At 64.5% G+C, this 57,142-nt stretch carries 51 protein-coding genes (2 of these 51 running past the window's edge); 17 read left to right on the forward strand and 34 right to left on the reverse strand.

Annotated features, from left to right (window positions below):
• Positions 1-199, reverse strand: the beginning of a protein-coding gene (argS, locus tag ABWY06_RS24585; RefSeq protein ID WP_353928214.1) for an arginine--tRNA ligase. The gene continues 1,541 nt to the left of window position 1, outside the view; only the first 199 of its 1,740 coding nucleotides appear in the window; it begins with the start codon at positions 197-199; its stop codon lies off the left edge, out of view.
• A gap of 213 nt (positions 200-412) precedes the next feature.
• Positions 413-2,626, reverse strand: a complete 2,214-nt coding sequence (locus ABWY06_RS24590; protein ID WP_353928215.1) for a primosomal protein N' — start codon at positions 2,624-2,626, stop codon at positions 413-415.
• Positions 2,627-2,793: 167 nt separating this feature from the next.
• On the opposite strand from ABWY06_RS24590, the gene rpmE reads away from it, so the two are divergent.
• The 3 genes from rpmE to ABWY06_RS24605 all read left to right on the forward strand — a co-directional run bounded on the left by rpmE (position 2,794) and on the right by ABWY06_RS24605 (position 5,310).
• On the forward strand, positions 2,794-3,009 hold the full coding sequence (gene rpmE, locus ABWY06_RS24595) for a 50S ribosomal protein L31 (protein WP_353928216.1): 216 nt from the start codon (positions 2,794-2,796) through the stop codon (positions 3,007-3,009).
• Positions 3,010-3,035: 26 nt separating this feature from the next.
• Entirely contained in the window at positions 3,036-3,833 is a 798-nt protein-coding gene (locus tag ABWY06_RS24600) for a thermonuclease family protein (protein ID WP_353928217.1), read from the forward strand.
• Between the two features lie 208 nt (positions 3,834-4,041).
• Positions 4,042-5,310, forward strand: a complete 1,269-nt coding sequence (locus ABWY06_RS24605) for a malic enzyme-like NAD(P)-binding protein (protein WP_353928218.1) — start codon at positions 4,042-4,044, stop codon at positions 5,308-5,310.
• Between the two features lie 85 nt (positions 5,311-5,395).
• On the opposite strand, the gene ABWY06_RS24610 is transcribed toward ABWY06_RS24605, so the two are convergent.
• Positions 5,396-7,813 carry a penicillin-binding protein 1A gene (locus ABWY06_RS24610; RefSeq protein WP_502948248.1) on the reverse strand — a complete coding sequence of 806 codons (2,418 nt, stop codon included), beginning with the start codon at positions 7,811-7,813 and terminating at the stop codon, positions 5,396-5,398.
• 184 nt (positions 7,814-7,997) lie between these two features.
• Here ABWY06_RS24610 and ABWY06_RS24615 point away from each other — a divergent pair, with 184 nt between their 5' ends.
• The 11 genes from ABWY06_RS24615 to hemE all read left to right on the forward strand — a co-directional run bounded on the left by ABWY06_RS24615 (position 7,998) and on the right by hemE (position 23,789).
• Positions 7,998-9,062, forward strand: a complete 1,065-nt coding sequence (locus ABWY06_RS24615; RefSeq protein WP_353928220.1) for a pilus assembly protein PilM — start codon at positions 7,998-8,000, stop codon at positions 9,060-9,062.
• Positions 9,062-9,634: a PilN domain-containing protein gene (locus tag ABWY06_RS24620; RefSeq protein ID WP_353928221.1), complete on the forward strand. Its 573-nt coding sequence runs from the start codon at positions 9,062-9,064 to the stop codon at positions 9,632-9,634. The genes ABWY06_RS24615 and ABWY06_RS24620 overlap by 1 nt, the downstream gene beginning before the upstream one ends.
• Entirely contained in the window at positions 9,631-10,254 is a 624-nt protein-coding gene (pilO, locus tag ABWY06_RS24625) for a type 4a pilus biogenesis protein PilO (protein ID WP_353928222.1), read from the forward strand. Before ABWY06_RS24620 ends, pilO begins: the two co-directional genes overlap by 4 nt.
• The gene (pilP, locus tag ABWY06_RS24630) at positions 10,254-10,784 is read left to right on the forward strand and encodes a type 4a pilus biogenesis lipoprotein PilP (RefSeq protein ID WP_353928223.1); all 531 of its coding nucleotides are present in this window, start codon (positions 10,254-10,256) and stop codon (positions 10,782-10,784) included. Before pilO ends, pilP begins: the two co-directional genes overlap by 1 nt.
• A 51-nt stretch (positions 10,785-10,835) precedes the next feature.
• Positions 10,836-12,986 carry a type IV pilus secretin PilQ gene (locus ABWY06_RS24635; protein WP_353928224.1) on the forward strand — a complete coding sequence of 717 codons (2,151 nt, stop codon included), beginning with the start codon at positions 10,836-10,838 and terminating at the stop codon, positions 12,984-12,986.
• A gap of 4 nt (positions 12,987-12,990) precedes the next feature.
• Entirely contained in the window at positions 12,991-13,509 is a 519-nt protein-coding gene (gene aroK, locus ABWY06_RS24640; RefSeq protein WP_353928225.1) for a shikimate kinase AroK, read from the forward strand.
• A gap of 49 nt (positions 13,510-13,558) precedes the next feature.
• A complete protein-coding gene (aroB, locus tag ABWY06_RS24645; RefSeq protein ID WP_353928226.1) occupies positions 13,559-14,665 on the forward strand; it encodes a 3-dehydroquinate synthase in 1,107 nt (368 codons plus the stop codon).
• Between the two features lie 7 nt (positions 14,666-14,672).
• Positions 14,673-16,307, forward strand: a complete 1,635-nt coding sequence (locus ABWY06_RS24650) for an SPOR domain-containing protein (RefSeq protein ID WP_353928227.1) — start codon at positions 14,673-14,675, stop codon at positions 16,305-16,307.
• 238 nt (positions 16,308-16,545) lie between these two features.
• Positions 16,546-20,994 (forward strand): glutamate synthase large subunit, encoded by a 4,449-nt coding sequence (gene gltB, locus ABWY06_RS24655; protein ID WP_353928228.1) that lies wholly within the window; start codon positions 16,546-16,548, stop codon positions 20,992-20,994.
• A 108-nt stretch (positions 20,995-21,102) separates the two neighbouring features.
• Entirely contained in the window at positions 21,103-22,521 is a 1,419-nt protein-coding gene (locus tag ABWY06_RS24660) for a glutamate synthase small subunit GltD family protein (RefSeq protein ID WP_353928229.1), read from the forward strand.
• A 197-nt stretch (positions 22,522-22,718) separates the two neighbouring features.
• Complete coding sequence (hemE, locus tag ABWY06_RS24665) at positions 22,719-23,789, forward strand: uroporphyrinogen decarboxylase (RefSeq protein WP_353928230.1); 1,071 nt, start codon at positions 22,719-22,721, stop codon at positions 23,787-23,789.
• 308 nt (positions 23,790-24,097) lie between these two features.
• Here hemE and ABWY06_RS24670 read toward each other — a convergent pair whose 3' ends face one another.
• The 21 genes from ABWY06_RS24670 to ABWY06_RS24770 all read right to left on the reverse strand — a co-directional run bounded on the left by ABWY06_RS24670 (position 24,098) and on the right by ABWY06_RS24770 (position 42,883).
• Positions 24,098-24,541: an excinuclease gene (locus ABWY06_RS24670; protein ID WP_353928231.1), complete on the reverse strand. Its 444-nt coding sequence runs from the start codon at positions 24,539-24,541 to the stop codon at positions 24,098-24,100.
• A gap of 64 nt (positions 24,542-24,605) precedes the next feature.
• Positions 24,606-25,832, reverse strand: a complete 1,227-nt coding sequence (locus ABWY06_RS24675) for a beta-ketoacyl-ACP synthase (RefSeq protein WP_353928232.1) — start codon at positions 25,830-25,832, stop codon at positions 24,606-24,608.
• Positions 25,832-26,560, reverse strand: coding sequence for a 3-oxoacyl-ACP reductase FabG (gene fabG, locus ABWY06_RS24680; protein ID WP_353928233.1), 729 nt, complete (start codon positions 26,558-26,560; stop codon positions 25,832-25,834). The genes ABWY06_RS24675 and fabG overlap by 1 nt, the downstream gene beginning before the upstream one ends.
• Positions 26,561-26,635: 75 nt before the next feature.
• On the reverse strand, positions 26,636-27,091 hold the full coding sequence (locus ABWY06_RS24685) for a hotdog family protein (protein WP_353928234.1): 456 nt from the start codon (positions 27,089-27,091) through the stop codon (positions 26,636-26,638).
• On the reverse strand, positions 27,084-28,292 hold the full coding sequence (locus ABWY06_RS24690; protein WP_353928235.1) for a beta-ketoacyl-[acyl-carrier-protein] synthase family protein: 1,209 nt from the start codon (positions 28,290-28,292) through the stop codon (positions 27,084-27,086). Before ABWY06_RS24690 ends, ABWY06_RS24685 begins: the two co-directional genes overlap by 8 nt.
• Positions 28,289-28,807, reverse strand: a complete 519-nt coding sequence (locus tag ABWY06_RS24695; protein WP_353928236.1) for a DUF3261 domain-containing protein — start codon at positions 28,805-28,807, stop codon at positions 28,289-28,291. Before ABWY06_RS24695 ends, ABWY06_RS24690 begins: the two co-directional genes overlap by 4 nt.
• Entirely contained in the window at positions 28,804-29,541 is a 738-nt protein-coding gene (locus ABWY06_RS24700; protein WP_353928237.1) for a class I SAM-dependent methyltransferase, read from the reverse strand. The genes ABWY06_RS24695 and ABWY06_RS24700 overlap by 4 nt, the downstream gene beginning before the upstream one ends.
• 11 nt (positions 29,542-29,552) lie before the next feature.
• On the reverse strand, positions 29,553-30,803 hold the full coding sequence (locus ABWY06_RS24705) for an NAD(P)/FAD-dependent oxidoreductase (RefSeq protein WP_353928238.1): 1,251 nt from the start codon (positions 30,801-30,803) through the stop codon (positions 29,553-29,555).
• Positions 30,790-31,947 (reverse strand): cation:proton antiporter, encoded by a 1,158-nt coding sequence (locus ABWY06_RS24710; RefSeq protein ID WP_353928239.1) that lies wholly within the window; start codon positions 31,945-31,947, stop codon positions 30,790-30,792. The genes ABWY06_RS24705 and ABWY06_RS24710 overlap by 14 nt, the downstream gene beginning before the upstream one ends.
• Positions 31,944-34,307, reverse strand: coding sequence for an MMPL family transporter (locus ABWY06_RS24715; RefSeq protein ID WP_353928240.1), 2,364 nt, complete (start codon positions 34,305-34,307; stop codon positions 31,944-31,946). Before ABWY06_RS24715 ends, ABWY06_RS24710 begins: the two co-directional genes overlap by 4 nt.
• Complete coding sequence (locus tag ABWY06_RS24720) at positions 34,300-34,905, reverse strand: outer membrane lipoprotein carrier protein LolA (RefSeq protein ID WP_502948250.1); 606 nt, start codon at positions 34,903-34,905, stop codon at positions 34,300-34,302. Before ABWY06_RS24720 ends, ABWY06_RS24715 begins: the two co-directional genes overlap by 8 nt.
• On the reverse strand, positions 34,905-35,330 hold the full coding sequence (locus ABWY06_RS24725) for an acyl-CoA thioesterase (protein ID WP_353928241.1): 426 nt from the start codon (positions 35,328-35,330) through the stop codon (positions 34,905-34,907). Before ABWY06_RS24725 ends, ABWY06_RS24720 begins: the two co-directional genes overlap by 1 nt.
• Positions 35,331-35,383: 53 nt before the next feature.
• The gene (locus ABWY06_RS24730) at positions 35,384-36,931 is read right to left on the reverse strand and encodes an HAL/PAL/TAL family ammonia-lyase (protein ID WP_353928242.1); all 1,548 of its coding nucleotides are present in this window, start codon (positions 36,929-36,931) and stop codon (positions 35,384-35,386) included.
• Positions 36,909-37,847 (reverse strand): lysophospholipid acyltransferase family protein, encoded by a 939-nt coding sequence (locus ABWY06_RS24735; RefSeq protein WP_353928243.1) that lies wholly within the window; start codon positions 37,845-37,847, stop codon positions 36,909-36,911. The genes ABWY06_RS24730 and ABWY06_RS24735 overlap by 23 nt, the downstream gene beginning before the upstream one ends.
• A complete protein-coding gene (locus ABWY06_RS24740) occupies positions 37,844-38,611 on the reverse strand; it encodes a glycosyltransferase family 2 protein (protein WP_353928244.1) in 768 nt (255 codons plus the stop codon). Before ABWY06_RS24740 ends, ABWY06_RS24735 begins: the two co-directional genes overlap by 4 nt.
• Entirely contained in the window at positions 38,604-40,334 is a 1,731-nt protein-coding gene (locus ABWY06_RS24745; RefSeq protein ID WP_353928245.1) for an ApeI family dehydratase, read from the reverse strand. The genes ABWY06_RS24740 and ABWY06_RS24745 overlap by 8 nt, the downstream gene beginning before the upstream one ends.
• Complete coding sequence (locus ABWY06_RS24750) at positions 40,331-40,876, reverse strand: COG4648 family protein (RefSeq protein ID WP_353928246.1); 546 nt, start codon at positions 40,874-40,876, stop codon at positions 40,331-40,333. The genes ABWY06_RS24745 and ABWY06_RS24750 overlap by 4 nt, the downstream gene beginning before the upstream one ends.
• The gene (locus tag ABWY06_RS24755; protein ID WP_353928270.1) at positions 40,873-41,130 is read right to left on the reverse strand and encodes an acyl carrier protein; all 258 of its coding nucleotides are present in this window, start codon (positions 41,128-41,130) and stop codon (positions 40,873-40,875) included. The genes ABWY06_RS24750 and ABWY06_RS24755 overlap by 4 nt, the downstream gene beginning before the upstream one ends.
• Before the next feature lie 7 nt (positions 41,131-41,137).
• Complete coding sequence (locus ABWY06_RS24760; protein ID WP_353928247.1) at positions 41,138-41,398, reverse strand: phosphopantetheine-binding protein; 261 nt, start codon at positions 41,396-41,398, stop codon at positions 41,138-41,140.
• Positions 41,379-42,188, reverse strand: a complete 810-nt coding sequence (locus ABWY06_RS24765; RefSeq protein ID WP_353928248.1) for a lysophospholipid acyltransferase family protein — start codon at positions 42,186-42,188, stop codon at positions 41,379-41,381. Before ABWY06_RS24765 ends, ABWY06_RS24760 begins: the two co-directional genes overlap by 20 nt.
• Positions 42,164-42,883 carry a beta-ketoacyl synthase chain length factor gene (locus ABWY06_RS24770; RefSeq protein ID WP_353928249.1) on the reverse strand — a complete coding sequence of 240 codons (720 nt, stop codon included), beginning with the start codon at positions 42,881-42,883 and terminating at the stop codon, positions 42,164-42,166. Before ABWY06_RS24770 ends, ABWY06_RS24765 begins: the two co-directional genes overlap by 25 nt.
• 311 nt (positions 42,884-43,194) lie before the next feature.
• Between ABWY06_RS24770 and ABWY06_RS24775 the strand changes: the two genes are divergently transcribed.
• The gene (locus ABWY06_RS24775) at positions 43,195-43,968 is read left to right on the forward strand and encodes a ParA family protein (RefSeq protein ID WP_353928250.1); all 774 of its coding nucleotides are present in this window, start codon (positions 43,195-43,197) and stop codon (positions 43,966-43,968) included.
• A 17-nt stretch (positions 43,969-43,985) separates the two neighbouring features.
• On the opposite strand, the gene ABWY06_RS24780 is transcribed toward ABWY06_RS24775, so the two are convergent.
• The 5 genes from ABWY06_RS24780 to ABWY06_RS24800 all read right to left on the reverse strand — a co-directional run bounded on the left by ABWY06_RS24780 (position 43,986) and on the right by ABWY06_RS24800 (position 48,360).
• Positions 43,986-44,780 (reverse strand): universal stress protein, encoded by a 795-nt coding sequence (locus ABWY06_RS24780; RefSeq protein ID WP_353928251.1) that lies wholly within the window; start codon positions 44,778-44,780, stop codon positions 43,986-43,988.
• A gap of 93 nt (positions 44,781-44,873) precedes the next feature.
• Complete coding sequence (locus tag ABWY06_RS24785) at positions 44,874-45,317, reverse strand: YiiD C-terminal domain-containing protein (protein WP_353928252.1); 444 nt, start codon at positions 45,315-45,317, stop codon at positions 44,874-44,876.
• An 88-nt stretch (positions 45,318-45,405) separates the two neighbouring features.
• Positions 45,406-45,840, reverse strand: coding sequence for a thioredoxin TrxC (gene trxC / locus ABWY06_RS24790; protein WP_353928253.1), 435 nt, complete (start codon positions 45,838-45,840; stop codon positions 45,406-45,408).
• Positions 45,841-45,957: 117 nt separating this feature from the next.
• Positions 45,958-47,235 carry a bifunctional O-acetylhomoserine aminocarboxypropyltransferase/cysteine synthase gene (locus ABWY06_RS24795; protein WP_353928254.1) on the reverse strand — a complete coding sequence of 426 codons (1,278 nt, stop codon included), beginning with the start codon at positions 47,233-47,235 and terminating at the stop codon, positions 45,958-45,960.
• 150 nt (positions 47,236-47,385) lie between these two features.
• Positions 47,386-48,360, reverse strand: coding sequence for a sulfite exporter TauE/SafE family protein (locus ABWY06_RS24800; protein WP_353928255.1), 975 nt, complete (start codon positions 48,358-48,360; stop codon positions 47,386-47,388).
• 231 nt (positions 48,361-48,591) lie between these two features.
• Between ABWY06_RS24800 and ABWY06_RS24805 the strand changes: the two genes are divergently transcribed.
• Together ABWY06_RS24805 and ABWY06_RS24810 are read left to right on the forward strand one after the other, a co-directional pair.
• Positions 48,592-48,999 carry a RidA family protein gene (locus ABWY06_RS24805; RefSeq protein ID WP_353928256.1) on the forward strand — a complete coding sequence of 136 codons (408 nt, stop codon included), beginning with the start codon at positions 48,592-48,594 and terminating at the stop codon, positions 48,997-48,999.
• A 61-nt stretch (positions 49,000-49,060) separates the two neighbouring features.
• Positions 49,061-49,765, forward strand: a complete 705-nt coding sequence (locus ABWY06_RS24810) for an aspartate/glutamate racemase family protein (protein WP_353928257.1) — start codon at positions 49,061-49,063, stop codon at positions 49,763-49,765.
• Between the two features lie 157 nt (positions 49,766-49,922).
• Here the strand turns inward: ABWY06_RS24810 and ABWY06_RS24815 are convergent, their stop codons facing one another.
• The 5 genes from ABWY06_RS24815 to ABWY06_RS24835 form a co-directional block, all read right to left on the reverse strand.
• Positions 49,923-50,984 (reverse strand): lipase secretion chaperone, encoded by a 1,062-nt coding sequence (locus ABWY06_RS24815; RefSeq protein WP_353928258.1) that lies wholly within the window; start codon positions 50,982-50,984, stop codon positions 49,923-49,925.
• Entirely contained in the window at positions 50,953-51,885 is a 933-nt protein-coding gene (locus ABWY06_RS24820; protein ID WP_353928259.1) for an esterase/lipase family protein, read from the reverse strand. The genes ABWY06_RS24815 and ABWY06_RS24820 overlap by 32 nt, the downstream gene beginning before the upstream one ends.
• A 212-nt stretch (positions 51,886-52,097) precedes the next feature.
• A complete protein-coding gene (gene selO / locus ABWY06_RS24825; protein WP_353928260.1) occupies positions 52,098-53,558 on the reverse strand; it encodes a protein adenylyltransferase SelO in 1,461 nt (486 codons plus the stop codon).
• A 59-nt stretch (positions 53,559-53,617) separates the two neighbouring features.
• Complete coding sequence (mscK, locus tag ABWY06_RS24830; protein ID WP_353928261.1) at positions 53,618-56,983, reverse strand: mechanosensitive channel MscK; 3,366 nt, start codon at positions 56,981-56,983, stop codon at positions 53,618-53,620.
• A gap of 119 nt (positions 56,984-57,102) precedes the next feature.
• Positions 57,103-57,142: the 3' end of a potassium/proton antiporter gene (locus tag ABWY06_RS24835; RefSeq protein WP_353928262.1), read on the reverse strand. Its footprint extends 1,706 nt past the window's final position; only the last 40 of its 1,746 coding nucleotides appear in the window; its start codon lies off the right edge, out of view; the stop codon is at positions 57,103-57,105.

Below are 57,142 nucleotides of genomic sequence, written 5' to 3' on the forward strand. Positions count from 1 at the left end.
TCAGTTTTTCGGCCAGCTCGCGTGGCTTCAGCGCCGCCGGCTTGGCCAGCATCAGGGCGATGTTGCTGGCGAAGTCCCCATGGCTCTTGTCCTTGGTGTTCTCGACTTGAATGGCCGGGGTCAGGCCGTCGGGCAACAGGCCGTCCTCGACGAGGCGGGTCAGGGCGTGCTGGATCAACTGGCGGATGCGGTCTTTCATGGTCTGCTCGTTCGGCCCTTCGGGCGGCGCCGCCTGGGCGCGGGTTGAAAACTGCGTATTATCAGCGCCCTTCGGGCGCCGCTTCAAGCGGCAAGGGTAAAGGGCTGTTAATAAGTGGCGGCAAGCGCCAAGGAACCGCCGGTGGCTGATGGGCTATCGCACAGCGCCCGAGCCTTGCCGCTTGCCTGTGGCTTAACGCTTGCGGCTGCTCCCCTAATACAGATCGATCGGGTCCACATCCAGCGACCAGCGCACCTGTCGTGCGCCCGGAAGGCGCTCGAGGATCGGCAGCCAGGCGCCGAGCAGGCGGTGCAGCGGGGCGCGCGCATTGGCTTGCAACAGCAATTGCGCGCGATAACGCCCGGCGCGGCGCTCCATGGGGGCCGGGACTGGCCCCAGCAGTTCGATGCCGCTTAGGGCGAAAGTGCCCAGCAGGTGCTCGGCCTCGCCACAGGCGTCGTCGAGGAATGCCTCGGCCTGGCCCGGCCGATGGGCTTCGGCGCGCAACAACGCCAGGTGGCAGAAGGGCGGCAGTCCCGCCGCGCGACGCTCGCTCAAGGCCTGCTCGGCAAAGGCGAAGTACCCCTGTTCGGTCAACTGGATCAGCAGCGGGTGATCGGCCAGGTGCGTCTGGATAATGACCCGTCCTGGTTCCTCTTCGCGGCCGGCGCGGCCGGCCACCTGGACGATCAACTGGGCCATGCGTTCGCTGGCGCGAAAGTCCGCGGAAAACAGGCCGCCATCGGCATCGAGGATGGCGACCAGGGTCACTCGCGGGAAGTGATGGCCCTTGGCGAGCATTTGCGTGCCGACCAGGATGCAGGGTTCGCCGCGCTGGATGGTGTTGAACAGGGTGGTCATGGCCTCCTTGCGTGAGGTGCTGTCGCGATCGACCCGCAGCACCGGGTACTCGGGGAACAGGATTTCCAGGCGTTCTTCGGCGCGCTCGGTGCCCGCCCCCACGGGGCGCAGGTCGACCTTGCCGCACTGCGGGCACTGGTGGGGTCGACGTTCGGCGTGGCCGCAATGGTGGCAGCGCAGCTCCGCGGAGCGTTGATGCACCGTCATGCGCGCATCGCAGCGCGGGCACTCGGACAACCAGCCGCAGTCGTGGCAGAGCAGGGTGGGCGCGAACCCCCGGCGATTGAGAAACACCAGCACCTGCTGCCCGGCCGCCAGCGTCTGGCCGATGGCCTGTTGCATGGGGCCGGAAATGCCGCTGTCCAGTGGCCGACTCTTGATGTCCAGGCGCAGGAAGCGCGGCTGCTGGGCGCCCCCGGCACGCTGGGTCAGGCGTAGCATGGCGAAGCGGCCGGCATGGGCGTTTTGCAGGCTTTCCAGGGACGGTGTGGCCGAGCCCAGCACGATCGGGATGTTCTCTTGGCGCGCGCGCACCAAGGCCAGGTCGCGGGCGTGATAGCGCAGGCCTTCCTGCTGTTTGTAGGAGGCGTCATGTTCCTCGTCGATAATGATCAGGCCCGGGCATTTCATCGGGGTGAACAGCGCCGAGCGGGTGCCGATAATGATGTCGGCCTCGCCGTCGCGGGCCGCCAGCCAGGCATCCAGGCGCTCACGGTCATTGACCGCCGAGTGCAGCAGGGCGATGCGGGCGTTGAAGCGGCGCTCGAAACGCGCCAGGGTTTGCGGCCCCAGGTTGATCTCGGGAATCAGCACCAGTGCCTGTTTGCCCGCTTCCAGGGTCTGGCGAATCAGTTGCAGGTAGACCTCGGTCTTGCCGCTGCCCGTGACGCCGGCCAGCAAAAAGGCCTTGAACTCACCGAAGCCGGAGCAGATCGCCTCGGTGGCGGCGCGTTGCTCGGGGTTGAGCGGCAGCTCCGGCTGGGCGAGCCACTTGGCGTGCCGCTCGGCCACGGCATGGCGACGCACCTCGATTTGCAGCAGGCCCTTTTCCCGCAGCAATTCCAGGCTGTCCCTGTTGAGTTGCAACTGGCCGAGCAGCTTGTGGGCCACGCCGTGGGGGTGTTGCGCGATGGTCCGCAGGGCCTCGCGCTGGCGCGGTGCCCTGGCCAGGCGTGGGTCGTCCAGGCGCGCGCCCTCGCTCAGGTGCCAGAAGCGCTCCTGGCGGGCTTCGGCCGGCTCGCCTTGACGCAGCAGCACCGGCAGTGCCCAGCTCAGGGTGTCGCCCAGGCTGTGCTGGTAATATTGGGCGGTCCATAGGCACAGCTTGAACAGGGGGGCTGGCAGCGGCGATTGTGGGTCGAGCAATTCCAGCGCCGGCTTGAGTTTATCGAGGGGTACCTCGCTCTCGCTGCACACCTCGATCAGGATGCCAATCACTTCGCGGGATCCGAACGGTACGCGCAGGCGCATCCCGGGTTGCCAGGCGACATTTGCCGTGCCGGCCGGGGCGCGGTAGTCGAACAGCCGGCGCAGCGGCGAGGGCAGGGCGAGGCGCAGGATGGGCACGCGAGAACTCCGCAGATGGGAGGCCGAGCTTAACACGGCCCCCTGCGACGATCGGCATGCCGCGCGCCTTGCATCACGGTAGGGCTCTGGTATTATCCGCGGCCTAATTCCGTGCGGTACTCGATAATAATGTCGGGTGGCGGCACGGCAGCCCCGAGGAATACGCCATGAAAGCTGATATCCATCCGACGTACGAAGCCATCACCGCGACCTGCAGCTGTGGCAACGTGATCCAGACCCGTTCCACCCTGGGCAAGCCAATGAGCCTGGACGTGTGCAACGAATGCCACCCCTTCTACACCGGCAAGCAAAAAGTGCTGGACGTGGGCGGTCGTGTCGACAAGTTCAAGCAGCGTTTCGGCGTGTTCGGTTCCAAGGCGTAAGCGACTCCGTCGCTTCGCCAGGCCCGATGGGCTGCAGCGTGCTGTTGAAAAAGGCGTCCCTGGTGGGCGCCTTTTTTGTGTCTGTGGTGGTGACGCCGGCCGTGGCGTTCTGTCCGCTCGCCGTCGAGTTGCCGCAGGTTGACGTGCGGCGGGTGGTGGACGGCGACACCCTGGTGCTGGTCGATGGTCGCAAGGTGCGGCTGATTGGGCTCAATACCCCCGAGCTGGCCCATGACGGGCGTTCGGCCGAGGTGGGTGCCGACGCCGCCCAGCGGCGCCTGCAGGCGCTGGTCGAGGCCGGCGGTGGGCGTGTAGGGGTTCGGCTCGGCGATCAGGCCAGGGACCGTCATGGGCGCACCCTGGCCCATGCCTATGGTGTCGATGGGCGGAATCTGGAGGCCCAGCTGCTGGCCGAGGGTCTTGGTTGGCTGGTGGCGGTGGCGCCCAACGGAGCGCTGGTCGAGTGCCAGCAGGCCGCGGAGCGCCAGGCACGCGCGGCGCGGCTGGGGGTGTGGCGACAGGCGTCGGTGCAAACGCCCGAGCGACTCGAGAAAAGTGGTTTTGCCCTGCTGAGGGCGCGCGTCGCGCGGGTCGAGCGCAATCGTGGTGGTCTGTGGATCGAGTTGCAGGGTGGTCTGACGGCGCGCATCGAGCCGGCCTTGCTGGGGCTTTTCGAGCCCGAGCAGATTAGCACCTGGGTCGGGAGGCGTGTCGAGGTGCGCGGTTGGGTGGTCGATCGTGGGCGACGTGGTGGCCTTAAGTCGGGCCAGGCCCGCTGGCTACTGCCCCTGACGCATCCGGCCATGCTCGAACTCCTGCCCTGAGGGTGCGTGCTGTGCGGCGTGCGGGTCGATCAGAAAAAAACCGCCGTCGCGCCAGCGCCCGCAGCTGCTTAGCGCTACGCTGGATTGGCTTAAAGTCGTATGCCAGGCGGCTTGACAGGGCTGACTGCCCAGTCTTGTGAGCCTTCGGCATCTTGCGTATCCTCGGCCGCCAGTCTGTTCCACAGTCCAAAAAAGCGGAAATGCCACCATGTCTGATCTGAAAACCGCCGCTCTCGAGTACCACGCCCATCCTCGTCCGGGGAAACTCAGTGTGGAACTCACCAAGCCCACCGCGACCGCTCGCGACCTGTCCCTGGCCTACAGTCCGGGTGTCGCCGAGCCGGTGCGTGAAATCGCGCGTGATCCTGAGCTGGCGTACAAGTACACCGGTAAGGGCAATCTGGTGGCGGTCATTTCCGATGGCACGGCAATTCTCGGTCTGGGAAACCTGGGTCCCCTGGCGTCCAAGCCGGTGATGGAAGGCAAGGGCGTGTTGTTCAAGCGTTTTGCCGGGATCGATGTGTTCGATATCGAGGTTGACTCGGAAAGCCCTCAGGCCTTTATCGACACGGTCAAGCGCATTTCCATCACCTTTGGCGGCATCAACCTGGAAGACATCAAGGCGCCTGAGTGCTTCGAGATCGAACGGGCGCTGATCGAGCAATGCGATATTCCGGTGTTCCACGACGACCAGCACGGAACCGCGATCGTGACTGCAGCCGGCATGCTCAATGCCCTGGAAATCGCCGGCAAGACCCTGCCGCAAGCCAGGATCGTCTGCCTTGGCGCTGGCGCGGCCGCCATCTCCTGCATGAAATTGCTGGTCAGCATGGGGGCCAAGGTCGAAAACATCTTTATGCTCGACCGCAAGGGCGTGATCCATGCCGGTCGCGACGACCTGAACCAGTACAAGGCCGTGTTCGCCCACGAAACGGACAAGCGGACCATGGCTGACGCCCTGGAAGGCGCCGACGTGTTTGTCGGCCTCTCCGGCGCCAATCTGCTGGACCCGGTGGATCTCCAGCGCATGGCGCCGTCGCCCATCGTGTTCGCGTGTTCCAACCCTGATCCGGAAATTGCCCCGGCCTTGGCTCATGCCACCCGCGACGATGTGATCATGGCGACCGGCCGGTCGGATTACCCGAATCAAGTGAACAATGTATTGGGTTTCCCGTTTATCTTCCGTGGCGCGCTGGATGTGCGGGCGACCCGGATCAACGAGGAGATGAAAATCGCTGCGGCCTTGGCGCTGCGTGATCTGGCCAAGTTGCCGGTGCCGCAGGAGGTGTGTGACGCCTACGGCGGTATCGAATTGTCCTTCGGTCGTGAGTACATCATTCCCAAGCCGTTGGATGCGCGCCTGATCACGGTGATCTCGGATGCCGTGGCCAAGGCCGCGATCGAGACGGGTGTGGCCACCTTGCCCTATCCCAAGCACTATCCGCTGAAGTCGGTGGACGAGGTCTTCAACGGCTGAATCCTGCCGCTGCTTGCATAAAAAACCCCGCGTCTGCGGGGTTTTTTATGCGATTTACCCGGCCTTGCGACCGGGGGGAGTTGGCTTAGAACAGGTCGATCGGCGCGCTTTCGTCCGCGGGTAGCGGGCTGCCCGGAATGCCGAAGCCGGGCTCCAGCTCGCTCATGGGCGGAGGCGTGTCTTCGCTCTTGAACAGCTCGAAATAGGCGTCCGGCGTTCCAGGCGAGGCGGCCCGTCCGCTCAGGGGGTCGATGCGCAAGGTCAGCAGCCCGGCCGGCTCGGCTGGTGCGTGGCTCGGTTTGTCCTTGAGTGCGATGCCCATGAAGGTCATCCAGATGGGCAGCGCCACGGTGCCGCCATACTCCGTACGGCCCAGGCTCTCGGGTTGATCGAAGCCCGCCCAGACGGTGGTGACATAGTCGGCGTTATAGCCGGAAAACCAGCTGTCCTTGGATTCGTTGGTGGTGCCAGTCTTGCCAGCCAGGTCGTCGCGGCCCAGGGCCATGGCGCGGCGGCCGGTGCCGCGCTTGATCACGTCTTGCAGCATGCTGGTCATGATATAGGCAGTGCGTTCGTCGATGATGCGCTCAGCTACGGCAGGGGGGGCGGTGGTTACGCCGTTGTCGCTGGTGACGACGACAGGCTCAGGACTTTCGGCGGGTTTCGCCGCTTCCTTGCCGGGCACGCTGGGCGGGTTGGCAGTAAACAGTGGTTTGCCTTCGCGACTGTCGATGCGCGAGATCAGGTACGGCTGCACCTTATGCCCGCCATTGGCGAAGACTACCCAGCCGCCCGCCACTTCCAGCGGGGTCAGGTTGGCGGTGCCCAGTGCCAGTGACAGGTTGGGCGGCAGGTCCTGTTTGTTAAAGCCAAAGCGGCTGACGTAGTCCAGGGTGTACTCGATGCCGATGGCCTGCAGCAGGCGGATCGAGACCAGATTGCGAGACTTGTACAGGGCTTCGCGCAGGCGGATAGGACCGAGGAATGTGTTGTTGTCGTTCTTCGGGCGCCAGACCTTGTCCAGGTACTCGTCGACGAACACGATGGGCGCGTCGTTAACCAGGGTGGCGGCGGTATAGCCCTTGTCCAGCGCGGCGCTGTAGACGAAGGGCTTGAAGCTGGAGCCAGGTTGACGTTTGGCTTGGAGGGCGCGGTTGTAATTGCTTTGCTCGAACGAGAAGCCGCCCACCAACGCCCGAATCGCGCCGTTCTGAGGGTCCAGCGACACCAGTGCGCTCTGCGCAGCGGGAATCTGCGAGAGTTGCAGGCTGCCTTCGGTCGTATGCTGGACCCGTACCACGTCGCCTATCGCCAGCACGTCGCTGGGTTGCTTCGGGCGCGGACCGAGGCTGTTGGTGTTTAGGAAGGGGCGTGCCCATTTCATGCTGTCCCAGGGTAGCGGTGCTTCCTGTCCGTCACGGGTCAGTACCATGGCGCCACTTTTCTCGACCTGGATGACCACGGCTGGATCGAGGCCGTTCATGCCCTTGAACTTGGCCAGCTCGAGGAGCCAGGCTTCCCTGGTCATGCCTGGGAGGCGGGATTCCGGGCCGCGATAGCCGTGGCGTTGATCGTAGGCCAGCAAGCCCTCCTTTAACGCCTGGTTAGCCGCTTGTTGAAGATCGCTGGGGACCGTGGTGGTGACGTGGAAGCCTTCGGTGTACGCCTCGCTGCCATAGCGGCCGACCATCTCGGCGCGCGCCATTTCGGCGATGTAGGGCGCATCTAGCTCGGGCGTCGGCACGTGATAACTGACGTTCACTGGCTCATCCACGGCCGCCTGGTAGCGTGCCTGATCGATACGCCCAAGCTTGTGCATGCGTCCGAGGATCCAGTCGCGGCGTTCCTGGGCGCGGGTCGGATTAATCAGGGGATTGAAGCGGGAAGGCGCCTTGGGCAGGCCGGCGATCATCGCCAGCTGGGCCAGGCTCAGCTCGCGAATGGATTTGCCGTAATAAACCTGGGAGGCCGCCTCGATACCGTACGCTCGGTTGCCGAGGTAGATTTTGTTCACGTACAGTTCGAGGATCTCATCCTTGCTGAGCTCGCGTTCGATCTGCAACGCCAGTAGGATCTCGCTGATCTTGCGCGAGAAGCTGCGCTCACTGCTGAGGAAGAAGTTCTTCGCCACCTGCATGGTGATGGTGCTGCCGCCGGACTGAATCTGCCCGCTTTTCAATAATTGCGTGGCAGCGCGCATCAGGCTGCTGAGGTCGACGCCATAATGGTTGGCGAAATTGTCATCCTCGGCTGCGAGGAGGGCGAGGATGAAATCCTTGGGAATATCGGCGAATTTGATCGGCGAGCGGCGCATCTCGCCAAACTCGGCGATCAGCTTGGCATCGCTGCTGTAGACTCGCAGGGGGATCTGCAGCTGGATGCGGCGCAGCGACTCGACGGACGGAAGGCCGGGGCTAAGATAGAGGAAGGTGCCGCTGAAACTGAGCATCAGCCCACAAAAAACGGCAACGCAGGACCACCAGAAAAACTTCAGCAGGCGCATCAAGATTCGTGGATTTCCAGGTAAAAGAATGGGTTAAGCGCAAGGTTATGCGAAAAGGGGAAAACTGTTCACATTATAAGCGCTTTTTTTCCTGGGTAGCCATTTGCGCTTATGTCAAGACTGTTATTTAATGTGAAAAAACATAAATAGTCCGTAAGTCGCGGATGCCAATAGGAAATCGGTCGTGCTAGGGCTCTTCAATAAGAAAGCGAATACGCTGCTGGGGATCGATATCAGTTCGACCTCAGTCAAGCTTCTGGAATTGAGTCGCTCGGGAAGCCGCTACAAGGTAGAGGCCTACGCTGTCGAGCCGCTCCCCTCAAACGCAGTCGTCGAAAAAAACATCGCCGAGCTGGAAGGTGTGGGGCAAGCGTTGTCACGCCTGCTCGGCAAGGCCAAGACGGGCGTGAAGACGGTGGCCGTCGCGGTCGCCGGTTCGGCGGTCATTACCAAGATCATCGAGATGGAAGCCGGCCTGTCCGACGATGAGCTGGAGAACCAGCTGAAAATCGAGGCTGACCAGTACATTCCCTATCCCCTTGAAGAAGTGGCGATCGATTTCGAGGTGCAAGGCGTCTCCGCGCGCAACTCCGATCGGGTGGATGTATTGCTGGCGGCCTGTCGCAAGGAAAACGTCGAGGTGCGCGAGGCTGCCTTGGCGCTGGCCGGCTTGACTGTCAAGGTGGTGGACGTCGAGGCCTATGCGCTCGAGCGCGCTTACGGGCTGCTGGCATCCCAGTTGGGCGATGGACATAACGACATCACTGTGGCCTTGGTGGATATCGGGGCGACAATGACCACGCTGAGTGTGTTGCACAACGGTAAAACCATTTATACCCGCGAACAGCTTTTCGGTGGCAAGCAGTTGACCGAAGAAATTCAGCGACGCTATGGGTTGTCGGTCGAAGAGGCAGGCCTCGCCAAAAAACAGGGCGGTCTGCCGGATGATTACGAAAGCGAGGTGCTGCAGCCGTTCAAGGATGCCGTGGTGCAGCAGGTATCGCGCTCACTGCAGTTTTTTTTCGCTGCTGGCCAATTCAACGATGTCGACTACATCCTCCTGGCAGGCGGCACGGCCTCTATCCCTGATCTGGATCGCCTGATCCAGCAAAAGATTGGCACGCCGACCATGGTGGCTAACCCCTTCGCAGATATGGCTCTGAGTGGCAAGGTCAATGCGGGCGCTCTGGCAAGTGATGCTCCGGCGCTAATGATTGCCTGCGGCCTGGCGATGAGGAGTTTTGACTGATGGCACGGATTAACCTTCTCCCGTGGCGCGAGCAGCTTCGCGAAGAGCGCAAGCAGCGTTTCCTGGTCACCCTGGCGGGTGTGCTGATAGTGGCCTGTGGCGTGATCTTCCTGGGTGATCAATACCTTGGTCGAGCGATTGAGCAGCAAACGGCACGCAACGATTTCGTCCGCAAGGAGATCGCCGTGCTGGACGCACGGATCAAAGAGATCAGCGAGCTTAAGGCCAAGCGCCAGCAACTGCTTGAGCGAATGAAGATCATTCAAGACCTCCAAGGCAATCGCCCTATTATTGGGCGGATTTTCGATCAGTTCGCGCGTACCCTGCCCGACGGTGTTTATTTCAACAGCCTCAAGATGACCGGCAAGACCATTCAGGTTGACGGGGCTGCGGAGTCGAACAACCGAGTATCCAATCTGATGCGTAATTTGGATGCGTCGGAATGGATGAATGGTTCAACGCTTAATCAAGTGAAAGCCACCACTGCTGGGGCTGTCGATCAAGCCAACGTCTTTAAGCTGACCGTGCAGCAAACACAGCCGAGCATCGAAGCAGAAGGAGTCAAAAAATGAGTTTGTCTGCCTCGATGGATAGCTTTCGGAAAGTTGATTTCAGTGAGCTGGATCTCAATAACATTGGCTCCTGGCCGGGCGTCATAAAAGGCCTTGCTTGTATTGTCTTAATGGCCGCTGTGCTGGGGGTTGGTTATAATTTCCATCTGAAAGAAATTCAGGTGCGGCTTGAGCAATTGAAAGCTGAAGAGCAAGCGCTGAAGCAGCAGTTCACGACCAAGGCGTTTCAGGCGGCCAATCTGGAAGCTTATAAAGACCAGATGAAGGAAATGGAAATATCTTTTGGTGCGCTGTTGCGTCAGTTGCCCAGTGACACCGAGGTTCCGGGCCTGCTCGAGGATATTACCCGTACTGGTTTGGGCAGCGGACTTGAGTTCGAAGAGATCAAGTTATTGCCTGAAGTGACCCAGCAATTTTACATCGAGCTACCCATACAGATTGCCGTGGTTGGGGCTTATCATGATTTGGGTACCTTTGTCAGTGGTGTGGCCAGCTTGCCGCGAATCGTCACCTTGCATGATTTTGAGATTAAAGCGCTTGATCCGGAAGTCAGTACGTCGAAGCTGCGCATGACGATCTTGGCCAAGACTTATCGTTATAACGACAAGGGGGCACAGTAATGACCTGTTCCCGTCTGCTTTTATGTGGGTTGGCCAGTTTGATGCTTGCGGGTTGTGAGCGAGGCGGCGGTTTTAGCGACCTGCAGGCGTACATGGATGGAGTTCGTGCGCAGCCTAAGGGGTCGATTGAGCCGCTTCCTAAATTTCAAGCTTATGAAGCCTTTACGTACAGTGCTGCTTCATTGCGAAGCCCTTTTCAGCCGCCAGTTAAAATCGATCTATTGGCCAAGCAGAAAGGCTCGCAGGACGTCAAGCCCGACGATACTCGGGTTAAACAGTTCCTCGAAGGCTTCAATATCGAGGTCTTTGAGATGGTCGGTACACTTACTAAGGAAGGTACTGTCTTTGCACTGGTCAGTGGTGCCGGTGGCGTCCACCGAATCAAAGTGGGGGATTACCTGGGGCGCAATCACGGGCGCATCTTGTCAATCAATGAAGCGGCTGTCGATGTGGTCGAAATTGTCCCCGATGGCGAGGATGGTTGGCTCGAGCGGCCTCGTAGTCTCTCTCTGAAGGAGCGCTCTGAATAGGGCGGGGTGGATATGAAGAATAATTACCGGTCTATACAACGGAACCTGAGAATGAACAGCTCCTTTTCGCGCCTCGGCATTTCCATTTTGATGGCGGTCGTATCGCCAACGCTTTTTGCGGCAGATCTGAAAGCGTTGAATGTTGCCGCGCTTCCAGGCGATCGTGTTGAGCTCAAACTCTCCTTCGATGAGCCTGTTGTGGCCCCTCGCGGATACACCATTGAGCAGCCTGCCCGCATCGCTCTCGATTTGCCGGGTGTCGCTAACAAATTAGGCGAAAAGAATCGCGAGTTGGGTGTGGGTAATGCCCGTAGCGTGACCTTGGTTGAAGCCAAGGATCGCACCCGCTTGATCATCAATCTGAACAACCTTGCGCAGTACAGCACCCGAGTCGAGGGTAATGATCTGTATGTGATCGTCGGCGAAGGCGCTGCGGTAGCGGGCGCTTCTTCGCGGCCAGCGGCTGCGCCGGTTGCCGTTCAACCGGTCAAGGCCTACGCCCCTCTCGGCAAGGCAATTAGCAATATCGATTTTCGGCGTGGCGAGCAGGGCGAGGGCAATATTGTTATTCAGTTGTCCGATCCTGCGGTAACGCCTGATATCCAGGAGCAGGGTGGCAAAATTCGTTTGGATTTTGCTAAGACCCAGTTGCCGGAAGCACTTCGCGTGCGGCTTGATGTGAAGGATTTTGCCACGCCAGTGCAATTCGTGAATGCCAGCAGCACATCGGATAAGGCGACCATCACGATCGAGCCCACCGGGCTTTACGATTACCTGGCGTTTCAGACAGATGACAAGCTGACCATCAGCGTCAAGCCATTGACGAAAGAAGATGCTGACAAGCGCAAGGCGCAGGCCTTTGCCTACACTGGCGAAAAGCTGTCCTTGAACTTTCAGGATATCGACGTGCGTTCGGTGTTGCAGTTGATCGCTGACTTTACCGATTTGAACCTGGTTGCCAGTGATACGGTTGAAGGCAACATCACCCTGCGTCTGCAGAACGTCCCGTGGGACCAGGCGTTGGACTTGGTATTGAAAACCAAAGGCCTGGACAAGCGTAAAATTGGCAACGTGTTGCTCGTGGCGCCGGCAGAAGAAATTGCTGCGCGGGAGCGTCAGGAGCTGGAATCGCAAAAGCAGGTTGCAGAGTTGGCACCGCTGCGTAAAGAAATTATCCAGTTGAACTACGCCAAGGCGTCTGATATCGCCAAGTTGTATGAGGACAACTCCAAGGAAGGTGAGCTGAAAGACGATATGCGTGGTTCGGTTATTTACGATGACCGCACCAACAGCCTAATCGTGACCCTAACCCAAGAGCGGATAGATGAGCTACGGCGTATCGTCACTCAGCTGGATATTCCGGTTCGTCAGGTCATGATCGAGGCGCGCATCGTCGAAGCCAACGTGGACTACGACAAGAGCTTGGGTGTGCGTTGGGGCGGTAACCTGTTTGGCAGCGTGAACAACAACAGTCTGGCCGCTTGGGGCAAGAATGGCAACGTCGGTGTGGCCGATGACCCGTTCGCGCAGGGCAAGCCCGGTGATGATGATTATATTCCCTCCAGAAGCGTCGCAGGCTTTCCTGGTATCCCAGAATACCCGCTGAATACACCGTTTGTTGATATGGGTGTAGAGGCTGCAACCTCGGGTATCGGCATTGGCTTTATCACGGACAATATCCTGCTTGACCTGCAATTGTCGGCCATGGAAAAAACCGGTGACGGCGAAGTGGTGTCCCAGCCCAAGGTGGTGACCTCGGACAAGGAAACCGCGAAAATCCTGAAAGGCGCTGAGATTCCTTATCAGGAGGCCAGCTCCAGCGGTGCCACCACCACTTCCTTTAAAGAGGCGGCGCTGTCTCTCGAAGTGACGCCACAAATCACGCCAGATAACCGCATTATCATGGAAGTGAAAGTCACTAAGGATGCTCCGGACTTTGGTAACGCGGTCAATGGCGTGCCGCCGATCAACAAGAACGAAGTGAATGCCAAGGTCTTGGTCAGTGATGGTGAAACCATCGTAATTGGCGGGGTGTTCTCCAACACCCAGAGCAGCTCGGTTGAGAAGGTGCCTTTCCTCGGCGATGTTCCCTACCTGGGTCGCCTGTTCAGAAAAGACATCGTGCAGGACAAGAAGTCGGAACTGCTGGTGTTTCTCACGCCGCGTATCATGAATAACCAGGCCATTGCAGTGAGTCGTTGATTCGGTGCGTAACCTGATTCTGGTAGGCCCGATGGGTGCGGGTAAAAGCACCATCGGGCGGTTGCTGGCCAAGGAGTTGCGGTTTCCGTTCAAGGATTCGGACAAGGAAATCGAGCAGCGCACCGGTGCTAACATTCCCTGGATCTTCGATGTCGAAGGTGAGCAGGGTTTCCGTGAGCGCGAACAGGCAGTGATTGGTGAGCTCTGCGAGCTGCAAGGGGTGGTCTTGGCCACTGGTGGGGGGGCGGTAATGCGTCCAGAGAACCGTCAGGCGCTACGCAACGGTGGTCGGGTGGTCTACTTGCACACCTCGGTGGAGCAGCAACTGGACCGTACGTCCCGTGACCGCAATCGCCCGCTGCTGCGCACCCTGAACCCCGGCAAGGTGCTCGCCGACCTGATGGCCGTGCGTGATCCGCTGTACCGTGAAATCGCCGATGTGGTGGTCGAAACGGATGAGCGGCCGCCGCGTATGGTCGTACAGGAAATACTCGAACGCCTTGACGCGTTACCTCCCCGTTAAAGCGCGGGTCGATCTGCGCTATCCTATCGCCCTTTCTTATGGGGGCCCTATGCAGACTCTTCAGGTCGAACTCGGTGAACGCAGCTATCCCATCCATATCGGCGGGGATCTGCTGACGCGCCGAGAACTCTTCGCTCCGCATATCCGTGGTCAGCAGGTGGCGATAGTCACCAACGAGACCGTAGCGCCTTTGTATCTGCAGCGCTTGTGCGAGGCCCTGGCAGCCTATCAGGTGGTCCCGATCATTTTGCCGGACGGTGAGATTTTCAAGACCTGGGAGACCCTGCAAACCATTTTCGATGGCCTGCTGACGGCTCGCCATGACCGAACGACCACTGTAATTGCCCTGGGCGGCGGTGTGGTGGGCGACATGGCCGGTTTCGCCGCCTCCTGCTACCAGCGTGGCGTCGATTTTATCCAGGTGCCGACTACGCTGTTGTCCCAGGTCGACTCCTCGGTCGGCGGCAAGACCGGCATCAACCATCCGCTGGGCAAGAACATGGTCGGGGCTTTTTATCAGCCCCAGGCCGTGATCATCGATACTTCGACGTTAAGCAGCTTGCCGGCGCGTGAGTTGTCCGCCGGCCTGGCCGAGGTGATCAAGTACGGGTTGATTTGCGATGAGCCATTCCTGGGTTGGCTGGAAGCGCACATGCCGGCATTGCGAAGCCTCGAGCCCGAGGCCGTGACGGAGGCCGTCGCGCGCTCCTGTTTGGCCAAGGCGCGGGTAGTGGGTGCCGATGAGCGCGAGTCAGGTGTGCGCGCCACCCTCAATCTGGGCCATACCTTTGGCCACGCGATCGAGACTCACATGGGCTACGGTGTTTGGCTGCACGGTGAGGCGGTGTCCGCCGGCACCGTGATGGCGCTGGAAATGTCACAGCGTCTGGGCTGGTTGAGTGCGGCCCAGCGAGACCGTGGAATACGCTTGTTACAGGCGGCCGGTTTGCCGGTGGTGCCGCCACAGGCCATGGCCCCGGACGATTTCCTCGAGCACATGGCAGTCGATAAAAAAGTCATCGCGGGTCGTTTGCGTCTGGTGCTGTTGAAGCAACTGGGCGCGGCGGTAGTGACCGGCGACTTCCCTCGCGAAATCTTGGATGCCACCCTGCGCGCGGACTACCGCGGCCTGGTGGATCAGCTAACAGAGCAATGAGAACCCCATGACCAGTCTGCATGCCGACGAGGCCTTCCTCGGCCACTACCAGTTCACTCACGACCCTTTCGCAGCGCGGGTCCCGGGTTTCAAGTTTTTTCCGGCTCAGCGCAAGCCGGTGCTCGGCCAGTTACATCACCTGGCCCGCTACAGCCAGTTGCTGCTGGTGGTCAGTGGTCCCGAGGGCAGCGGCAAGACACTGCTGCGCCAAGCCTTGGTGGCCAGCACCAACAAACAGGCGGTGCATAATCTGGTGGTGTCCGCGCGCGGTGCGGCGGATCCGGCCAGCCTGCTGGCGCAGATTGCCCAGGCCCTGAGTTCCGCCCCGGCCGATGTCAGCAGTATCCTGGGCCAGGTCGCGCAGTTGGCGTTGACTGGTCAGGAGGTGTACCTGCTGGTGGATGATGCCGAGCTGCTCAGCGAGGCGGCGCTCGAGGTGCTGTTGCTGCTGACAGCAGGCAACGCCCAGGGGCGGCCCCATGTGTTCTTGTTCGGGGAGTCCTCGTTATTGCCGCGTCTGGAACTGCTGGCCGACGGTGAAGAGCGTTTTCATGCCATCGAACTGCTGCCCTATACCGAAGAGGAAACCCGCGAGTACCTGGCCCAGCGCTTGGAAGGGGCGGGACAGGGGCTGGGTATATTGTCCAGCGAGCAGGTGGCGGACATCCACCTGCAGTCGGCCGGATGGCCGGGGGCCATCAACCTGATCGCCCGCGAGACCTTGGTCGAAGCCATGCTGGCTCAGCGCGGCAGCGCCAAGCGTGGTGGCTTCAGCCTGCCGAAAAAGCACCTGCTGGCGCTGCTGGTGGTGGCGATGGGCGTGGGTGCCGCCTGGTTTATGCAGGGCGGTGACAAAACCCAGCCGGGCGTCCCCGTGGTCGCCGAGTTGCCGTTGCAGCCTGCGGCTCCGGTAGCGGTAGAGGCTGGAGCGCCGCCGGCAATCGAATTCGACGGATCGAGTCAGCCGGCGCAGGCGCCGTTGGTGGGCGAGGCGCAGCCAGTGATTCGCGAGCCCCTGGCCCAGGCCTCCGGATTGGAAGAGGGCGAGGAGGGCGCAGCGATGCCCGGTGGGCCATCTGACCCCGTAGCCCCAGCGAACGCCAGTGAGCCCGTTGCTGTAGCGCCGGTGGAGCCGGTGACGCAGCCTGTGCCCGCGCCGCCTGCGGTAGCCGCGCCGACGACACCGCTTCCCGTGGTTGTGGCGCCTGAGCCTGTGGCAAAGCCACCCGTCGTGGTAGCGCCCAAGCCGGCGGAAAAAACCCCTGTCGTGGTCGCGCCTAAGCCGGTGGAAAAGCCGCCGGTGATCAAGGCGCCTGAGAAAACGACCGCCCCCGCCGTGGCCAGTGCAGGTGCCGCTGGCGAGTGGTACCGCGGTCAGACCAGCGGGCATTTCGCGCTGCAGATCCTCGGCACCAGCTCGGAAAGCGGCGCCAAGGCCTATGTCGCTCAGCAAGGGGGGGAGTACCACTACTTCAAGAAAATGCACCAGGGCAAACCGCTCTACGTGGTGACCTATGGTAGCTTTGCCACTCGCCCGGCGGCGCAGGCGGCGATCAAGGCTCTGCCCGCCAAGGTCCAGGCCAGCAAGCCCTGGCCCCGTACCTTCGCCAGCATTCAGCAGGACGTCGCCCGGGCGCGCTAGTCGCCATGGGCACTGTCTGACCGGGTAGTCGCTAGCACGACCTCCCGGTCAAATCCTTCTATCAAAGCGACATAAATTTTCGCGCAGTCGTCACGAGAATTTGTGAGCCTTCCGGCGGCTGTGTACAATGACCTCCCTTTTGCCTGCGCAAAGCTGGCGTATCGTCCTGCGTGCATGGTAAGTGCTTGAAATGTAAAGTAAAACGCCTTGTTTTTAGGCGCCTGGTGAGAGTCTCCCTATGAAAGCAGGTCTGTACCATCCTGATGAGTTCAAGGATAACTGCGGCTTCGGCCTGATCGCTCATATGCAGGGCGAGGCTAGCCATCACCTGCTGCAGACCGCCATCGAGGCGTTGACCTGCATGACCCACCGTGGCGGCATCAACGCCGACGGCAAGACCGGGGACGGGTGCGGGTTGCTGCTGCAGAAGCCGGACATCTTCCTGCGTGCCATGGCCCGGGAACACTTTGCCGTTGACCTGCCCAAGCAGTACGCCGTGGGTATGGTGTTCTTCAACCAGGACGCGGCCAAGGCCGAGCTCGCGCGCGAGTGCATGAACCGCGAGATCCTGGCGGCGGGCCTGAGCCTGGTCGGTTGGCGCCTGGTGCCTATCGACACCAGCGTCCTGGGCCGCCTGGCCCTGGAGCGGCTGCCGCGCATCGAGCAGGTGTTCGTTTCCGGTGAAGGCCTGAGCGATCAGGACTTCGCCATCAAGCTGTTCAGCGCCCGGCGCCGTTCCTCGGTAGCCAATGCCGCCGACAGCGAGCACTACATCTGCAGCCTGTCGCACAAGACCATCATCTACAAAGGCCTGATGATGCCGGCCGACCTGCAGCAGTTCTACCCGGACCTGGGTGACGAGCGCCTGCAGACCGCCATCTGTGTGTTCCACCAGCGTTTTTCCACCAATACCCTGCCGAAATGGCCGCTGGCCCAACCGTTCCGCTTTCTTGCCCACAACGGCGAGATCAACACCATCACCGGCAACCGCAACTGGGCCCAGGCGCGGCGTACCAAGTTTGCCAATGAACTGATCCCCGACCTGGACGAGCTGGGCCCGCTGGTCAATCGCGTGGGTTCGGACTCCTCGAGCATGGACAACATGCTTGAGCTGATGGTCACCGGAGGCATCGACCTGTTCCGCGGCGTGCGCATGCTGATTCCGCCAGCCTGGCAAAACGTCGAGACCATGGACGCCGACTTGCGTGCCTTCTACGAATTCAACTCCATGCACATGGAGCCCTGGGACGGCCCAGCGGGCGTGGTCTTGACCGACGGTCGCCACGCGGTGTGCCTGCTCGACCGCAACGGCCTGCGCCCGGCGCGCTGGGTGACCACCACCAACGGTTACATCACCCTGGCCTCGGAGATCGGCGTCTGGGGCTACCGCCCGGACGAAGTGATCGCCAAAGGCCGCGTCGGCCCGGGGCAGATTTTCGCGGTCGACACCGAAACCGGTCAGGTGCTGAGCACCGACGATATCGACAATCGCCTGAAGTCGCGTCACCCCTACAAGCAGTGGCTGCGCAAGAATGCCCTGCGCATTCGCGCGACCCTGGACGATAACGATCATGGCTCGGCGTTCTACGAAGTCGACCGGCTCAAGCACTACATGAAGATGTTCCAGGTCACCTTCGAGGAGCGTGATCAGGTGCTGCGCCCGTTGGCCGAGCAGGGCCAGGAAGCGGTGGGCTCCATGGGCGACGATACGCCGATGGCGGTGCTGTCGCGGCGGGTACGCTCGACCTACGACTATTTCCGCCAGCAATTCGCCCAGGTGACCAATCCGCCGATCGATCCGCTGCGTGAAGCCATCGTCATGTCCCTGGAGATCTGCCTGGGTGCCGAGCGCAATATTTTCGAGGAGTCGCCCGAGCACGCCAGCCGCGTGATCCTCAGCTCGCCAGTGATTTCGCCGGCCAAGTGGCGCGCCTTGATGGAACTGGACCGCCCGGGTTTCGAGCGCCAGCTGATCGACCTCAACTACGATGAGTCGGTCGGGCTGGAAGCCGCCGTGCGCAACATGGCCGACCAGGCCGAAGAGGCCGTGCGCGGTGGCAAGACCCTGCTGGTGCTGAGCGACCGGGCTATCGCCGAGGGCAAGTTGCCCGCCCACGCCTCCCTGGTGACCGGCGCGGTGCACCATCGCCTGGTGGAAAAGGGCCTGCGTTGCGACTGCAATATCCTGGTGGAAACCGCCACCGCGCGCGACCCGCACCACTACGCGGTGCTGCTGGGCTTTGGGGCGTCGGCGGTCTACCCCTTCCTCGCCTATGAAGTGCTGGGCGACCTGATCCGTACCGGCGAAGTGCTGGGCGATCTCTACGAAGTCTTCAAGCATTACCGCAAGGGCATCTCCAAGGGGCTGCTGAAGATCCTCTCGAAGATGGGCATTTCCACCGTGGCGTCCTACCGTGGCGCGCAGCTGTTCGAGGCGGTCGGCCTGTCCGACGAGGTGGTCGAACTGTGTTTCCGTGGCGTGGCCAGCCGGATCAAGGGCGCGCGTTTCGTCGACATCGAGGCCGAGCAGAAGCTGCTGGCCCAGGAAGCCTGGAACAACCGCAAGCAGATCCAGCAGGGCGGTTTGCTCAAGTTCGTCTACGGCGGCGAGTACCACGCCTACAACCCGGACGTGGTCAACACCCTGCAGGCGGCCGTGCAGCAGGGCAGCTACGCCAAATTCAAGGAATACACCACGCTGGTCGACACCCGCCCGGTGTCGATGATCCGCGACCTGCTGCAGGTGAAACTGGCCGAACAGCCGCTGGCGCTGGAGCAGGTCGAGCCGCTGGAGGCCATCCTCAAGCGTTTCGATTCCGCCGGGATCTCCCTCGGCGCCTTGTCGCCGGAAGCCCACGAGGCCATCGCCGAGGCGATGAACCGCCTGGGCGCGCGCTCCAACTCCGGTGAGGGCGGCGAAGACCCTGCCCGTTACGGCACGGTCAAGAGCTCGAAGATCAAGCAGGTGGCGACCGGCCGGTTCGGCGTCACTCCGGAATACCTGGTCAACGCCGAGGTGCTGCAGATCAAGGTCGCCCAGGGCGCCAAGCCCGGCGAGGGCGGCCAGCTGCCCGGTGGCAAGGTCAACGGCCTGATCGCCCGGCTGCGCTATGCGGTGCCCGGCGTGACCCTGATCTCGCCGCCGCCGCACCACGATATCTACTCCATCGAGGACCTGGCGCAGCTGATCTACGACCTCAAGCAGGTCAACCCCAAGGCGCTGGTCTCGGTCAAGCTGGTGGCCGAAGCCGGGGTCGGCACCATCGCCGCCGGGGTGGCCAAGGCCTACGCGGACCTGATCACCATCTCCGGGTATGACGGTGGCACCGGTGCCTCGCCCATCACCTCGATCAAGTATGCCGGTGCACCCTGGGAACTGGGGCTGGCCGAGACCCACCAGACCCTGCGCGGCAACGACCTGCGCGGCAAGGTCCGGGTGCAGACCGACGGCGGCTTGAAGACCGGCCTGGACGTGATCAAGGCCGCCATCCTCGGCGCCGAGAGTTTTGGCTTCGGCACCGCGCCGATGATCGCCCTGGGTTGCAAGTACCTGCGCATCTGTCACCTGAACAACTGCGCCACCGGCGTGGCCACGCAGAACGACAAGCTGCGCAAGGACCACTTCATCGGCACCGTCGAGATGGTGATGAATTTCTTCACCTTCGTCGCTGAGGAAACCCGCGAATGGCTGGCCAAGCTGGGTGTTGCCAGCCTGGAACAACTGATCGGACGTACCGACCTGCTGGACATCCTGCCGGGCGAAACCGCCAAGCAGAACCATCTGGACCTGACCCCGTTGCTCGGTAGCGACCATATCCCGGCCGACAAGCCACAGTTCTGTGGCGTCGAGCGCAACCCGCCCTTCGACCAGGGGCTGCTGGCCGAGCGCATGGTGGAGTTGGCCGGTGCGGCGATCGCCAGCAAGAGCGGCGCTCAGTTCGAACTGGATATCTGCAACTGCGATCGCTCCATTGGTGCCCGGGTCTCCGGCGAAATTGCCCGGGCCCACGGTAACCAGGGCATGGCCAAGGCGCCGATCACGTTCCGCTTCAAGGGCACGGCCGGGCAGAGCTTTGGCGTCTGGAACGCCGGTGGCCTGCACCTGAACCTGGAAGGCGACGCCAACGATTACGTCGGCAAGGGCATGACCGGCGGCAAGCTGGTGATAGTTCCGCCGCTCGGCAGCCCGTTCAAGACCCAGGACAGCGCCATCATCGGCAATACCTGCCTGTACGGTGCCACCGGCGGCAAACTGTTCGCTGCCGGTACCGCCGGCGAGCGCTTCGCGGTGCGTAACTCCGGCGCCCATACGGTCGTCGAGGGCACGGGCGACCATTGCTGCGAATACATGACCGGTGGCTTCGTCTGCGTGTTGGGCCGTACCGGCTACAACTTCGGTTCGGGTATGACCGGTGGCTTCGCCTACGTGCTGGACCTGGACAACAGCTTCGTCGACCGGGTCAACCACGAACTGGTGGAGATCCAGCGGATCAATAACGAGTCCATGGAGTCGTACCGCAGCCACCTGGAGCGCGTGCTGATCGAATACGTGGCGGAAACCGCCAGCGAGTGGGGCCGCAACCTGCTGGAAAACCTGGACGATTACCTGCGCAAGTTCTGGCTGGTCAAGCCCAAGGCCGCGAGCCTGGGTTCGTTGCTCTCCAGCACCCGGGCCAACCCGCAATAACGTGGCGGCTGGCCCTGAGCTGCTCGCAGCGCAGGGCCAGCCGGTCCAGCATGATTGTCCTGCGGCTCGTAGCTTATGGCTCGCCGCTGCTGTTAAGAGGTTTTGCACATGACTGAGCGTCTGAATAACGACTTCCAGTTTATCGAGGTCGGGCGCAAGGATCCGAAGAAGAAACTTCTGCGCCAGCGCAAGAAGGAGTTCGTCGAGATCTACGAACCGTTCAAGCCGGCCCAGGCCGCCGACCAGGCGCACCGCTGCCTGGGCTGCGGCAACCCCTATTGCGAGTGGAAGTGCCCGGTGCACAACTACATCCCGAACTGGCTCAAGCTGGTCTCGGAAGGCAATATCCTGGCCGCCGCCGAACTGGCTCACCAGACCAATACCCTGCCGGAAGTCTGTGGCCGGGTGTGCCCCCAGGACCGCCTGTGCGAAGGTGCCTGTACCCTGAACGACGGCTTCGGCGCGGTGACCATCGGCTCGGTGGAGAAGTACATCACCGACACCGCCTTTGCCATGGGCTGGCGTCCGGACATGTCCAAGGTGGTGCCGACCGGCAAGAAGGTCGCGATCATCGGTGCCGGCCCGGCCGGTCTGGGCTGCGCCGATGTGCTGGTGCGCAACGGCGTCAGCCCGGTGGTGTTCGACAAGAACCCGGAAATCGGCGGTCTGCTGACGTTTGGCATCCCCGAGTTCAAGCTGGAAAAAAGTGTGCTGAGCCGGCGCCGAGAGATTTTCACCGGCATGGGCATCGAGTTCCGCCTGAACACCGAAGTCGGCAAGGACGTGACCGTCGAGCAACTGCTTGCCGACTACGACGCGGTTTTCATGGGCATGGGTACTTACACCTACATGAAAGGCGGTTTTGCCGGCGAGGACCTGCCGGGCGTTTATGACGCCCTGGATTTCCTGATCGCCAACGTCAACCGCAACCTCGGGTTCGAAAAGTCGCCGGAAGATTTTATCGACATGAAGGGCAAGAAGGTGGTGGTCCTGGGCGGTGGCGATACCGCGATGGACTGCAACCGCACCTCCATTCGCCAGGGCGCCAAGGCGGTGACCTGTGCCTACCGGCGCGACGAAGAGAACATGCCGGGCTCGCGCAAGGAAGTGAAGAACGCCAAGGAAGAAGGCGTCAAGTTCCTCTACAACCGCCAGCCGATCGCGATTGTTGGCGAGGACAAGGTCGAAGGCGTCAAGGTGGTCGAAACCCGTCTCGGTGAACCGGATGCCCGTGGTCGTCGCAGCCCTGAGCCAATCCCCGGTTCCGAAGAGATCATCCCGGCCGATGCCGTGGTCATCGCCTTCGGCTTCCGCCCCAGCCCGGCGCCCTGGTTCGAGCAGTACGGTATCCAGATCGACAGCCAGGGCCGGGTGGTCGCTCCCGAACAGTCGCAGTTCAAGCACCAGACCAGCAACCCGAAGATCTTCGCCGGTGGCGACATGGTGCGCGGTTCCGATCTGGTGGTGACGGCGATTTTCGAGGGGCGGCAGGCTGCCGAAGGGATTCTGGATTACCTCCAGGTCTGACCCAGCTCGCGTAGGATGGGTTGAGCGTAGCGATACCCATGGGCCGTGGTGATGGGTTACGCCTTCGGCTAACCCATCCTGCCGGCTGATTTGGGTCAACCTGATGGACAAAAGGCACGGCACTCGCCGTGCCTTTTGTTTTGTGCTTTGCGACAATGCGCGCACTTTTTGCCGCTGCCCTTTTCTCAGGTACTGCCATGACCCCCCTGAAAAACGACCGTTTCCTGCGTGCCCTGCTCAAACAGCCGGTGGACATGACCCCGGTGTGGATGATGCGCCAGGCCGGCCGCTACTTGCCGGAGTACCGCGCCAGCCGCGCGAAGGCCGGCGACTTTATGGCGCTGATGCAGAACCCGCAGTTCGCCTGCGAGGTCACGCTGCAGCCGCTGGACCGTTACCCGCAGCTGGACGCGGCCATCCTGTTCTCCGATATCCTGACCATCCCCGACGCCATGGGCCAGGGGCTGTATTTCGAGACCGGCGAGGGGCCGCGCTTCAAGAAGGTGATCAGCAGCCTGGCGGATATCGAAGCCTTGCCGATCCCGGACCCGGAAGCTGACCTGGGCTATGTGATGGACGCGGTGCGTACCATTCGCTCGGCGCTCGATGGCCGGGTGCCGCTGATCGGTTTTTCCGGCAGTCCCTGGACCCTGGCCACCTATATGGTCGAAGGGGGTTCATCCAAGGATTTCCGCAAGTCCAAGGCGCTGCTCTATGACAACCCGGCCGCCATGCACCTGCTGCTGGACAAGTTGGCGCAATCGGTCACCGCCTACCTCAACGGCCAGATCCGCGCCGGTGCCCAGGCGGTGCAGATCTTCGATACCTGGGGCGGCAACCTGTCGGCGGCGGCCTACCAGGAATTCTCCCTGGCCTATATGCAAAAGATCGTCGCCGGCCTGATTCGCGAGCACGACGGCCGTCAGGTGCCGGTGATCCTGTTCACCAAGAACGGCGGCCTGTGGCTGGAGTCGATCGCCGCCAGCGGTGCCGATGCACTGGGGCTGGATTGGACCTGCGACCTGGGCGAGGCCCGTCGTCGCGTCGGCCAGCAGGTGGCGTTGCAGGGCAATATGGACCCCACCGTGCTCTATGCGCAGCCGGCGGCCATCCGCGCCGAAGTGGGCCGTATCCTGGCCAGCTACGGCCAGGGCTCGGGGCATGTGTTCAACCTCGGCCATGGCATTACCCCGGAGGTCGATCCGGCCCACGCCGGTGCCTTCCTCGAAGCGGTGCACGAGCTTTCGGCGCCCTACCACACCAGCTGATCGCGCCCCTCGCGGCCGCGTAGGATGGCGTTGAGCGCAGCGATACCCATGCTGGCCGATCGATCACCGCCCCCGGGGGGGCGGTGCCGCCCGGCAAGCCGTACCGAGGCCATCAGGGCCGCGTAGGATGCCGTTGAGCGCAGCGATACCCATCAATGGCGAGTGATCAGCGGCTCCGTGGATGGGGTTGGGTGTGGCACGGATATCGCTGCGCTGCACCTACGCGCCCCGGCCCACCCTACAGGCTTTAAAGCCTTCGTTCCCCGGCCAGCTAATAACCCCAGCCAGGGAATTCAGACCCGCGCGACTTACTTGACCGCAGCCAGCTGTGCCTTGAGCGCTACCCCGGCCATGATCGCGCCGGCATGGCATTCGTACTTCGTCGGGTCGCGGTATTCTTTGTTCTGGTAGTTGCTGACGATCTCGGTCACGGCATTGGCGCCTGCGGCCTTGGCGGCGTTCTGCAGCTTGATCAGCGCCGACTGCAGGGCCCAGCTGCAAGCGCCCTCATCGCTCTTGTTGAAGGCATTGGTCTTCTGACTGGTGGTGATGCTCGGGTTGATCACGCTGACCTTGCCCGCGGGTTTGTTGCCGGCCAGGTAGAATTTTACCGTGCCGTCCAGGCGCCCGGCCTGGGTGGCCTCGGCGACCACTGCCTCGAACAGCAGGTAGTGGGTGGTGTCGCGGGCCTGGCTGACGCCGGGCAAGCTGCAGAGCAATAGCGCGCCGATGGTCCAGTTCTTCACTTGCATGGTCACTCTCCTTTGCGGACGTTGTTGTTGCATGGATGCAGATGCGGCGCCGACGTTTTCCCGCTCAACGCCAACGCCGGAAAATCAGCGAGGTGTTGACCCCGCCAAAGGCGAAATTGTTGTTCATTACATACTCATGGCTCATCTGCCGCGGTTCGCCACAGAGGTAGTCCAGCTCACCGCAGCGGGGGTCGATGCTGTCCAGGTTGAGCGTGTGGATATAACGGTCGCTGTTGAGCATCTCGATGCAGAACCAGGACTCCAATGCACCGCAGGCACCCAGGGTATGTCCGAGGAAACTCTTCTGCGAGCTGATCGGCATGCGCGCGCCGAACAGGCTATGGGTGGCCAGGGTCTCGGCGATATCGCCCTGGTCGGTGGCGGTACCGTGGCCATTCACGTAGCCGATGGCCGCGGCTTCCAGCCCGGCATCCTCGAGGGCTAGTTCCATGGCCCGGCGCATGGTCAATAGCTCGGGTTTGGTGGCGTGCTGGCCATCGGCATTGCTGCCGAATCCCACCAGCTCGGCCAGGATGGTGGCGCCGCGGGCGAGGGCATGCTCGAGCTCCTCGAGCACCAGGATGCCGGCGCCCTCGCCGATCACCAGGCCGTCGCGCTCGCTGTCGTAGGGGCGTGGCGAGCTGTGCGGCGCATCGTTCTTCAGGCTGGTGGCATAGAGGGCGTCAAAGACCATCGCCTCGGTCGGACAGAGCTCCTCGGCACCGCCGGCCAGCATCAGCGGCAGGCGGCCGAACTTGATCGCCTCGTAGGCGTAGCCGATGCCCTGGCTGCCACTGGTGCAGGCGCTGGAAGTCGGTATCAGGCGGCCCTTGAGGCCAAAGAAGATGCTCAGGTTGGCCGCGGTGGTGTGCGGCATCATGCGGATATAGGAGTTGGCATTGAGCCCGTCGGCCACCGAGTTGAGCAGCATATTGCCAAAGGCCTTGACCTCCTCGGTGCTGCCGGTGGAGGAGCCGCAGGCCACACCCATGCGCCCATCGCGGATGCTCGGGTCGTGCAGCAGGCCGGCATGCTCCAGCGCCTGCTCGGCGGCCTTGACCACCAGGCGCGAGACCCGGCCCATGCTGCGCAGCTGCTTGCGGCTCCAATGCTTGGGCACGGCGAAGTCATCGATCGGCCCGCCCAGTCGGGTGTTCAACTCGGTGAAACGGTCCCACTCGTGCATGCGGCGGATGCCACTGCGGTTGGCCAGGAAGTTGGCTTCGATGCTGGTCCAGTCGCTGCCCAGGGACGTCACGCCGGACATGCCGGTCACCACTACGCGTTTCATCAGCACAGGCCGCCGTTCACCGCGAGCACCTGGCGGGTGATATAGGCCGCCTCGCTCGACATCAGGAAATTCACCGCACCGGCGACCTCTTCGGGGGTGCCCATGCGCTGTGCCGGGATCATCTTCAGCAACTCCTCGACAGGCACGTTTTCGTCCAGCATGGCGGTATCGATCAGCCCCGGAGCCACGCAGTTGACGGTGATCTTGCGCTTGCCCAGCTCGATCGCCAGGGCCTTGGCGGCACCGATAACGCCGGCCTTGGAGGCGCTGTAGTTGACCTGCCCGCGGTTGCCGATCAGCCCCGACACCGAGGTGATGCAAACGATGCGGCCCGGCTGGCGACGGCGGATCATCGGCATGCACAGCGGTTGCAGGACATTGTAGAAGCCGTCCAGGTTAGTGCGCATGACCAAGTCCCAATCCTCCTCGCTGAGCGCGGGAAAGGCGCCGTCGCGGGTCAGCCCGGCGTTGCAGACCACGCCGTAGTAAGCGCCATGGGCCTCGACGTCGGCTTCCAGCTGGGTCCGGCAGGCGCCGCGGTCCGCCACGTCGAATTGCAGGATCCGCGCCTGGCGACCCAGGGCGGCGATTTCCTCGGCCACGGCTTCGGCTTCGGTACGGCCGCTGCGGCAGTGCAGCACCAGGTCATAGCCGGCCCGCGCCAGGCGCAGGGCGATGGCGCGGCCGATACCGCGGCTGGAACCGGTGACCAGGATGGTTTCGCTCATGGGTGTGCTCGTTGTACTGATAAGTGAAGGCCCGGCCGCAGCCGGTCGCCGGAGGCCTCGAAAACGGGGCAGGTCTCAGTCATGGCCAGGTTCCTGCAGATAGCTGGCCACCTGGGGCGGGCGGAAGACGCTCAGGCGTGCCTCGGCGAGAACGCCAGGCCCGCTGATCCGGCACTCGAAGACGCCCATGCCGTTGTCGTCCTGCAGCGAACGCAGCGCGTGGATATCCAGGTCGATGCCGGCCGCAAACGCCTCGACGTTGCACTGAAAACTGCGGGTGCCGAGCAGGAAACCCAGTTGTACCGGTTCGCTGAGCAGGCGCGATTGGCAACCGGCATAAGCGGCCACGCTTTGGGCCATCAACTCGACGCCGACCCAGGCTGGCAGGCTGCCGTCGGGCAGGCTGAACAGGCCGTCCGGACGCACGCGCAGCTGGGTGTGTACATGCTCCGGGCCGAAGTCGACCACGCGGTCGATCAAGATCATGTCACCGGCATGGGGCAGCAGTTCGGCGATCGGCCATTCAACCATGGGCCACCTCCGGATCGGCAGGGACACCGAGAATCAGGCTGACGTTGCTGCCACCGAAGGCGAAGGAGTTGCTCATCAGGTGCCGTGCGGCCGGCAGCCGGCGACCCGTCTCGACCAGGTCCAGGGGCGCGCACAGCGGGTCGCTCTGGCCGTCCCAGAGGTGTGGCGGCACGCGACCCAGGGAATCGTTCAGGCTCAGCCAGCAGAAGGCCGCCTCCAGCGCCCCGGCGGCGCCGAGGGTATGGCCGGTCATGGGCTTGCTCGAGGAGCAGGGCAGCGGGTGCGGGAACACGGCCTGCACGGCAAGGCTCTCCATGCTGTCGTTGTGCAGGGTGGCGGTGCCATGCAGGTTCAGGTAGTCGATTTGCTCGGGGCCGAGGCCGGCATCGGCCAGGGCTGCGCGCATCGCCGCCTGGGCGCCCAATCCCTGGGGGTCGGGTGCGGAAATATGGTGCGCATCGGAGCTGGCCCCGGCGCCCAGCAGGGCGATCGGACGTCGGCCGGGCGTTGGCTCGCGCGTCAGCAAAAACAGCGCGGCGGCTTCGCCGATATTGATGCCCTGGCGGTTGCGTGAAAAGGGGTTGCAGCGCTCGCTGGCCACCGCCTCGAGGGCGGCGAAGCCGTTCAGGGTCAGGTTGCAGAGGCTGTCCACGCCGCCGCACAGCACAGCATCGCAGAGGCCTTGCTCGAGCAGGCGCCGGGCGCTGAGCAAGGCCCGGGCACTGGACGTACAGGCGGTGGAGATGGCGTAACTGGGGCCCGCGAGGTCGAACCATTCGCTGAGAAAGCGCGCCGGCGCCACCAGTTCCTGCTGCCGGTAGCTGTAGTCGGCGGGCAACTGGCCCTGGTGCAGGAACTGCGCGATGCCCTGGCTGGCTTCGGCGATGCCCGAGGTGCTGGTGCCCAAGACCACGCCGATGCGCGCCGCGCCAAAACGCAGGATGGCCTGTTGCACGGGCTCGGCAATGTCCAGCGCCGCGGCCAGCAGCAGCCGGTTGTTGCGCGTGACGTTGTGGCCCCAGGACGTCGGCAGCTCGGGCAAGGGATCCTGCACCGCGCCGACCAGCAGGCTGCGCCCCGGAATGCTGTCGTGCACTGCGCGCAGGCTGCTGCCGGTGCCGGCGAACAAGGCCTCGGCGACGGCCGCCTGGCCACGACCCAGGGCGCAGACCAGGCCCAGGGCGTTGAGGTAGACGGTCATGGGCGGCTCTCCTGGACCAGCGGCGCGACGCTGTAGCGCAGCTCGCCTTGGGTCAGCAGTTCGAAGCGCAATGCCTGCCGGTAGTGTACCTGCCAGTGCCGGTCGCCCTGGCGCAGGCTGCGCTGCTGGTCGTCGGTCTGCCAGTCGAGGCCGGGGTAGGCCCGGGCCAGTTCGGCGCCCGGGCTGAGGGCGAACAGTAAGGCGGCGAACAGCTCACGGGCTTCGGGGTTGGGTGGCAGCAGGCCGTCGTTCTGCCACTGGCCATCGACCAGGCGTTGACGGGCCAGTGGCACGCCCAGGGGGTCGAGCAAGGACCAGCGCAGGCCATCCGGTTCGGCCTGGATCACCAGCAGCCAATCCAGGTTGTCGGCCGCCTGCTGGCGCTGCACATGCAGCTGCAGGGGCAGCGCCAGCGCCGGTGACTGCGCCGGCAGCGGCGCCGGGCTGGCGCAGCCGCCGAGCAGCAGGGCGATCAGCAGCAACCGTGCCCAGGCGCCTATCCGCGCCGGATTCAACTGAGCGGCTCCAGGGGTTTGCGCACCGCGGCATTGACCAGGGTTTCCTCGCGCTGGCCGCGGGGCTTGGGTTTTTGCAGGCCACAGCGCTCCAGTAGGCCGAAATCCGTGGAGCGGCTCCACCACAGGTAGGGAAAGGAGAGGTTCGCTTCGCCAAACTGGAAACCCTGCTCGCGCAGCATGTCCAGGTACTGCGCCGCGCTTTTCTGCACGTGCATGGGGTGGCGGAACAGCCAGCGAATCACCCAGGTGTCGATATAGGCCTTGGTCGACTCGGCGAACAGCAGCCAGCCCCCGGGTTTGAGCACGCGCCAGAATTCAGCCAGGGCCTGCTCCTGCTCCACCAGGTGATGAAAGGTCTGGTGGCAGAACAGGATATCCACGCTGGCGTCCGGCAGGCCGATGGCCGCGCAGTCGCTGGCCAGCAGTTCGACCTTCAGACCCTGGCGGTCGGCCTCGGCCTGGCTCATGGCCAGGCTATGGGGGTCGGCGTCCAGGCCGATCAGGCGCGCCGGCGCAAAGGCCTGCTGCAACAGCCGGAACGAGCGGCCCTGGCCACAGCCGGCATCCAGCAGCACGGCAGCGGCCGGCAGCGGCTGGTCGATCAGCTCGCGCAGGTCGGCGATCGCCACCCGCAGCACATGGTGTTGCCAGACGTGGCTCTGCAGGAACCAGAAGCCGAAGCGGGTCTCTTCGACATAGTGACGGGCAACGGGAGACGAATGGGCGGTCATGGGGGTCCTGTTCACGCCGTAGCGCAGAGTTCGGCCAGCACCCGCAGGCGCCGTTGGGGTTCGGCCACGTACGGGTTGCGCGTGTCCCAGGCATAACCGGCGAGGATCGAGCTGATCATGCGGCGGATGTCCGGGGAGCTGCCCTGGTGGTAGATCACGTCCTGGAAGCTGCCATCGTACCAACCCTCGACGTAGGCGCGGAATGTATCGACCCCGCGTTTGAGCGGCACGGCGAACTCGGCCTGCCAGTCCACCGCCTCGCCCTGCAGCTCGCGGTGCAGCAGGCCGGCGGCCATGCTCGCCGAGCGCATGGCAATGGTCACGCCGGAGGAGAACACCGGGTCGAGAAATTCCGCGGCGTTGCCCAACAGGGCGAATCCCGGTCCGTGCAGGCTTTTGACGTTGGCCGAATAGCCGCCCAGGCTGCGCACCGGCGTGTCCCACTGCGCGTGCTGGAACAGGCGCGTAAGGTTGGGCGTCTCCTCGATAAACTGGCGCAGGCAGGCGTCCAGGTCGGCGGGGCGGCCCTGGTAGCGGGTGGCATCGGCCACCACGCCCAGGGAGCAGCGGCCCTGGCTGAACGGGATAGTCCAGAACCAGACGTCGCGCAGATCGGGGTGGGTGGTGATAAGGATCTTGTCGCGGTCGAATGCCGGGTCCTGGATGCGGTCCTCGACATGGGTGAACAGCGCCTGGCGCACCGGGAAATTCGACGGTGCTTCCAGGTCGAGCAGGCGCGGCAACACCCGGCCGTAGCCGCTGGCATCGAGCACGAAGCGGCACTGCACCTGATACTGGCTGCCGTCGCTGCGGCGCACGCTCAAGGCGGGCTGCGCGGAGCTGAAGTCGGCGGCGACTATCTCCTCCTCGTAGCGGATCTCCACACCCTGCAGCGCGGCCTGGTCAGCCAGCAGCTTGTCGAAGTCGGCCCGCTGCACCTGGAACGTCCAACCATGGCCCTCGGTGAATTTGTCGCGGAAGTCGAAATCGGTGTAGCGCTCGCCCCAGGCGAACGCCGCGCCGTTCTTCGGCTGAAAACCGGCGGCCTGCACGGCTTCGAGCATGCCGGCTTCCTCGACGAAGTCCAGGCAATGCGAGAGCAGGCTTTCACCGATGGAAAAGCGCGGAAAGCGCTGACGCTCGAGTACCAGCACATCGTGGCCGCGGCGTTTGAGCAGGGTGGCGGCGATGGCGCCGGCCGGACCGGCGCCGATCACCACGACGGTACGCTGTTCGGGGGTGGGCAGGTTAGCGGACAGCATGGACGCTCCTTGGGGGTTCAGGGGGGACAGGGGCCTGGCGAATGCCGAGCAGGGCCGGTAGCAGGGTGGAAAACAGGCTCATCAGCAGCAGACTGAAATACACCAGGGGGTCGATCAACTGCTGTTGCAGCAGCAGGTTGAGAAAGACGATTTCAGTCAGGCCGCGGATATTCAGCAACAGGCTTTCCCGCCACTTCTGCGCCGGCCTGGCCTGGGGATCGGCCCAGCTCAGCCCGAGCCAGTTGCCGGCCAGCTTGCTCAGCACGGGTAGCACCAGCAAGGTGCCGAGGTAGAGCCAGGAATAATCGCGCCAGGCCGTGTGAAAGTTCACCTGCAACACGCCGCAGGTCAGGATCAGCGGAATCGCCAGGCCGTTGAGCAGGCGTTGCCAGAGCGCCTCAGGCAGCGGCAGCCGGAAGGGTAGCTTGAGCCAGGCCAGGCACAGCATATAGCCGATGCCGAAGATCAGCGCGTTGAGCTTGAAGTGTTGCAGCAGCACCATCAGCGCGAAGAACGGCAGGCTGTAGGCCAGCCCGTGGCGCAGGCCCAGGGCCCGCAACAGCAGCGGCAACACGGCCCCGAGCAGCGGCCAGAGCAGGCGGTCCAGTTGGGTGCTGCCCTGGGCCAGGGCGAACAGGCTCCAGCACAGCAGGTCCATCAGGATCGCCGCGTGCAGCAGGCGGCGGGTGGCCGCCGCCGGGTAGCCGATGTTCTGCAGGTAGAGGTAGAGCACCGGGATCGCCGTGATGGAAAACAGCAGGCCGATGGCCACCGAGCTGAGCCAGGGTTGCGGCGGCAGCAGCCAGAGCGCGCAGGCCAGGCCGCAGCCGAAGGGTACGAGGAAGCTCGGCAGGGCGATCTTCACGCTCTGCAGGTCCAGTTCCAGGTCGATCACATCGCTGAGGATCCAGCCCAGCAGCAGGGCGAAGCTCAGGCCATACAACCAGCCGATCGCGGCAGGGGCCAACAAGGCCTGGGCGTTCAAGCCCGCCACGGGCTCGATGCCGTACAACAGCAGCAGCGGCAAGCCAAAGCTGGCAAATAACAGTTGGCTGACGATGGGCACCAGGCGCAGTCGGCGGCCGAAATGGCTGGCCAGGTTGAACAACAGCCAGGTCAGCGCCCAGAACAGCGCGATGCTCATCGTTCGATCTCCACAAGAGGTGCCGGCGCCGTTTCGCTGGCCGCCCAGGGCGCCAGCAGAAAGCTGAACACCAGGCCCAGGCCCACGGCCAGGCCGAAGTTGCTCACCGCCGGCGTGCTCGACAAGGCCAGCAGGCCGAACGCCAGCCAGGTGGTCAGCGCGGCCAGCAGGGTACCTAGCAGGCTGGTGGCCGCGCCACCAACCCGTTCGCGCATGATGATCGAATAATCGACGCCGATGGCGGTGACCAGCAACAGGCCGAACAGGCTGAACAGGGTCAGCGGTTGGCCCAGCCAGCCCAGGCTCGCCAACGCCGCCAGCGCCGGTAACAGGGATACGCCGAGAGTACGCAGCGCGCCGCCGAGGCCGAACGGCAGGCACAGCAGGCCGAGGATCAGCAGGCACGACAGCAGCTTCAATTCGGCGGCGCTCAGCTGGGTGGCGACAAATAGCCGGTTCAATTCACCGAGGCGGTCGACCAGCCGCACGCCGTCCAGGCCCTGGGCCTGGGCGGCCAGCACGCTGGGGTCGCGCAAGCCCTGCAGGCTGACCAGGCCGGTCACGCCGTCGGCATCGGCGCCCAGCCAGAGCGGCCGCCACGGCTCGCCCAGGGGGCCGGCCAGGGCCTGCTGCAGGTCGAGGTCGGGCAGGGCTTGCAGGGCCTGGATTTCCGCCGCCAGCGCCGCCGGGGTCACCCCCAGCGCATGGAGCGGTTGGGCGTGGGCTGGCAGGTGGCTTAGCGCCTGGCGCAACCGCTGTTGTTCGGCCACGGGGGCCAGCAGCTGGCTCAGCGCCAGGTAGCCGCCCAGTGCGCCTTGCTGGACCAGGCCGTCCAGGCGCCGTGCCAGCGCCGCCTGGCGTTGCAGCAACTGCGTCTGGTCGCTGGCGCGCACCAGGTAAAACTGGCTGGTGGGCTGGAAGCCGCTGATGCGGCTGATGGCCTGGGCCTCTTCGAGCAACTGGGGCGGGCTGCTGATCCACTGGCGCAGGTCATCGTGGCGTTCCAGCTGGCTGACCCCGCCGGCGCAGAACAGCAGCAGCACCACGAGTAATAGCGGGCTGCCCACCCGCCGCAGCAGTGCCTCGCGCCAGGCCAGCAGGCGCCGCGCCAGGCCCAGGGGCGCTGCCCAGGGGCGTAGCGGCGCCCGCCCGAGCAGGACCGGCAGCAGGCACACCGTACCCAGGTAGCAGCCGAGCAGGCCGGCGGCGGAAAACACCGCCACCTGGGCCAGCGCCGGGAACGGCGTAAAGGCCAGCGCCAGGTAGCCCAGGCAGTTGGTCGCCAGGCCCAGGCTCAGGCCCGGCAGCGTGGCGCGCAGCGCCTGCCAGCTGTGCCAGGGCTGCAGGCTCCAGCTCTTGGACAACAGGTGCAGCGGGTAGTCGATGGCCACGCCGATCAGGCTGGCGCCCAGCACCAGGGTCAGCACATGGATCTGGCCAAAGACCGCGACGCAGGCCACCACGCCGGTGACCACCCCGAACGCGGCGGGCAGAAAGGCGCTGAGTACCCGCACGCGGCGAAACATCAACAGCATCAGCAACAGGGTCGCGACCGTCGAGATTCCGCCTATCCAACTGATTTCCTGGCGGGCCTGGCGCTGGCCGTGGGCGGCATAGAGCAAACCGCTGGTGGCCAGCAACTGGCCGTGCGCGGCCTGCGCGCGTGCCCGGGCGGCGTCCACCTGGTCGGCCACCTGCAGCGGCAGCTGGCTGTCGAAGGCGTCATCGCGGGTGCGCGCGCGCAGCACCTGCCAGCTTTGCCCCTGGTCCTGGGCCAGCAGGCTGCCGTCCAGGCCGGCCTGCACATTGCCGCTGCGCGGCAGGTTGCGCTGGATCGCCTGGCCGAGGCCCAGCCAGTCCTGGTCGGGGGGCAGCAGGCCGATGCCGTCGAAGGGCGCATAGAGGGCCTGAACCCGTTGCTCGACAAAGGCCGCGGGCTGATCGATCAAGCGCTGCCGGTCGAGGGCGCCGAGCATGCCCAGGCGGCCCTGCAGCACCTGCTGGCGCAGGGCTGGCAGGTCGGCCTGCAGGCTCCATTGCACCCGTTCGAACAGCCCACTGGCTTGCAGCTCGGCGCCAATCGCATTGACCAGCGCCCCGGCCTGCTCCTGATCGGGGTGCTGGATCAGCAGCACCAGGTCGCGGTTCAGTGGCTCCTGCATGCGCCGCTCGGCGGCCAGGGTAAGCGCATCGGCGGCGCTGTCGGGCACCAGTGCCAGCAGGTTGGCGGTCACCGGCGGCCCCAGGCGCCATTGCCAGGCGCCGAGCGCCAGCACCGCCAGCAACAGCAGCACAAAGGCGCGTGGCGCCCAGCGCTGAAATGCCGCCCAGTGCCCCGGGCTGCCGGCGTCCTTATTCAAAGGCCTGGCGCTCCGTCGGGTCCAGCACATCCGCCGCGCTGTTGTTCAGCAGGGTCAGGACACTGCGGTCGCCCTGGGTTTCCAGCAGCTCGATGCGTTGCACCAGGGCGCCGCCCTGGATCTGGATGGCGTTGAAAATCTGCTTGAGCAGGCTCGAGCGCGGCACCAGGCGCAGCTGCCAGGCCTGCGCCGAGCCGCTGAGGCTCAGCTCGAAATCCCGTTGCAGGCCGCTGCTGTCGCCCTGCAGCACGGCCAGGAACAGCCGGTTCTGCTGGGCGCTGGCGCCTTGCTGCGCCACCGCTTGCCAGCCACCGTCGGTGCGCCGAGCAATACCGCGGGCATCGATGCGGTAGTCCTGCTGCAGCGGGCGCTGCAGCAGCCAGAGCAGCCCCTGCTGCTGGGCCATCACAAAACGGCCGTGGCTGGTCAAGGGCTGGGGCAGGGCCCGGAGGAATTTCTCCTGGGTGAATTCGCCGCGCACCACCTTGGCCTGGCCCAGCTGGGCGCTCAGCGCTGGCAAGTCGAATGCCCAGGCGCCGCCGCTGCCCAGCAGGCTGAGCAGCAGCAGCCGGACGCCCAGTCGCCGCGCCGTGCGGATCACGCCAGCGCCTGCTGCACGGCGTCGACAAACACCCGCGGCGAGGCCAGTTGCATTTCGCGGGTGGCGATCTCGACCGCGACCTGCACGCTGCTGCCACGGGTCATGCGCTCGCCGGTGACGGCGTCGCTGATCAGGTAGTTGATCTTCAGGCGGTTTTCCCATTCCACCAGGTCGGCGCGGACGATGATCCGCTGGCCGAACGTGGCGCCACGGATATAGCGCAGCTGCAGGTCGATCACCGGCCAGGCGTAGCCACTGGCGCGCATCTGCAGGTAGTTGTGCTGGAGCTTGTCCAGCAGGGCGCAGCGGGCCACCTCCAGGTACTTGACGTAGTGCCCGTGCCAGACGATCTCCAGCATGTCGACGTCGAAAAACGGCACGACGATTTCGCTGTCGACGTGCAACACCCCGGTGCTACGCATGGCCGTGGACTCCGTGCAGGGCAGAGGCCGTCGGACCCCCGTGCGGATTGAAATTACGCATACAGCGACCAGTGCTGGCTGCGGATGCGTTCCAGGCACAGGCGCAGTTCGCGGTCCAGGGCGCGGTCCTCGATCACCGGCGCGAAGTCTTCGGCCAGTTGCCGGTGCATGGCCGCCAGGGCTGGCGGCAGTGGGCGTGCCTCGGCTTCCCGGCCACGCAACCAGACGCCTTGCTGGGCGGCGATGAGGCTGGCCGCGAGCACCTGTTCGGTCAGCTCCAGCACCCGCAGGGCGTCGCGCGCGGCGATGGTGCCCATGCTCACCTTGTCCTGGTTGTGGCATTCGGTGGACCGCGAGAAGACGCTGGCCGGCATGGTGTTTTTCAACGCTTCGGCGGTCCAGGCGCTGGTGCCGATCTGCACCGCCTTGAAGCCATGGTTGATCATCGCGGTGGCGGCCGGCGCACCCGACAGGTTGCTCGGCAGGCCATGGTTGTAGCGCACGTCCACCAGCAGGGCGAGCTGGCGGTCGAGCAGGTCGGCGACGTTGGCCACCAGGGTCTTCAGGCTGTCCATGGCGCAGGCGATATGGCCGCCATAGAAATGCCCGCCGTGCAGCACCCGCTCGGCTTCGGCGTCGATGATCGGATTGTCGTTGGCGCTGTTCAGCTCGATTTCGATGAACTGCCGCAACCAGCCCAGGCTGTCGGCCAGCACGCCCAGCACATGGGGCGCGCAGCGCAGCGAGTAGCGGTCCTGCAGGCGGTGCAACGGCGCGGTCGGCGCGTCGATGGCCAGGTCCTGGCGCAGCCAGGCGGCGACCTGCACCTGCCCCGGGTGGGGCTTGGCGGCGAACAGGCGCTCGTCGAAGTGCTCCGGATTGCCCTGCAGCGCCACCACGTTCAGCGCGGTGACGCGGGTCGCCAGTTGCAGCAGGTAATCGGCCCGCGAGTAGGCCAGGCAGGCCAGGCCGGTCATCACCGCGGTGCCGTTCATCAGCGCCAGGGCTTCCTTGGGCCGCAGGGTCAGCGGCGTCCAGCCCAGGGCCTGGTGCACCGCGGCGGCACTGCAAGGCTCACCGCGCCAGAGCACGTCACGCTCGCCAGCCAGGGTGGCCGCCACATAGGACAGCGGGGTCAGGTCGCCGCTGGCGCCCACCGAGCCTTCCTCCGGGATCAGCGGCAGGATGTCCAGGTCGAGAAAGGCCTGCAGGCGTTCCAGCAACTCGATGCGCACCCCGGATACGCCTTGGCACAGCGACTGCAGGCGCGCCGCCAGCACCGCGCGGGTGGCGGCCGGATCGAGCATCTTGCCCAGTCCGCAGCCGTGGAAAGTGAACAGATGCCGCGGCAGCGCCTCGACCTGCTCCAGGGGCACGGCGACCACGCAGGAGTCACCGTAACCGGTGGTCACGCCGTAGATCACGCCTTCCTTGTCGAGCAGCGAGTCGAGGAACTGCGCGCCCTTGGCGATGCGGCTGCGAAAGACCGTATCGCCCTGCAGCTGGCTGGCGGCCGACCGGTGGGCGAGGCTCACCACCTGTTCGATGGACAAGGGGCGTTCGCCGAACACGACGGGCTCAGACTGCGGGTGTGTCGTCATGGCTGTTCCAGAAAGGATAGAAATTGAACCACTGCAGGGGGGCCTGCAGGCAGTAATGACCCAGGCGCTCGGCATAACGCTGGGCGCAGGCACGGATCACCTGCTCGCGCTGTGGCCGGCGCCAGGCAATGGAGGGGGCGAAGGGTTCCAGGTCGATGCGGTAGTTGCCGTTCGCCTGCTTCAGGCAGAACAGCAGGCTGACCGGGCATTGCAGCAACCCGGCGAGCAGCCAGGGGCCTTGTGGCAGGTGCGCGGGTTGGCCGAGGAAGTCGACTTCGACGGTGCGACCACCGTGCAAGGGAATGCGGTCGCCGGCGATGGCCAGCCACTCGCCCTGTTCCAGGCGCTGGCTGAGCTGCAGCATGATCGCCGGATCCAGCTCGCTGACCTGGACCAGACGCAGGTTGTGCGCGCCGGCTTCACCCAGCAGGCGATTGAAGTGTTCGGCGTGTTTGGTGTGCACCAGCACGTTCATCTTGACCCGCTGCCCCAGCTCGCCGAGGGCGCGGCAGACCTCGAGGTTGCCCAGGTGTGCGCCGACCAGCAACTGACCGCGACCGCTGCGCATCTCACCGTGCAGGTTGGCCGGGTCGACCACGTCGATGCGTGCCAGGTCGAGGTGCCCGCGCCAGACGTCGAGCTTGTCCAGCAGGGCGTCGGCGAACGCCATAAACTGGCGGAACACCGAGCGGCGGCTGGGCCGCAGGTCCTCGCGCCCGCTCCAGGTGGCCAGGTGCCGCTGGTAGTCCCAGGCGCTGCGCCGGGCGCGTCGACCGAAGAGAAAGAAATACAGTACGATGCCGTACAGCAGAGGGGCCAGGGGGCGTCGCCCCAGCAGGCGCACGGCCGCCGCGGTCAGGCGCATCAGCTGGAAGCTGCCACGCTCCTGGTAGCCGGCCCAGTGCCCGCTGTTCATCGGCGCCACCGGTGCCAGAGGATCGCTGGCGCGCGCACCAGCATGCCGAAGAACAAGCGGGTGTGCATTTGGCTGATCAGCCAGTTGTCGTGCCACAGGCGAAAATGCGACAGGCCGTCGAGCGGGTAGCGCACCTGGATGGGCAGCCAGTGCATGGGCTGCTGGCGCCATGACAGGCGAACCAGGATCTCGGTATCGAAGTCCATGCGCCGGCCGATGCGAGCCGAGTCGAGCAAGGCCAGTGTGGCCGGCAAGGGGTAGACCCGGAAGCCGCACATGGAGTCGCGGATCTGCAGCGACAGGCTGTTGATCCAGACCCAGACATGGGTCAGGTAACGGGCGTAGAGCCGGCCCTTGGGCACCGACGCATCATACAGCGGGTAACCGCAGATCAAGGCCCCGGGGTGGCGGCGTGCGGTGTCGAGGAACTGGGCGACCACGCTCAGGTCATGTTGGCCATCGGCGTCCACTTGCAGGGCGTGGCTGAAACCCAGGCGGCCCGCTTCGCGCAAACCGGCCATTACCGCGCCGCCCTTGCCCTGGTTGACCGGCAGGCGCAGCAGATGCACCTGCTCGGCCTGCGCCTGGATCTCGAGCACTGCGGCGCAGGTGGGGCTGGAAGCGTCGTCGACCAGCACGCAGGGCAGGTCGGCCGCGCGCAAGGCCGCCACCACGCCGGGCAGGGGGCCCTCGTGGTTGAACACCGGGATCACCGCGCAGGGCCGAAACGCCAGCTGGCCGCCGTGCGGCTCCCGGTCACTCATGGGTGGCTCCGGGTTCGGCCAGCAGCAGACGTCCCGAGGAGCAGGGCGCCTCGCCGTTGCGGAAGGCGAAATGCAGCTTGCTGCGTTCGGCGTCGAAGCGCAGGGTCAGTTGCAGGCGATCACCCGGGCGGGCCAGCTGCTGGAACTTCAGCACTTCCAGGCCGACGAAGCGCGTTGGCAGGGGCATCAGCCGCTGGGCCAGCTGCAGGGCCCACTCGACCTGCACCACGCCCGGTAATACCGGGGTCTTGGGGAAGTGGCCGGTGAAGTGAGCCAGGTCCAGGGGGACCTCCAGTTCCAGCGACCATTGGCCGTCCTGTTGCTGTTGGCCGAGCACGTCCGGTTGTTTTGGTCGCGGCCCGTGCAGCAACGCCTCCAGCGCGGCCTGGGTCAATTTGCCCTGGCTATCGAGCGGCAGCTGCCGTACCAGGCGCCAGCGGCGGGGCAGCGCCAGGGCCTCGCAATGGGCCTTGAGGTGCTCGCGCAGTTGTTCGGTGACTGCGCGGCGACCCTGGTTGCGCAACGCATGCACGCCGGCCGGTTTCAGCGCGACCAGGGCGCCGAGGTAGGCGCGCTGCTCCTGGACCACCCCCAGGCGGCTGTCCTGGACCCAGGGATGTTCGGCCAGGGCCTGTTCGAGCATGGGCAGGGAAATGCGTTTTTCCTCCAGTTTGACGATGCGGTCCAGCCGCGCGCCCAGGGCGAAGCGGCCATCGGCCTGCAGCCGTACGGCATCGGCGGTCTGCTCCCAGTGCCCGGCGGGCAGGCAAGGCGAGGCGACCCGCAGGGCACCCTGGTCATCCTGCTGCAGCTGCACGCCGGCAAACGGCTGCCACAGCGGATCGGCCTGGCGCCAGGCGATGCCGCCGGTCTCCGAGCTGCCATAAATTTGCGTGGGCCACTGACCCAGCCGCGCCTGCAGCTGCTGCGCGGCATCCTCGGGTAGCGCGCCGCCGGAGGAAAAGACCCGGCGCACCCGGCGCAGGGCCGGCCAGTCGAGGTTGTCGCCCATGCGTTTGAGCAGCGCCGGGCTGGCGACCCAGGCAAAAGGGCGGGCGGGCGGCCCGTTATCGGTCGTGTTGGCGTCGGGCAGCCCCAGGCTCTCGCGTTGCAGGTCTTCGGGGAACGGCAGGGCACGGCGGAGGAACGGGCGTCCGCCACACAGCGGCCAGAGCACGCGGAACAGCAGGCCGTAGATATGCTGGGTGGCGACGCTGCCGACCATGCAGGCCGGGCCCAGGTCATCGCCCCAGAGGGTTTCTAGGGTCAGCACTTCGTTGGCCAGCTGGCGCAGCTGTTTGTCGATACGCTTCGGTGCACCGCTCGAGCCCGAGGTGCACAGGCTCAGCAGCGGCAGGTCGAGCGCCAGCTCGGCGGGGCTCAGGGGCGGGCCGAAGCAGTCGGCCAGGCGGGTGTCGCTGGCCTGGTCGGTCAGCCACAGGTCGACCTGCTCACCCAGGCGGGCCCGGCTCTGGGCTTGCAGATCGCCGGGTAACAGCACGCAGATCCCGGCCCGCCAGGCGCCGAGCAAGGCGACGGCCAGTTCACCGGCGTCCTCCAGGTGCAGCGCCAGGCGCTGGATGCCGCGGGCCTGCAAACCGCCCGCCAGGCGCAGGGCCTGCTCGCGCAGTTCGACCAGGTCCAGCGCGGGGGCGAAGGTCACGCAACGGTTGGCCGGTGTCTCCAGCAGCAAGTGTTCCAGGGCGATCCAGGTGTGCGTCATTCGTGGGCCCTCACCCGCTGGCGAATCAGCCATTCGCCGGCGAACAGCAGGGCCATCAGCCCGTAGGCGATCAGCCCGGTGTACAGCGTCCACCAGGCCAGCGGCGCCCAGAGGGTCAGGGCGGTGGCGATCAGGGCGTTGATCAGGAAGAAGCCGGTCCAGACCTGGGTCACCCGGCGGGTGTAACGCACGGCGACGTCCGGCAACTGCGGTTCGCGCAGGCGCGCCAGGCGCTCGACCAGGGGCATGCCGACCTTCAGGCTGAGGCCGAACAGGCCGAGCAGCATCAGGTTCATCAGCACCGGGTACCAGCGCAGCAGTGCCGGGTTGTCGGCCACCCCGAGCAGCAGGCAGAACAGCAGGGCTGCACCCGCCATCCATTGGCTGCCGGGCCGGCGTGGAGCGCTCAGGGCCCTGGCCAGCCAGAGGCCGCCGAGCAGCAGGGCAAAAAAGCGCGCGGACAGGTGCTGCATGCCGTAGTAGACGGCAAAGGGATAGAGCAGTCCGGCCAGCAACAGGCCCAGGCCTATCAGTCGACTCATGCCGGGTCCGCGTTGACCAGGCGGAAGACCGCCTCGACCACATCACCCACGGTGCGCACGGCCTTGAATTCCTCGGCGGCGATCTTCTTGCCGGTCTGGCGCTTGATATGGTCGATCAGGTCGACCGCATCGATGCTGTCGATCTCCAGGTCCTGGTACAGGTTGGCCTGCAAGGTAATGGTCGCGGCGTCCAGTTCGAACAGCTCCACCAGCGCATCGCGCAGGGTGCTGAATATCTCTTCACGGTTCTGCATGCTCACCTCAGGCCACCTGGTGGGCGCGGACGAACGCGGCCAGGCTGCTGACATTGGCGAAGTGCTTGCGAGTGTCCTTGGCATCGGCGTCGATCTTGATGCCGAAGCGTTTTTGGATCGCCAGCCCGAGCTCCAGGGCATCCACCGAATCCAGGCCCAGGCCCTCGCCGAACAAGGTTTGCTCGGCATCGATGTCGTCGGGACCCAGGTCTTCCAGGCCCAGGGCATCGATGATCAGGGTTTTGATCTCAAGCTGTAGATCGCTCATCTTTGGCGAGCTCCTTTATGAAGTGCTGGTGCAAAAAGTCGTTCAGTTTACGCGAGGCAATAGGGGGGGCGCCCAGGGCAGCAAAGGTTTGCGGGTCGATATCCTCGCCGACGCGCAGGCGGATGTGAAAACGACGCGACGGAATGCGATACCAGGGCTCGGCCTTGGTCAGGGTGGTGGGGCTGACGCTGATCACCACCGGGGTGATCAGGCGCGCGCCGCGCAAGGCGATGGCTGCGGCACCCCGGTGAAACTCCGGTGGCTGCCCCGGCGTGGTGCGAGTGCCTTCGGGAAACACCACCAGGGTCTGGCCGGCCTGCAGGGCGGCGGCGGCCTCGTCGAGCATGTCCATGCTGCCGCTGTTGCTGATGTACTGCGCGGCCCGCACCGGTCCGTGCATAAAAGGATTGTCCCAGAGGCTCTGCTTGACCACGCAGTTGGCGTCGCGAATTTGCGCGATCAGTACCACCACGTCGATCAGGCAAGGGTGGTTGGCGATCACCATCTGCCCTGGGCGGCCGAGGCGCTCGGCACCCTCGACCTGGTAAGTGAGTACGCCGCTGCGGTACATGAACTGCACGAACAACCAGAACAGCCGGTGAATCACCCGGCGCGCGCGCGTGCGGCGAACCTGATCGTCGCCGGGCAGCAGGCCCAGCAGCGGAAAGACCAGCACGCGCAGGCACAGGCCGCCCAGGCCGAACAGGGCAAAACTCAACCCCGTGGCGATCAGCCGCCAGAGGTAGGGCGCATTGGCACGCCGGTCTAGCGGTTGTGTTGCCAGGTCCATGAACGGTTTTTCCACTGGTGGTGCAGGCGATCCTGCTCGAGCGTAAGGGTGCGCAGCAGACCCAGGGCATGGGGCCACTCGGCGGCGGCTGCCACGCCTGAGGCTTGGCCCAGGGTCAGCTGCCAGTCCCGTCCTGCTGTTAGCCGCAGTGCCAGCGCATAGGGAAAGGGCACATCATCGATCCAGGGGGCATAGAGCGCCGGCGGCAAGTCCTCGGCGATCACCAGCAACACCGCCGGTGCGCCGGCCTCCAGCAGCAGCGAAGCCTCCAGCAGCCCGTGCTCGAGGCCATCGCCTTCGCCCGCCAAGGCGGTCATTTCACTGGTGTCGCCGCGCAGGATGGACCACAGGCCGATGATCGCGTTATGTACCGACAGGCTGAACTGGGTCGGCGACAGCGCCTCGTGATGGGCCAGGTCGCCAAGCAGGGCAAGCGTGCGCGGGGTCTCGCCGTGGCGCGAGACGAACACCAGTGGCATCGCTGCCTGCTCCTCGGCCAGCGGCCAGGCAACACTGAAGACCATCCGTGCCAGTCGACTCAGGCGTCGACGCTGCAATGCCGGCAGAAAGGACACGTCCGGCTGGCTGTCGTCCACCGGCGGCGCCCAGGGCGAGCGGCACCAGCGTTGCCAGTCGGGCGGGCTGTCGATGCCTGGTGCCCAGGCCCGCCATTGATCGATACTGAAGTGAATCACGTTAAGAGCTCATCCGGCCCCTGACGGGCAGCTACTGCGGTGGTCTGTCGCGAGCGGGCGAACCCCCGCAGGCCACCATGGCAAAGGGCTGGCATTATCCCGGCCCGCACCCTTCCAGGCAAACATTGCGTGCAACGACAAGACCAGAGGCTGTCCGAGTTGTGCAGCGTTTGACATAGTGGTTGCGCCTCTGCGGCGGCAGGCGGGTGGCGTTGATAGCTGCCCCGGGGTCATAACTTGACTGCCGGCCTCGCCCTTGTCACGCGCTTTGCATAGAATCCGGGACTATCGATGGCTCAGGGAGGTGCGACATGCGACGTGTGGTATTTAATCAGAAGGGGGGTGTGGGCAAGTCCAGTATCGCCTGCAACCTGGCAGCCGTGAGCGCGTCTCAGGGCCTGCGGACCCTGTTGATCGACCTGGATGCGCAGGCCAACTCGACCCAGTACCTCACGGGCCTGACCGGTACGGACATTCCCAAGGGCATCGCCGAATTCTTCAAGCAGACCCTGAGCGCCGGTCCCTTCGGCAAAAAAGGCCAGGTGGACATTTACGAGACGCCGTTCGACAACCTGCATGTGGTGACTGCCACCGCAGAGCTGGCCGACCTGCAGCCCAAGCTGGAGGCCAAGCACAAGATCAACAAACTGCGCAAACTGCTGGACGAACTGGCCGAAGATTACGACCGGATTTACCTGGACACGCCGCCTGCCCTTAATTTTTATGCGGTATCGGCGTTGATCGCCGCCGATCGTTGCTTGATCCCCTTCGATTGCGACAGTTTTTCGCGCCAGGCCTTGTACGGCTTGCTGGCCGAGATCGAGGAACTCAAGGAAGATCACAACGAGGACCTGCTGGTCGAGGGCATAGTCGTCAATCAGTTCCAGCCCCGGGCCAGTCTGCCGCAGCAGCTGCTCGACGAGCTGATCGCCGAACAAATGCCGGTGTTGCCGGTGTACCTGATGAGTTCGGTGAAGATGCGCGAGTCGCACCAGGCTTGCACCCCGCTGATCTTCCTGGATCCGCGGCACAAGTTGACGCAGCAGTTCGTCGAGCTGCACCAGTTGCTGGAAAGCAACGGCTAGTCCTTGGCCGGCTGCGACTAAAGCACTACCAGCACGTCGCAGGGCGCCTTGTGTAGAAAGTGTTGCACCAGGTCGCCCTGCAGGGCGCTGGCCAGGGCACCGCGGCAGCGATTGCCCAGCACCAGCAAGGCCGGCGCACGCTGCTCGATCTGTTCCTGCAGGGTCTGCGGCATGCTGCCGGGCAACACGGCATGGGACAGCCGCGGGCCCTGCTTGGGCAGTTGCTGGGTTTCATCGTGCAGCAGCTTGCCGATCAGTTGGCGCTGAATATAAAGGGCCTTCTCCAGGTCGCCGTGGCCCTTGTCCGGCTGGAACACGTTCAGCGCGTGCAGTTCGGCACTCGGCGGCAGCAAGTGACAGGCACTGGACAGCGCGTTGCAGGCCCAGATGGAAAAATCCAGGGCCAGCAGCGCGCTGGGGTAAGGGCGGTCGTCCTCGTGGGTCACCAGCAGCAGCGGAATGCTGCAATGTCGGGCGATGCCGTCCAGGGTGGTGCCGGGAAACAGCGGGTGGCGCTGGCGCTGGGCGCCGAGCACCAACAGATCGACTTCCAGGTGCTGCAGTTGTTCGAGCACCACCTCGGCGGGACGGCCGAGCAGCAGCATCAAGGTGCTATCGGGCGGTGCGTATTGGCTGAGACTGGTCTCCAACGCTTGTTGCACGACCTCCAGTTCGCGGGTCGACAGCTGCGGGTTGGCGACATGCAGCAGGGTCAGTCGGGCGCCGTGTTGCAGGGCCAGCTGCGCGGCGCGGCGCAGGGCCAGATCGGCCGTGCTGCGCAGATCGTGGGCGATAAGAATATGTTTGATCATGGTGAGCGACCTTCCTGGCGCTATCGACGCCTGCGTGTCGATAAATGAATCTCATGCAATAGCCGGTGTAACCTTTGCGGGCAAGGTCAGGCGTCAGTGCATTCGCAATTGATAAAGACCCCGGCTTTCGGCAACCATTTCCCCTTGTTCGTCGGTCAGTCGCAATTCCAGGCAGTACTCGGCCTTGCCCTCGGTCGCGGCCTGGCGTTCCAAGCGCAGGATTTCCTCGGGTGTCAGTCGGGCTTCGACGCGGATATCGCCGCGGGCCGGGCGACGAAAGCGCAGGTTCACTTCCTTGACCACCGGGTAGAACCGCTTGGGGTCGAAGCTGCTGAGAAACAGCGCGCCGCCTGGCAGCTCGGCCAGGGTGAACAGCGCGCCAGCGTACATGCTGCCGATATGGTTGGCATTGCCGGCCGCTGGCATCATCAGGCGCACGAACCCCGGCTCCAGCACCTCGGCCTTGAGGCCGGTGCGTTTGACGAAAGCGATCTGTTCTTCGGTGAGCTGACGGGCGAGGGCGATGGGCAGTGGCATGCTGGACTCCTGTACGGCATCCCAGCAGCCTAGCGGGTCTGTGCGCCAGGGCAATGACCGGCGCGCTCAGCGCCTCTGACCGAATCGCTCAAATACCCTGACTGCGTAGCCAGGCCAGCAACTGTGGCAACGGTAGGGCGCCAGTCTGACGTGCCACTTCACGCCCGCCCTGGAACAGGATCAGGCTGGGGATGGAGCGGATATTCAGCTGGGCGGACAATTGCGGATGGGCCTCGCTGTCGAGCTTGGCCAGGCGGCAGCGACCCTGGAGTTGCGCGGCGGCCTGCTCGAAGACCGGCGCGAAGCTGCGGCAGGGCCCACACCAGGCGGCCCAGACGTCCACCAGCAGTGGCAGGTCGCCCTTGAGTTGGGCGGCATAATTGCCGCTGCCCAGGGCGAAGGATTGTCCGGTCAGCAACGCGCCCTTGCAGCGTCCGCAACGCGGGCTGTCCTCCAGGCGGGCGGCGGGAATACGGTTCAGGCCCTGGCAGTCGGGGCAGGGAATCAACAGCGGGTCGGTCATCGGTGCTCTCCTTTGCCTTGCAGGTGGGGACGCCGACGCGGCAAAACAAGGGGAGCGCGCGTTATCTCGCCCTGAGCGTCGAGGCCACGGCGCGCGCCGTGACCTGATCCGGCGTTATCAGCGCTGGGTGGCGTCCAGGGCCTGGGCCAGGTCGGCGAGGATGTCATCGCTGTGTTCGATGCCCACCGACAGGCGCACCATGTCGCGCGGGACCCCGGCTTTTTCCAGCTCCTCGTCGTTGAGCTGGCGGTGAGTGGTGGAGGCGGGGTGGCAGGCCAGGGACTTGGCGTCGCCAATATTGACCAGGCGTACCACCAGTTGCAGCGCATCGATAAAACGCGCGCCGGCCTCCTGGCCGCCCTGGATGCCGAACGAGAGGATGGAGGCCGGCTTGCCGGCGCAGTACTTGCGCGCCAACTCGTGTTCCGGGTGATCGGCCAGGCCGGCGTATTTCACCCAGGCCACCTGCGGGTGGTTCTGCAGGAACAGCGCCACCTTCAGCGCATTCTCGCAGTGCCGCTCCATGCGCAGTGGCAGGGTTTCCAGGCCTTGCAGAATGAGGAAGGCGTTGAACGGCGACAGCGCGGCGCCCATGTTGCGCAACGGCACCACCCGGCACCGGCCGATAAAGGCGGCGGGGCCGAAGGCCTCGGTGTAGGTCACGCCGTGGTAGGACGGGTCGGGAGTGTTGAGCAAGGGGAAGCGTTCCTTGTGCTCGGCCCAGGGGAAGGTCCCCGAGTCGACCACTATGCCGCCGATGCTGGTGCCATGCCCGCCCATGTACTTGGTCAGCGAATGCACGACGATATCGGCGCCGTGCTCGAAGGGGCGACAGAGCATCGGGGTGGCCACCGTATTGTCGACGATCAGCGGCACGCCATGGCGATGGGCGGCCTCGGCCAGCGCCTGCAGGTCGACGATATTGCCAGCCGGGTTGCCGATGGATTCGCAGAACACCGCCTTGGTGCGGTCATCGATCAGGGCTTCCAGCGCGGCCACGTCGTCGTGGGCGGCGAAACGCACCTGGATGCCCGAGCGTGGCAGGGTGTGGGCGAACAAGTTGTAGCTGCCGCCGTAGAGCTTGGCCACCGAGACGATATTGTCGCCGACTTCCGCCAGGGTCTGGATTGCATAGGTGATCGCGGCCATGCCGCTGGCGACGGCCAGGGCGCCGACGCCGCCTTCCAGGGCCGCGACGCGCTGCTCGAGCACATCGTTGGTCGGGTTCATGATCCGCGAGTAGATGTTGCCCGGGACCTTCAGGTCGAACAGGTCGGCGCCGTGCTGGGTGCTGTCGAAGGCGAAGGAGCTGGTCTGGTAGATAGGTACAGCCACCGCCTTGGTGGTGGGGTCGGGGCTGTAGCCGGCGTGTATGGCCAGGGTTTCCAGTTTCATCGAGCGTTCCTTCGGGGGCGGGAAAAGCCCGGAGCATGTCGGCTGCCGGCCAGGCGGTCAATACGCCGGGTGGGTCCGCCCCGGCGGTTGGTTAAACCGTTTGCGCCTAAGGATATGCCCGCGCGTTCGGGCACGAAGGTCGCCGCTGGGTCAGCTCAGGGCGCTGTACAGGTTGTAGGCGCTGAGCAGGGTGATCAGGCAGCCGATGATGGTCAGCAACGTCTTGGCATGCAGTTTTTTGCAGAGCAAGGCGGCGAAGGGGGCGGCGAACATGCCGCCGAAGACCAGCCCCGCCACCAGCAGCCAGGTGCTCGGCTGGCCGGCAAGCAGGATAAAGGAGGTGGCGCTGGCGATGGTCAGGAAGAATTCGGCGAAATTCACCGAGCCGATGGTGGTGCGCGGGTCGCTGCCCGAGCCCAGCAAGGTGGTGGTGACCACCGGGCCCCAACCGCCCCCCCCGGCAGCGTCAACGAAACCGCCGAACAACGCCAGCTTGGCGATATGCTCGGGCTGACCGCGGCGCACCACGTGGCGGTACGCCTTGTTGAGGATATACAGCCCCATGATCAACAGGTAGGCGGAGATAAACGGCTTGAGCACCTTGCCGTCGAACTGGGTGATCACCACCGCGCCGAGCACCGCGCCGATGATGCCGGGGATCAGCAGGCGCAGGAACAGGTTCTTGTTGACGTTGCCCAGCTTGACATGAGAAATGCCGGACAGGCCTGTGGTGAAGACTTCGGCGATATGCACGCTGGCGCTGGCCGCCGCAGGCGAGGCACCGGCGCCCAGCAGGAAGGTGGTGGCGGTGATGCCGTAGGCCATGCCCAGCGCGCCGTCGATGGCCTGGGCGAAAAACCCGACAGCGACCGCGCTCCAGAACAGCGGGCTGTGCAAGGCGCCCTCGATGATCTCCAGGCCGCTGCTGGCGTGGTCACCGAAAAACAGCCGCCAACCGAGCACCGCCAGCAAGCCCAGCAGAATCGAGATGGCCAGCCACATGGCGACCCGCAGCACGGGGTGGTTGGCGGGGTGAGAAACATAATCCTCGACCGGCGGCAGGCCCATGGCCTGGTGCTCGTCGTTGATCGGACTGGGGCTGAAATCGAGATCGCGGATTTTCATGCACGGCGGGCCTGGGCGGATGGCGAGGGTACCGGCCTTGGAACAGGCCACGCGGAGCGCACGATAGTGGCCTTTGTATAGAGAGTCTAAGAATGTTTAAGCAGGTTTATATATCTTTTTGATTTGAACGCGCAGGTGTACTGCCGTCCTGCTGGCGCACTGTGCCTGTGCGCGGTAAGGCCGCCGGGCTAGGCTCGAACCTCTTTTCAATCGCCTCGCCCTGGATGCTTCATGACCATTGAAACCTCAACCCCGCCGAGCCTGTTCACCCCGATCGGCCCTTACAGCCACGTGGCCAAGAGCGGCCCCTTTATCTGGGTGTCCGCCACGCCGGGGGTGGACAGCGCCAGCGGCGTCATGGCCGGACCGGACGCCTATTCGCAGACGCGGCAGATCCTGGAGAACCTGCGGCTGATGCTGGAATCGGTCGGCGCGGCGTTTGAGCACGTGCTGCATGTGCAGGTGTTCCTCAAGCGTGTCGAGGATTTTGCCGAGATGAATCGCGCCTATGCCGAAGTGTTCACCCGGCATCTGCCCGCCCGCACGGTCATCTGCGTGGCGGACCTGCCGAAAAGGGACGCGTTGCTGACCATCAACCTGAACGCGATCTGTCACGCCGCCGAGCCAGGCATGGCCTAAGCGTGGCCTGCCGCTCGATTCCTGTGGGCATTCAATAACTGGATTTTACAAGGTGAAAGCTGTGACGCGTCCTTTAGGTATTTTGGGTGGCATGAGCTGGGAGTCGACGGCGAGTTATTACCGCTTGCTCAACGAAGGGGTGCGCGATGCCCGGGGTGGCCTGCATTCCGCGCCACTGCTGCTGCACTCGGTGGATTTCGCCGGCATTGCCGCGTTGCAGAAGGCCGGCGACTGGGCGACCGCCGGTGAGCAACTGGCCGCGGCGGCCGGTGGCCTGGAGCTGGCCGGGGCCGGCGCACTGCTGCTGGCGACCAACACCATGCACAAGGTGGCGGCGACCATCGAGGCGGCGGTGAACATTCCGCTGCTGCATATCGGCGACGCGGTCGGCCAGGCCCTGCACCAGGCCGGTATCCAGCGCGTGGCCCTGCTGGGGACCCGATTCACCATGCAGGAGGCCTTTTACCGGGAGCGGCTCAGCCAGCGTTTCGCTATTACCGTGCAGGTGCCGGACGCCACGGCCATGGCCGAGATCGACCGGGTGATCTTCGAGGAGCTTTGCCGTGGCCAGTTCCATGAGCGGGCCCGGACGTTTTACCTGGAGCAGCTGCAGCGCCTGCGTGAGCAGGGGGCCGAGGCCGCCATTCTCGGCTGCACCGAGATCGGCTTGCTGCTGGAGGGCTGCAGCTCGCCCTTGCCGCTGTACGACAGTACAGCGCTGCACGTGGACATGGGGCTGGGCTGGCTGCTGGAGCAGCGGCGTTAGGCGCCATGGCAGCGCCTGTACAGGTCCAGCACCCGTATGTGGCTTCGGTAAGGTGGAGAGCGCTTTACCCATCCACTAAACGGCCTGGTGGTGGATAAAGAGACCCCCAGCACCCTGCATCCGTTCGCCCCGGGGGCGGGGCTCCTACAATCGCGAGTCAGGGATTTGGGTAGCGTGCCAGGGTCCTGATCTGGCGCTGCTCTTGGGCCGTGAAGTCGCGCTCGATCAGTTGTTCGAGCGCAGTCCGTTGATCAACCGCACTGAGCCCCGAGCCGGCCAATTCGGCGCGCGCCTGGCGAAAGCCCTCGACCCGCATCTGCCACTGCGCCTGGCGCTGGTCCAGCTCGGCCAGCGCGCTGGCCGCCGCCGGGGTTAGCGCCTGCGCGCGCAGTCGATACAGCTGTTCGGCGCTGGCGCCCTGGCGCTTGAGTGCCTCGCTGTCCTCATACAGCTGGGTCTGGCGTGTCACTTCGCGGCGGGCCTGGCGCATCGGTTCGGGCAACTGCTGCTCCAGGTCCGCCAGTGCCTGCTCACGCTGGCCGGGCTCAAGCCCCTTCGCTTGATTGAGGGCCAGGGCTTGGCGCATATAGGTATCGTATTGCTGCTCCTGACTGAAAAACGCGCGGTTTTCCTCTTCGCTGAAATGGCTCAGGCGCAGGGCCTGCAGCTGTTGCTGGCGGGCGTCGATGGCGTTCAGGTCGTAGTCGTCGCTGCCGCCGGGATTCAGGGCGCGTTGTTCCAGGCCGGTCAGTGCGACCTTGTACTCCAGGTAACGGCGCAACAGGTCGCGCGCTTGTGCCAGGGCCGTGCCCTGCAGCTGGGCCCCCAGGGCCCGGCTGATACGGTTCAGGCAGGTCTCCAGCGGCTCCTCCAGCAGCGCCGACAGGTAGAACTCGAACAAATGCAGGCTGTCGGCGTGGGCGATCAGGTTGCCGTGGGCGTCGGTGCGCAGCCGCACGTCAGGGCTGGCTCCGCGCAGCGAGGCCGGCAGCGGGCCCGGATCGGGCAAACTAACGAGGGGCTGGGCGGTCAGGTTGCGGCTGGCGGTTTGCACCCGGGCCAGCTCGGCGACGCCGGCGGACACGGCGTCGCGGCTCGACAGCGGCGGTGCCGCACCAGGGGCGGCCACCCCGAGCCAGCCGACCAGCGCCGTGAGCAACACGGCACCGGCGCCCAGCAGCAACCGGTTAAAGGCCGGCTTGTTTAAGGCGTGTGGCATGGTTGCGGAATACCGTCTTGGGGTTGCTTTCGAACCAGGACACCACGCCGAAGACCTGGTTGTTGATGTCGATATGGTTCATCCGGTAGCGGTCCTGGATGACCTGGCCGAAGTGGTTGGCGCAGGCACCGGTCACCCCGTCGTTGGCTTCGCCGCCGAAGGCCAGGCCGGTCAGGCCGAATAGCGCGTCGGACGGGTCGAAGACATTGGTGACCCGCGAACCGCCGCCCCAGGAGTACAGACGAATGACCTGGCCGTCGATCGTCACGCGGTCCGGTCCGGCGCCGCAGCGCTGGGTGGGCAGGCCCGCCGGGAATTGCCCATTGAAGGCCGCCGAGCCTTTTTTATTGAACTCGCCAAGCATGGCGTTAATGTCCGACTTGCTGGCCTTGTTGTTGGAAAAAATATTCACCAGGTTGCCGACCGCGTTGGCGAACGCCTCGAAGGCCACCCCTTGCAGTGAATCCGGCGGGGCGACGCCGGTGACGATATCCGCCAATGGTGAGCCGGTGTGCGGGGTGGACATGGTGGTTACCGAGGCCACCAGGTCAGGGCGTACGTTCATCACGTAGCGTGAGGTGATGCCGCCCTGGCTGTGGGCGATCAGGTTGAATTTCTGAATACGGCCCAGGGAGGCCACCTTGATGCTGTCGAGCTGGCGGATCAACTGCTGGCCGCGCTCGAATGAGTTGTCGAAGGCATTGATTTTGGGCACGTAGACCTCGTTGCCCTGGGCCTGCAACGTGGCGGGGATCTGGTACCAGTAATCGATCATGGCGATCTTGTCGAAGGCGAAGATGCCGGGAACCAGAACGATCGGGTTGGTCGTGTAGGCCGCCTGCGTGGACAGGGAAAGGCCGATCAGCAGAAGGCCGAGGGCCGTGCGCAATACCTTGTGCATGGGGAGCTCCTTAGGATTGTTATTGTCGTGGCAGCGTATGCCGGTCGCGGTAGGGCGACCCGGGACGACATCCTAACGAGCGGGTGGCGGGCTGTATTTCACCTAAATGGGGGGGGAGGCGGGCGTTCCGCCGGGACTGTTCCGCGAAGGCCGGAGTCCCGTCGCGCCGGTGCGTGGCAAGCTTCAGCGCCTGTGGCGAGTGTTCGCAGGCCCTAGGACGAACAGCTGATTTCCAGGTGCTTGCCCCACTCCGGTGGCCGCTCGGTGTAACGCTGCATGCCCGGCTGTTCGTCGAACGGCTGGCTGAGCAGCGCGTGCAGCTGGCGCACCTCGCTGTAGTCGCCGGTCTCGGCGGCGTCGATGGCCTGTTGCGCCAGGTAGTTGCGCAGCACGTAGCAGGGGTTGACCGCGTGCATACGGGTGCGTCGCGCGTCCTGCTTGCCACCTTCGCGTGCGCAGCGGGCCAGATAGTCCTGGGCCCAGGCGTCGAACCCGGCCAGGTCGATAAAGTCCTCGCGCAACCGGGCCAGGGCCTGCGCCGGGGCGCTCTCGCCCAGCTCGCGGAAAAACCGCGAGTAGTCCACCGCGCCGCCTTGCAGGGTCTTGAGCAGGCGCTCGACCAAGGCCTGGTCTTGCTCCTCGGCTTGGGTCAGGCCCAGGCGGCGGCGCATCAGGTCCAGGTAGTGGGCCTGGTACAGCGGCAGAAACAGGCCCAGGGTTTCCCGCAGTACCTCTACTTCGACAAAGGGCGTCAAGGCCTGGGCCAGGGCAGACAGGTTCCAGTGGGCGATCGGCACCTGGTTGCTGAAGGAGTATCGCCCCTCGTGGTCCGAGTGGTTGCAGATGGTGTCGGCATCGAAGTCGTCGAGAAAAGCGTACGGGCCGAAATCGAACGTGATGCCCAGGATCGACATATTGTCGGTGTTCATCACCCCGTGGCAGAAGCCGTAGGCTTGCCAGCGGGCGATCAGCTCGGCGTTGCGCTCGACCACCTCGCGAAAAAACGCAGCATAAGGATCGGGCCGCTCCAGGCAGTGGGGGAAATGCGCGCTCAGTACATGCTCGGCCAGTTCCTTGAGCCGCTCATGTTGCTGGGTGTAATAGAAGTACTCGAAATGGCCGAAGCGGACATGGCTGGGCGCCAGGCGCAGCAGCATGGCTGCGCGCTCCTGTTTCTCGCGCCAGACCGGCGTGCTCGAGGCGGTGACGCACAGCGCCCGGCTGCTGGGAATGCCCAGGGCATGCAGGTGTTCGCTGGCGAGGAATTCGCGGATCGACGAGCGCAGCACGGCGCGGCCGTCGCCCTGGCGCGAATAGGGCGTCTGGCCGGCACCCTTGAGGTGCAGATCCCAGTGTTGACCGGCATCGTTCACCACCTCGCCCAGCAACAGGCCGCGGCCATCGCCCAGGCGTGGGTTGTAGCTGCCGAACTGATGACCGGAATAGACCATGGCCCGGGGGTCGGCCTCGGCCCAGAGTTTATGCCCGGCGAACACCTCGACGAAGGTCGGGTCGTCGACCACAGCCGGGTCGAGGTCCAGCAGCGCCAGTGCCGCGGTACTGACCACCACCAGTCGCGGATCGGCGATGGGCTCGGGCAGCACCGGCGTCGAAAAGGCCTCGCCCAGACGGGCGAAGCGGTTATCGAAGCGCAGATCGTTCAATGACTTCATGGAGCCTGCCTTTGCTGGGGCCATACAGGGCATTGGGACCGCCGGTCCTGATTCCGGGTTCAGGCGCCCTGGGGCTCGGGGATGGCGTCCTCGGGCGGCTCGGGCGGCAGGTGGTTGGGCTGCTCCTTGTCCAGCTTCGGTGGCGCCCGGTGATCGCCAGCCATCAGCTGGGCCTCCTCACCCTTGAGGTTCTTGATAAAGATGTCCATCTGGTTGTAGGCCATGTCCACCTTGTGTTCGCGGAAGCTCAGGGCGATCTGCGTCAGGATCTCGCTGGTCGAGGCATTGCGATCGCCCAGCTCGCGGACGTGGAAACGTAGCTCGAAATCGAAGGTGTTGGCGCTGATGGTAAGGAAGAACAGCTGCGGCTCTGGGTCGCGCAGCACCCGTGGATTTTCTTCCACCGCCTGCAGCATCAAGCGACGTGCCAGGTCCAGGTCAGTCTCGTAGGCCACTCCGACCTTGATGATCACCCGGGTGACGGTGTCGGTGAGCGACCAGTTGATCAACTGGCCGGTGATAAAGGTCTTGTTCGGGACGATGATGTCCTTGCGATCGAAGTCGGTGATGGTGGTGGCGCGAATGCGAATCTTGCTGACCGTGCCGGACAGGTTGCCGATGGTCACCACATCGCCGATGCGCACCGGGCGCTCGAACAGGATGATCAGGCCGGAAATGAAGTTGGCGAAGATTTCCTGCATGCCAAAACCCAGGCCCACCGAGAGCGCGGCGACCAGCCACTGCAGTTTGTCCCAGCTGACGCCGAGGGCCGACAGGGTCGAGACGAAGCCGATGGCGGCGATCACGTAGGACAGCAGGGTGGTGGTGGCGTACGCGCTGCCCTGGCCAAGGTTCAGGCGCGACAGCACCAGCACTTCCAGCAGGCCGGGCAGGTTGCTCGCCAGGGCGATGGTCAGGCCGATGATCAGCAGGGCACCGAGCATGTCGCCCAGGCTGATCGGCACCACATTGGCGGCCTCCCCGCTGCCGCTGGTGTAGTTGTACAGGGTGACGTTGTCCAGGTAGGAAAATACCGAGATCAGGTCGGCCCAGACCCAATACAGGCAGGCGACGAACAGGCCGAGCAGTGCCAGGCGGATCAGGCGCAAGGACTGCTGGTTGACCTGCTCGATATCCAGGGTCGGCTCGGTGATGGCCTCGCCGCCTTCGGGGCCTTCCTTGGCCTGGCTGTTGCGTTTGGCCATGGCCCGTTGGTAGGCCAGGCGCCGGGCCGCGACGCCCAGGCCGCGCACCAGTGCCGCCTCCAGCACCAGCCAGAGCATCAGCAGGTAGAGGGTATCGATCAGCCGGTCGCTGAGCTTGAGGGCGGTGTAGTAGTAGCCAAAACAGACGGCGACGAACAGGGCGATCGGCAGGGCGGTAAACAGCACTCCGATCAACATGCGAAACAGCGAGACGTGTTCGCGGGTCGGGCTGTTGAACAGCAACTGGCTGAGCAGCCAGGCCATCAGGCCATAGCAGGTCAGCACCACCAGGATACCAATGGCATCCTTGGCCAGGGCCGCCGGCTGATGCTCGGCCACCGTCACCACGGCCACCAGGGCCAGCACCACCAGTCCAAGCCGGCGCATCAGGGTGTGCAGAAAGCTGACTTGCGCCCGCGACCAGCGGAAATGCAGTTCGGCCACGCCGCCCGGGGCGAGGATGCGGTAGGCCGTATAGAACACCAACCAGGCCTGGGCCATCTCGAACAGCGCCGACCCCAGGTTGGCGTTCTGTCCGCGCGCGTCCATCTGCAGGGCGAAACCGCAGAGTGCCAGGAACAGTGCCACGGGCAGCGCCAGCAGCACGTTGAGCAACAGCGCCAAGGGGGTATGGGCCTGGCTGTCACGCTTGAAATGGCCGATGTCCTGGTGCAGGTCACGCAGCCTCTGGTACAGGTAGCTGCGTTTCCACAGCAGCGCTCCGATAACCAGCAACAGCGGCAGGAACAGCAAGGGCCGGTCGGTCAGGCCGGCGGCCAGTTCCTCGACGCCCGCGCCCCAGGGGAAGTTGCTGACTTGCCGCTCGAGCTTTTTCGGCAGTGATTTGAACCAGCTGAAGGTCAGGGGTTTGTTGCTGGGAATCCAGAACATCTGCTCGTCGAGGGTCAGGCGCAGGGCCTCGGCGGTGCTCTGCAGCTGCTTCTGGTTCAGCTGCAGGGTGATCGCCTCGTTGAGCAGGGCGTTAAGCTCGCGGTTGAGCTGCTCCAGCAATTGGCTGCGGCTGGTCGCCAACTCGAGCAGGGCTTTGCGCAGTTCCGGGGTGTTCTCCTCGGCCGGTTGCTTGGCCAGCAGCTCGTCGACATAGGCCACGGGGTTGCGGATACCGTCGCGTTGCTGGTTGAGGTCGAACTGATACAAACGGATATCGGCGATTTCATCGGCCAGGTTGTTATCCATCTCCACTTGCGGCAGTGCCTGCTTTTGCTGGTAGAGGATCTTGGCCAGCAGCAGGCTGCCTTGCAGCACGTTGATTTGTTCTTCCAGGGCCTGATCGCTCTGGTTGAGGCTGTCCAGCTGCTGTTTGGTCTGCAGGTTCTGCTGGGTCAGCAGGTTGAGGCGCTCGGTGGAGCGCAGCAGGTAATCGGACAGTTTGAGGTTGGCGGCACTCTCGGTGGCCAGCAGCTTGTCCGAACCGGCCTTCTCGGCTTCGAGGGTCTGTTCGGCGAAGGTTTTTTCGGACAGGGTGCGGCGCTTGTCGTTGATCAGCGACTGCAGTTCGAGGCTTTCCTGCTCCAGCACGCCCATGCGTGCTTCGAGCAAGTCGCGCTGGCTGTTGCCCAGGTCCTGTAACAGGCTGTTGCCGACCAGCTCCTGGCGCAGCAGCAGGGTCTGGCTGTTCAGCGCGGCCAGTTCGGCGAGGAGCAGGTCACGTCGCTCGGCACTCAGGGTCTTGTTCTTTTCCTTACCGCTCTTCAGGATGGCGCTGATTTCCTGGGTGCGGATCTGGTTGCTGCTGATCTCGGCCTGGGCCCGTTCCGGGCGCGTCTGAGAGGTGATGATCAGGCTATTGGCGTCGGCGATCGCCTGTTGCCAGGTGGTCAGTTGGGTGGCGCGCTCGCTGAGCAGCTGCTCCAGTTGCGGCACCGGAGTTTTCGCATAACGTTTGGCAATCGGCGGCAGGCCGTTGGCTTTGAGCCGGGCCAGTTCCCGCTGCGCTTCGCCGATCAGCCGCGGCGCGTCGGCAAGCTGTTCTTTCAGGGCTTGCAGGCGCTGTTCGCTGTCGCTCTGACTGGTCAGGTAACCCAGGGTCTGCTCGAGGGTCTGCTGCAAGGCCTTCTGGTCGGCCTCCGGCAGTTTACGCTCGGTAAGACCATCCAGGCTGGCCTGCACGGTAGCGCTGGTCGGCGCTTCGGCGGCGTGCAAGGTGGGAAGAAAAAGCCCAAGCAGGGCGGCAAGCAGGTAGGTACGCAAGGCTGGCATGGTCGCTTTCGTGCGGCTCGATCAGGGGAAAGAAAAATGCAGGCGCCGAGTTTAACAGGTCGCGCGCGCCGCTTCGCGGGTCGGCTGGTAGCCTGTCTGGGAAAACCGGCGGCCAGTGCTCAGAGAAACAATCCCGGGCCGGGGCGCGCGCCTTCGGGG

It is taken from the genome of Pseudomonas sp. (genome assembly GCF_040514055.1).
Classification (GTDB): domain Bacteria; phylum Pseudomonadota; class Gammaproteobacteria; order Pseudomonadales; family Pseudomonadaceae; genus Aquipseudomonas.

Coding starts and splice junctions, on each gene's coding strand:
- rpmE (WP_353928216.1), top strand. CDS start 2,794: ATGAAAGCTGATATCCATCCGACGTACGAAGCCATCACCGCGACCTGC.
- ABWY06_RS24600 (WP_353928217.1), top strand. CDS start 3,036: ATGGGCTGCAGCGTGCTGTTGAAAAAGGCGTCCCTGGTGGGCGCCTTT.
- ABWY06_RS24605 (WP_353928218.1), top strand. CDS start 4,042: ATGTCTGATCTGAAAACCGCCGCTCTCGAGTACCACGCCCATCCTCGT.
- ABWY06_RS24610 (WP_502948248.1), bottom strand. CDS start 7,813: ATGCGCCTGCTGAAGTTTTTCTGGTGGTCCTGCGTTGCCGTTTTTTGT.
- ABWY06_RS24620 (WP_353928221.1), top strand. CDS start 9,062: ATGGCACGGATTAACCTTCTCCCGTGGCGCGAGCAGCTTCGCGAAGAG.
- pilO (WP_353928222.1), top strand. CDS start 9,631: ATGAGTTTGTCTGCCTCGATGGATAGCTTTCGGAAAGTTGATTTCAGT.
- pilP (WP_353928223.1), top strand. CDS start 10,254: ATGACCTGTTCCCGTCTGCTTTTATGTGGGTTGGCCAGTTTGATGCTT.
- ABWY06_RS24635 (WP_353928224.1), top strand. CDS start 10,836: ATGAACAGCTCCTTTTCGCGCCTCGGCATTTCCATTTTGATGGCGGTC.
- aroB (WP_353928226.1), top strand. CDS start 13,559: ATGCAGACTCTTCAGGTCGAACTCGGTGAACGCAGCTATCCCATCCAT.
- ABWY06_RS24650 (WP_353928227.1), top strand. CDS start 14,673: ATGACCAGTCTGCATGCCGACGAGGCCTTCCTCGGCCACTACCAGTTC.
- gltB (WP_353928228.1), top strand. CDS start 16,546: ATGAAAGCAGGTCTGTACCATCCTGATGAGTTCAAGGATAACTGCGGC.
- ABWY06_RS24660 (WP_353928229.1), top strand. CDS start 21,103: ATGACTGAGCGTCTGAATAACGACTTCCAGTTTATCGAGGTCGGGCGC.
- hemE (WP_353928230.1), top strand. CDS start 22,719: ATGACCCCCCTGAAAAACGACCGTTTCCTGCGTGCCCTGCTCAAACAG.
- ABWY06_RS24670 (WP_353928231.1), bottom strand. CDS start 24,541: ATGCAAGTGAAGAACTGGACCATCGGCGCGCTATTGCTCTGCAGCTTG.
- ABWY06_RS24675 (WP_353928232.1), bottom strand. CDS start 25,832: ATGAAACGCGTAGTGGTGACCGGCATGTCCGGCGTGACGTCCCTGGGC.
- fabG (WP_353928233.1), bottom strand. CDS start 26,560: ATGAGCGAAACCATCCTGGTCACCGGTTCCAGCCGCGGTATCGGCCGC.
- ABWY06_RS24685 (WP_353928234.1), bottom strand. CDS start 27,091: ATGGTTGAATGGCCGATCGCCGAACTGCTGCCCCATGCCGGTGACATG.
- ABWY06_RS24690 (WP_353928235.1), bottom strand. CDS start 28,292: ATGACCGTCTACCTCAACGCCCTGGGCCTGGTCTGCGCCCTGGGTCGT.
- ABWY06_RS24700 (WP_353928237.1), bottom strand. CDS start 29,541: ATGACCGCCCATTCGTCTCCCGTTGCCCGTCACTATGTCGAAGAGACC.
- ABWY06_RS24705 (WP_353928238.1), bottom strand. CDS start 30,803: ATGCTGTCCGCTAACCTGCCCACCCCCGAACAGCGTACCGTCGTGGTG.
- ABWY06_RS24710 (WP_353928239.1), bottom strand. CDS start 31,947: ATGAGCATCGCGCTGTTCTGGGCGCTGACCTGGCTGTTGTTCAACCTG.
- ABWY06_RS24725 (WP_353928241.1), bottom strand. CDS start 35,330: ATGCGTAGCACCGGGGTGTTGCACGTCGACAGCGAAATCGTCGTGCCG.
- ABWY06_RS24730 (WP_353928242.1), bottom strand. CDS start 36,931: ATGACGACACACCCGCAGTCTGAGCCCGTCGTGTTCGGCGAACGCCCC.
- ABWY06_RS24735 (WP_353928243.1), bottom strand. CDS start 37,847: ATGAACAGCGGGCACTGGGCCGGCTACCAGGAGCGTGGCAGCTTCCAG.
- ABWY06_RS24740 (WP_353928244.1), bottom strand. CDS start 38,611: ATGAGTGACCGGGAGCCGCACGGCGGCCAGCTGGCGTTTCGGCCCTGC.
- ABWY06_RS24745 (WP_353928245.1), bottom strand. CDS start 40,334: ATGACGCACACCTGGATCGCCCTGGAACACTTGCTGCTGGAGACACCG.
- ABWY06_RS24750 (WP_353928246.1), bottom strand. CDS start 40,876: ATGAGTCGACTGATAGGCCTGGGCCTGTTGCTGGCCGGACTGCTCTAT.
- ABWY06_RS24755 (WP_353928270.1), bottom strand. CDS start 41,130: ATGCAGAACCGTGAAGAGATATTCAGCACCCTGCGCGATGCGCTGGTG.
- ABWY06_RS24760 (WP_353928247.1), bottom strand. CDS start 41,398: ATGAGCGATCTACAGCTTGAGATCAAAACCCTGATCATCGATGCCCTG.
- ABWY06_RS24765 (WP_353928248.1), bottom strand. CDS start 42,188: ATGGACCTGGCAACACAACCGCTAGACCGGCGTGCCAATGCGCCCTAC.
- ABWY06_RS24775 (WP_353928250.1), top strand. CDS start 43,195: ATGCGACGTGTGGTATTTAATCAGAAGGGGGGTGTGGGCAAGTCCAGT.
- ABWY06_RS24780 (WP_353928251.1), bottom strand. CDS start 44,780: ATGATCAAACATATTCTTATCGCCCACGATCTGCGCAGCACGGCCGAT.
- ABWY06_RS24785 (WP_353928252.1), bottom strand. CDS start 45,317: ATGCCACTGCCCATCGCCCTCGCCCGTCAGCTCACCGAAGAACAGATC.
- trxC (WP_353928253.1), bottom strand. CDS start 45,840: ATGACCGACCCGCTGTTGATTCCCTGCCCCGACTGCCAGGGCCTGAAC.
- ABWY06_RS24795 (WP_353928254.1), bottom strand. CDS start 47,235: ATGAAACTGGAAACCCTGGCCATACACGCCGGCTACAGCCCCGACCCC.
- ABWY06_RS24800 (WP_353928255.1), bottom strand. CDS start 48,360: ATGAAAATCCGCGATCTCGATTTCAGCCCCAGTCCGATCAACGACGAG.
- ABWY06_RS24805 (WP_353928256.1), top strand. CDS start 48,592: ATGACCATTGAAACCTCAACCCCGCCGAGCCTGTTCACCCCGATCGGC.
- ABWY06_RS24815 (WP_353928258.1), bottom strand. CDS start 50,984: ATGCCACACGCCTTAAACAAGCCGGCCTTTAACCGGTTGCTGCTGGGC.
- ABWY06_RS24820 (WP_353928259.1), bottom strand. CDS start 51,885: ATGCACAAGGTATTGCGCACGGCCCTCGGCCTTCTGCTGATCGGCCTT.
- selO (WP_353928260.1), bottom strand. CDS start 53,558: ATGAAGTCATTGAACGATCTGCGCTTCGATAACCGCTTCGCCCGTCTG.
- mscK (WP_353928261.1), bottom strand. CDS start 56,983: ATGCCAGCCTTGCGTACCTACCTGCTTGCCGCCCTGCTTGGGCTTTTT.